General features: G+C 39.5%; 55 protein-coding genes and 1 riboswitch (2 of these 56 cut by a window edge). Of the genes, 3 read left to right on the forward strand and 52 right to left on the reverse strand.

Features of this window, described 5'->3' with window-relative positions:
• From groL to HMPREF2963_RS01935, 15 genes are all read right to left on the reverse strand, one after another.
• On the reverse strand, positions 1-237 hold the beginning of the coding sequence (gene groL / locus HMPREF2963_RS01865; RefSeq protein ID WP_070668309.1) for a chaperonin GroEL. It extends 1,386 nt beyond the left edge of the window; 237 of the gene's 1,623 nt are visible here — the first part of the coding sequence; its start codon is at positions 235-237; the stop codon falls past the left edge of the window.
• Positions 238-269: 32 nt separating this feature from the next.
• A complete protein-coding gene (groES, locus tag HMPREF2963_RS01870; RefSeq protein ID WP_003070727.1) occupies positions 270-551 on the reverse strand; it encodes a co-chaperone GroES in 282 nt (93 codons plus the stop codon).
• Positions 552-698: 147 nt separating this feature from the next.
• Positions 699-986 (reverse strand): hypothetical protein, encoded by a 288-nt coding sequence (locus HMPREF2963_RS01875; protein ID WP_003039055.1) that lies wholly within the window; start codon positions 984-986, stop codon positions 699-701.
• 13 nt (positions 987-999) lie between these two features.
• Complete coding sequence (locus HMPREF2963_RS01880) at positions 1,000-1,830, reverse strand: PTS system mannose/fructose/sorbose family transporter subunit IID (RefSeq protein WP_049481530.1); 831 nt, start codon at positions 1,828-1,830, stop codon at positions 1,000-1,002.
• Position 1,831: 1 nt separating this feature from the next.
• Positions 1,832-2,680: a PTS mannose/fructose/sorbose/N-acetylgalactosamine transporter subunit IIC gene (locus HMPREF2963_RS01885; RefSeq protein WP_003028530.1), complete on the reverse strand. Its 849-nt coding sequence runs from the start codon at positions 2,678-2,680 to the stop codon at positions 1,832-1,834.
• A 32-nt stretch (positions 2,681-2,712) separates the two neighbouring features.
• The gene (locus HMPREF2963_RS01890) at positions 2,713-3,207 is read right to left on the reverse strand and encodes a PTS sugar transporter subunit IIB (protein ID WP_003028529.1); all 495 of its coding nucleotides are present in this window, start codon (positions 3,205-3,207) and stop codon (positions 2,713-2,715) included.
• 23 nt (positions 3,208-3,230) lie between these two features.
• A complete protein-coding gene (locus tag HMPREF2963_RS01895) occupies positions 3,231-3,665 on the reverse strand; it encodes a PTS sugar transporter subunit IIA (protein WP_003070731.1) in 435 nt (144 codons plus the stop codon).
• 246 nt (positions 3,666-3,911) lie between these two features.
• Positions 3,912-5,198, reverse strand: a complete 1,287-nt coding sequence (locus HMPREF2963_RS01900; protein WP_070668312.1) for an ABC transporter substrate-binding protein — start codon at positions 5,196-5,198, stop codon at positions 3,912-3,914.
• Positions 5,195-5,878, reverse strand: coding sequence for a response regulator transcription factor (locus tag HMPREF2963_RS01905; protein ID WP_003070735.1), 684 nt, complete (start codon positions 5,876-5,878; stop codon positions 5,195-5,197). The genes HMPREF2963_RS01900 and HMPREF2963_RS01905 overlap by 4 nt, the downstream gene beginning before the upstream one ends.
• The gene (locus HMPREF2963_RS01910; protein ID WP_003070736.1) at positions 5,871-7,184 is read right to left on the reverse strand and encodes a sensor histidine kinase; all 1,314 of its coding nucleotides are present in this window, start codon (positions 7,182-7,184) and stop codon (positions 5,871-5,873) included. The genes HMPREF2963_RS01905 and HMPREF2963_RS01910 overlap by 8 nt, the downstream gene beginning before the upstream one ends.
• Complete coding sequence (locus HMPREF2963_RS01915; protein WP_003070738.1) at positions 7,184-8,170, reverse strand: sugar ABC transporter substrate-binding protein; 987 nt, start codon at positions 8,168-8,170, stop codon at positions 7,184-7,186. The genes HMPREF2963_RS01910 and HMPREF2963_RS01915 overlap by 1 nt, the downstream gene beginning before the upstream one ends.
• A gap of 300 nt (positions 8,171-8,470) precedes the next feature.
• The gene (locus HMPREF2963_RS01920; RefSeq protein WP_070668315.1) at positions 8,471-8,866 is read right to left on the reverse strand and encodes a single-stranded DNA-binding protein; all 396 of its coding nucleotides are present in this window, start codon (positions 8,864-8,866) and stop codon (positions 8,471-8,473) included.
• Between the two features lie 71 nt (positions 8,867-8,937).
• Complete coding sequence (gene ytpR / locus HMPREF2963_RS01925) at positions 8,938-9,564, reverse strand: YtpR family tRNA-binding protein (protein ID WP_070668318.1); 627 nt, start codon at positions 9,562-9,564, stop codon at positions 8,938-8,940.
• 21 nt (positions 9,565-9,585) lie between these two features.
• Positions 9,586-9,903: a thioredoxin family protein gene (locus HMPREF2963_RS01930; protein WP_003070744.1), complete on the reverse strand. Its 318-nt coding sequence runs from the start codon at positions 9,901-9,903 to the stop codon at positions 9,586-9,588.
• Complete coding sequence (locus tag HMPREF2963_RS01935; protein WP_037598135.1) at positions 9,900-10,187, reverse strand: DUF4651 domain-containing protein; 288 nt, start codon at positions 10,185-10,187, stop codon at positions 9,900-9,902. Before HMPREF2963_RS01935 ends, HMPREF2963_RS01930 begins: the two co-directional genes overlap by 4 nt.
• A gap of 119 nt (positions 10,188-10,306) precedes the next feature.
• Here HMPREF2963_RS01935 and pepA point away from each other — a divergent pair, with 119 nt between their 5' ends.
• Positions 10,307-11,371, forward strand: coding sequence for a glutamyl aminopeptidase (gene pepA / locus HMPREF2963_RS01940; RefSeq protein WP_037598138.1), 1,065 nt, complete (start codon positions 10,307-10,309; stop codon positions 11,369-11,371).
• 416 nt (positions 11,372-11,787) lie between these two features.
• Entirely contained in the window at positions 11,788-12,120 is a 333-nt protein-coding gene (locus HMPREF2963_RS01945) for an HIRAN domain-containing protein (RefSeq protein WP_070668321.1), read from the forward strand.
• 372 nt (positions 12,121-12,492) lie between these two features.
• On the opposite strand, the gene HMPREF2963_RS01950 is transcribed toward HMPREF2963_RS01945, so the two are convergent.
• From HMPREF2963_RS01950 to pbp1b, 37 genes are all read right to left on the reverse strand, one after another.
• A complete protein-coding gene (locus tag HMPREF2963_RS01950) occupies positions 12,493-13,053 on the reverse strand; it encodes a folate family ECF transporter S component (protein ID WP_006269984.1) in 561 nt (186 codons plus the stop codon).
• 35 nt (positions 13,054-13,088) lie between these two features.
• A riboswitch (THF riboswitch) is annotated at positions 13,089-13,178 on the reverse strand.
• 54 nt (positions 13,179-13,232) lie between these two features.
• Positions 13,233-14,543, reverse strand: coding sequence for a bifunctional folylpolyglutamate synthase/dihydrofolate synthase (locus HMPREF2963_RS01955; protein ID WP_080749313.1), 1,311 nt, complete (start codon positions 14,541-14,543; stop codon positions 13,233-13,235).
• Positions 14,544-14,605: 62 nt separating this feature from the next.
• Entirely contained in the window at positions 14,606-15,244 is a 639-nt protein-coding gene (locus HMPREF2963_RS01960) for a CPBP family intramembrane glutamic endopeptidase (protein WP_070668324.1), read from the reverse strand.
• Positions 15,245-15,526: 282 nt separating this feature from the next.
• Positions 15,527-17,386 carry a proline--tRNA ligase gene (locus tag HMPREF2963_RS01965; RefSeq protein WP_070668327.1) on the reverse strand — a complete coding sequence of 620 codons (1,860 nt, stop codon included), beginning with the start codon at positions 17,384-17,386 and terminating at the stop codon, positions 15,527-15,529.
• A gap of 37 nt (positions 17,387-17,423) precedes the next feature.
• The gene (locus HMPREF2963_RS01970; protein WP_070668330.1) at positions 17,424-18,695 is read right to left on the reverse strand and encodes a M50 family metallopeptidase; all 1,272 of its coding nucleotides are present in this window, start codon (positions 18,693-18,695) and stop codon (positions 17,424-17,426) included.
• A 152-nt stretch (positions 18,696-18,847) separates the two neighbouring features.
• Positions 18,848-19,651: a phosphatidate cytidylyltransferase gene (locus HMPREF2963_RS01975; protein ID WP_048800662.1), complete on the reverse strand. Its 804-nt coding sequence runs from the start codon at positions 19,649-19,651 to the stop codon at positions 18,848-18,850.
• Positions 19,652-19,659: 8 nt separating this feature from the next.
• Positions 19,660-20,409, reverse strand: coding sequence for an isoprenyl transferase (locus HMPREF2963_RS01980; RefSeq protein WP_070668333.1), 750 nt, complete (start codon positions 20,407-20,409; stop codon positions 19,660-19,662).
• 134 nt (positions 20,410-20,543) lie between these two features.
• Positions 20,544-20,879, reverse strand: a complete 336-nt coding sequence (gene yajC / locus HMPREF2963_RS01985) for a preprotein translocase subunit YajC (protein ID WP_003070761.1) — start codon at positions 20,877-20,879, stop codon at positions 20,544-20,546.
• A gap of 103 nt (positions 20,880-20,982) precedes the next feature.
• Positions 20,983-21,471, reverse strand: coding sequence for a prolyl-tRNA synthetase associated domain-containing protein (locus tag HMPREF2963_RS01990; RefSeq protein WP_070668336.1), 489 nt, complete (start codon positions 21,469-21,471; stop codon positions 20,983-20,985).
• 92 nt (positions 21,472-21,563) lie between these two features.
• Entirely contained in the window at positions 21,564-23,540 is a 1,977-nt protein-coding gene (tkt, locus tag HMPREF2963_RS01995; RefSeq protein WP_070668338.1) for a transketolase, read from the reverse strand.
• A 140-nt stretch (positions 23,541-23,680) separates the two neighbouring features.
• A complete protein-coding gene (gene ulaG / locus HMPREF2963_RS02000) occupies positions 23,681-24,772 on the reverse strand; it encodes an L-ascorbate 6-phosphate lactonase (protein WP_037598157.1) in 1,092 nt (363 codons plus the stop codon).
• Positions 24,773-24,933: 161 nt separating this feature from the next.
• Positions 24,934-26,604 carry a BglG family transcription antiterminator gene (locus tag HMPREF2963_RS02005; protein ID WP_070668341.1) on the reverse strand — a complete coding sequence of 557 codons (1,671 nt, stop codon included), beginning with the start codon at positions 26,602-26,604 and terminating at the stop codon, positions 24,934-24,936.
• A 203-nt stretch (positions 26,605-26,807) separates the two neighbouring features.
• Positions 26,808-27,509 carry an L-ribulose-5-phosphate 4-epimerase gene (locus HMPREF2963_RS02010; RefSeq protein WP_003070771.1) on the reverse strand — a complete coding sequence of 234 codons (702 nt, stop codon included), beginning with the start codon at positions 27,507-27,509 and terminating at the stop codon, positions 26,808-26,810.
• A gap of 2 nt (positions 27,510-27,511) precedes the next feature.
• Positions 27,512-28,372: an L-ribulose-5-phosphate 3-epimerase gene (locus tag HMPREF2963_RS02015; RefSeq protein WP_048800658.1), complete on the reverse strand. Its 861-nt coding sequence runs from the start codon at positions 28,370-28,372 to the stop codon at positions 27,512-27,514.
• Positions 28,373-28,375: 3 nt separating this feature from the next.
• A complete protein-coding gene (locus HMPREF2963_RS02020; RefSeq protein WP_003032302.1) occupies positions 28,376-29,041 on the reverse strand; it encodes a 3-keto-L-gulonate-6-phosphate decarboxylase UlaD in 666 nt (221 codons plus the stop codon).
• 47 nt (positions 29,042-29,088) lie between these two features.
• Positions 29,089-29,574, reverse strand: coding sequence for a PTS sugar transporter subunit IIA (locus HMPREF2963_RS02025; RefSeq protein ID WP_003032306.1), 486 nt, complete (start codon positions 29,572-29,574; stop codon positions 29,089-29,091).
• Between the two features lie 186 nt (positions 29,575-29,760).
• The gene (locus HMPREF2963_RS02030) at positions 29,761-30,042 is read right to left on the reverse strand and encodes a PTS sugar transporter subunit IIB (protein ID WP_003032305.1); all 282 of its coding nucleotides are present in this window, start codon (positions 30,040-30,042) and stop codon (positions 29,761-29,763) included.
• A 30-nt stretch (positions 30,043-30,072) separates the two neighbouring features.
• Positions 30,073-31,530 carry a PTS ascorbate transporter subunit IIC gene (locus HMPREF2963_RS02035; RefSeq protein WP_070668344.1) on the reverse strand — a complete coding sequence of 486 codons (1,458 nt, stop codon included), beginning with the start codon at positions 31,528-31,530 and terminating at the stop codon, positions 30,073-30,075.
• A gap of 167 nt (positions 31,531-31,697) precedes the next feature.
• On the reverse strand, positions 31,698-33,827 hold the full coding sequence (locus tag HMPREF2963_RS02040; protein WP_070668366.1) for an ATP-dependent Clp protease ATP-binding subunit: 2,130 nt from the start codon (positions 33,825-33,827) through the stop codon (positions 31,698-31,700).
• A 418-nt stretch (positions 33,828-34,245) separates the two neighbouring features.
• A complete protein-coding gene (gene glmS, locus HMPREF2963_RS02045; protein WP_070668347.1) occupies positions 34,246-36,060 on the reverse strand; it encodes a glutamine--fructose-6-phosphate transaminase (isomerizing) in 1,815 nt (604 codons plus the stop codon).
• Between the two features lie 388 nt (positions 36,061-36,448).
• On the reverse strand, positions 36,449-37,648 hold the full coding sequence (locus HMPREF2963_RS02050) for an acetate kinase (RefSeq protein WP_006269979.1): 1,200 nt from the start codon (positions 37,646-37,648) through the stop codon (positions 36,449-36,451).
• Between the two features lie 46 nt (positions 37,649-37,694).
• The gene (locus HMPREF2963_RS02055; protein WP_006269998.1) at positions 37,695-38,648 is read right to left on the reverse strand and encodes a class I SAM-dependent methyltransferase; all 954 of its coding nucleotides are present in this window, start codon (positions 38,646-38,648) and stop codon (positions 37,695-37,697) included.
• 84 nt (positions 38,649-38,732) lie between these two features.
• A complete protein-coding gene (comGG, locus tag HMPREF2963_RS02060; RefSeq protein WP_003070783.1) occupies positions 38,733-39,059 on the reverse strand; it encodes a competence type IV pilus minor pilin ComGG in 327 nt (108 codons plus the stop codon).
• A complete protein-coding gene (gene comGF, locus HMPREF2963_RS02065) occupies positions 39,040-39,477 on the reverse strand; it encodes a competence type IV pilus minor pilin ComGF (protein ID WP_006270001.1) in 438 nt (145 codons plus the stop codon). The genes comGG and comGF overlap by 20 nt, the downstream gene beginning before the upstream one ends.
• Positions 39,461-39,754 (reverse strand): competence type IV pilus minor pilin ComGE, encoded by a 294-nt coding sequence (gene comGE, locus HMPREF2963_RS02070; protein ID WP_006269989.1) that lies wholly within the window; start codon positions 39,752-39,754, stop codon positions 39,461-39,463. Before comGE ends, comGF begins: the two co-directional genes overlap by 17 nt.
• Positions 39,726-40,154 (reverse strand): competence type IV pilus minor pilin ComGD, encoded by a 429-nt coding sequence (comGD, locus tag HMPREF2963_RS02075; RefSeq protein WP_049481489.1) that lies wholly within the window; start codon positions 40,152-40,154, stop codon positions 39,726-39,728. Before comGD ends, comGE begins: the two co-directional genes overlap by 29 nt.
• Positions 40,114-40,431 carry a competence type IV pilus major pilin ComGC gene (gene comGC, locus HMPREF2963_RS02080; protein WP_003070787.1) on the reverse strand — a complete coding sequence of 106 codons (318 nt, stop codon included), beginning with the start codon at positions 40,429-40,431 and terminating at the stop codon, positions 40,114-40,116. The genes comGD and comGC overlap by 41 nt, the downstream gene beginning before the upstream one ends.
• Complete coding sequence (gene comGB, locus HMPREF2963_RS02085; RefSeq protein ID WP_039677611.1) at positions 40,428-41,450, reverse strand: competence type IV pilus assembly protein ComGB; 1,023 nt, start codon at positions 41,448-41,450, stop codon at positions 40,428-40,430. Before comGB ends, comGC begins: the two co-directional genes overlap by 4 nt.
• Complete coding sequence (comGA, locus tag HMPREF2963_RS02090) at positions 41,392-42,333, reverse strand: competence type IV pilus ATPase ComGA (protein WP_037598168.1); 942 nt, start codon at positions 42,331-42,333, stop codon at positions 41,392-41,394. The genes comGB and comGA overlap by 59 nt, the downstream gene beginning before the upstream one ends.
• Positions 42,334-42,402: 69 nt before the next feature.
• Complete coding sequence (locus HMPREF2963_RS02095) at positions 42,403-42,768, reverse strand: DUF1033 family protein (RefSeq protein ID WP_003070791.1); 366 nt, start codon at positions 42,766-42,768, stop codon at positions 42,403-42,405.
• Positions 42,769-42,955: 187 nt separating this feature from the next.
• Positions 42,956-44,302, reverse strand: coding sequence for a type I glutamate--ammonia ligase (gene glnA, locus HMPREF2963_RS02100; protein ID WP_070668350.1), 1,347 nt, complete (start codon positions 44,300-44,302; stop codon positions 42,956-42,958).
• Positions 44,303-44,340: 38 nt separating this feature from the next.
• Positions 44,341-44,700, reverse strand: a complete 360-nt coding sequence (locus HMPREF2963_RS02105) for a MerR family transcriptional regulator (protein WP_003070793.1) — start codon at positions 44,698-44,700, stop codon at positions 44,341-44,343.
• A 76-nt stretch (positions 44,701-44,776) separates the two neighbouring features.
• Entirely contained in the window at positions 44,777-45,307 is a 531-nt protein-coding gene (locus HMPREF2963_RS02110) for an FUSC family protein (protein WP_003027011.1), read from the reverse strand.
• 514 nt (positions 45,308-45,821) lie between these two features.
• On the reverse strand, positions 45,822-47,021 hold the full coding sequence (locus HMPREF2963_RS02115; RefSeq protein ID WP_003027013.1) for a phosphoglycerate kinase: 1,200 nt from the start codon (positions 47,019-47,021) through the stop codon (positions 45,822-45,824).
• Between the two features lie 131 nt (positions 47,022-47,152).
• On the reverse strand, positions 47,153-50,791 hold the full coding sequence (gene rpoC / locus HMPREF2963_RS02120) for a DNA-directed RNA polymerase subunit beta' (protein WP_070668353.1): 3,639 nt from the start codon (positions 50,789-50,791) through the stop codon (positions 47,153-47,155).
• A 38-nt stretch (positions 50,792-50,829) separates the two neighbouring features.
• Positions 50,830-54,396, reverse strand: coding sequence for a DNA-directed RNA polymerase subunit beta (gene rpoB / locus HMPREF2963_RS02125; protein ID WP_070668355.1), 3,567 nt, complete (start codon positions 54,394-54,396; stop codon positions 50,830-50,832).
• A 288-nt stretch (positions 54,397-54,684) separates the two neighbouring features.
• Positions 54,685-57,024 (reverse strand): penicillin-binding protein PBP1B, encoded by a 2,340-nt coding sequence (pbp1b, locus tag HMPREF2963_RS02130; protein ID WP_070668358.1) that lies wholly within the window; start codon positions 57,022-57,024, stop codon positions 54,685-54,687.
• A 181-nt stretch (positions 57,025-57,205) separates the two neighbouring features.
• Between pbp1b and tyrS the strand changes: the two genes are divergently transcribed.
• On the forward strand, positions 57,206-57,671 hold the 5' portion of the coding sequence (gene tyrS, locus HMPREF2963_RS02135) for a tyrosine--tRNA ligase (protein WP_020998075.1). The gene runs 791 nt beyond the window's last position; the window shows 466 of its 1,257 coding nt (coding positions 1-466); the start codon lies at positions 57,206-57,208; the stop codon falls past the right edge of the window.

The raw sequence follows: 57,671 nt of genomic DNA on the forward strand, positions 1-57,671 counted from the left end.
TTTTGAAGCAACTTCTGACACCAACTTAGCGCCCATATTTTCAAAATGATCTTCGAGTTCAATTTCTTTTGCAATAGTCACACCGTCATTTGTGATGAGTGGTGAGCCAAATGATTTTTCAAGAACAACATTGCGTCCTTTAGGTCCTAAGGTTACTTTAACGGTATCTGCCAAAATATCGACACCACGTACCATAGCACTTCTTGCATCTGCTGAAAATTTAATATCTTTTGCCATTTTTACAATTCCTCTTTCTATAAATGTTTAATTTATTCAACAATCGCTAGAATATTTGTCTCATTGACAACGAGATACTTTTCTTCGCCATCTTTGACTTCAATTCCTGCATGGCTTTCAACGAGAACAGTATCATCGGCCTTCACGCTTGGAGCAACGAGTTCACCGTTGAGCGTACGAATTCCTTCCCCGACAGCTATAACTTTTGCCGTCTTCGTTGCATCTTGTCCTGCTCCTGCAATGACAAAGCCACCAACTTTTTGTTCTCTTTCTTCTACTTTTAGGACCACACGGTCGCCTAATGGTTTAAGCATTTGTTTACCTCCAATATCTTGTTTTAGCACTCTATATACACGAGTGCTAATATTTACATTTTCTATTGTATCACTTGGTCAGAAATAGTCAAGAAAAAAACTCTGTCAAATGACAAAGTTTTTAAGGGGAAAGCAAATAAGTTTTTATTAGACCAATCTTAATTTTTCTTCAAAATCGTCAATAACTTTTTTAAGATTCAATCGTCCTTTATAAATACCATAACCAAAGACAAGCATTGCTAGAATTCCTAGTACCGCTAGGATCGTTCCAGCAATAAAGGCAATAAAATTGGTCTGACGGAAGAAATAAACCAGAACAAGACCGATACTAGCAATAGTAAAGAAGAGACTAAACCAACGCCCTAGATTTTCAATCATGTGTTTTTGGTATTGAATTTCCGTTTCATATCCTTGAATCAATTCTTGTTCTGTCATATTTTTCTCCTATTTAGTATTTCAATCCTGGGTTGAAGAAGCCAACCAATACACCAAGGAAAGCAATTACTACAAGAAGCAACATTACTTTGATAGGTGAGAGATTTTTCTTAGCCATTAACCACCAGCAAAAGACGATAAACAAAGCTGTCAATAAACCTGGATAAACACCGTCTAATTGGCTTTGTAAAACCAAGAAGGCTTTCCCTGAAGAATCTTTCAATTTGAAAGCTGTCTTAACAGGTACCCATGTCGCTGCAACCGCACCGATGACCATACCACCAATGATAGACACCGACTTACGGATAGCTTGTCCTTGAGGGCCTACAAGAAATTCAACTGCTTTATCTCCTAGTTCGTACCCTTTAAAGTAGGCGAATTTCATACCAAAGTAGGCGAGCAAGTTCCAAACCACGATATAGAAAATCGCACCAAGTGGTGAGCCACCATTTGACAAACCGAGAGCAATACCTAGTATAATCGGAATCAAGGTACCAACAATCAGTGAATCACCAATTCCTGCAACAGGTCCCATGAGACCAGCACGAAGACCGTTGATTGTTTCATCATCTACTCCATCAGCCCCATTCGCACGCGCTTCTTCTAAACCTGCTGTAATCCCTACAATCAATGCACCTAATTGCGGCTCCGTGTTAAAGAATGCGGTGTAGGTGTGCATTGCTTTTGCTTGATCTTCTTTTTTAGAATATAATTCTTCCACAATTGGCAACATTGAAGACAAATAACCAAATGTTTGCATGTGTTCTTGTGAGAAGCAAGTTAAGTTCCCATAATACCAATGATGAAAAGATTTTCCTAATGTTTTTTTCGTTAATTTAACCATTTTAAATATCCTCCTCATCGTCATCATCAAAACTTGCACTGGCAGCCGCTTGTGCTCTTACATTTTTCGCCATTTGAATTTCATAGAATAATACTGCAAAGATTAATGAAATGACTGCACAAGATACAAGGTTAAGTCCTAATGAAGCTGCTAAAGTAAAGCCAACAAAGAATGGAATGAAATCAACAGCTTTTTCAACGATTTGTTTCAAGAGGATGGCAATTCCGACACATGGAAGGAGAGAGCCGACCGTAAAGAGGGTTTTCATTGGAATACCATCCAATGGAAGAGCTGTTTTTAAAGCAGTAACAGCATCAGCACCTAATTTACACATAATAAGCGTTGGCAAGAATGAGAATACTAAATGGGAAATCCATGGGAAGCCCCAGTCTACCACATATAAGCGTTTAAATTCACCTTTTTCAACAGCTTTCCAGCCAATATGTTGCCAAAGTAGATTCATAGTAGCTGTACCATAGAAAAGAACTGTACCGACTGTACCAACGAGTGTTCCCATTGATTTAGCCAAGTTAGCAGCATCTGCAGAGTCAAGTGACAGTCCTTGTGATTGAATAGCAACCATTGCCAGAGGAATCCCAATATAAGAAACCGCACGAACGTCAGCTGAAACAGTACCGCCAGGTGTTACCAAAGCGATGTAAACAAGTTGCATCGCAACCCCACAGATGATACCTAATTTCACATCTCCTAGGATCAGTCCTGAAACGAGACCACCTACAAGTGGGCGTCCAAGAGTATAGTTACCAATGGATGTACCACCTAGGCCAGGCATGGATGATAGACAGGCAAATAACCCTAATAAAGCGGCTTGAAACCACGAAATTGTCATAATAAAGCCTCCTTAATGCTTATTATATTTTATTAAAAACCGAATTTAGACTTGAAATCGTCCCAATAGCCAATAGACACATCTGGTAAGAGTTGGAATTTTACTTTATAACCAGCTTTTTGAATTGCTTCAAGTGCTTCTGCTTCTTCCTGTGTAATGGATTGATTGTTTCCCAATTTAGTAGCGCCCGGACGATCATTAGCTGGACCAACGATGATTTCTTTGATATCACCAGGCACAAAACCTTGATCAACTAGTATTTCTTTCATATCAATTGGATTTTTAGTAATCAAGAAATAGCGACTATCGGAATCCAATACCTTTTGTGATTTTTCTTTCCATGCTTCTTTTGTCCAAACAAATGTTTTTTTATCAGAAGCTGCTTTATAGGCTTGCTTTAAAACTGCATTTCCTGCTGCAGCATTATTGACCGCAACTAAACCGTCACAAGGATATTCCTTTGCCCAGCGAGTTACTGTTTGACCATGAATCATACGGTCATCAATACGCACAAATGAAATTGTCATGATACATCTCCTTTTTACACTCTTTAAATATCGTCTTCATCCTCTTCGTCACTAGAAGTCACATCAAATTCTTGCAATGCTGCAGAGGCTTCTGAGAGAATGGCTTGTGTCAATTCTTTTCCTTCTAGCATATCTTTCATCACTAAACCTGTGAGTCCCATTGTTAAATTGAGACCACCAAGTACGACTGCAGTATTTAACTTGTCAAGTTCCGCTAAAACGTTGCAAGCTGTTGTCAAAGGGCTTCCTCCGACAATATCTGCTAATACCAAAACCGTATCTTCTACACTAAGACCGGATAATGCTTGCCGAAAGTCAAGAGCAAAATCATCAACAGACTTGCCTTCTTTTAATCCTACTGCAATGACTTGATCTGTCTTATCACCAGCAAACATCTTAAGCGAGCTTTGTACTCCTTCTGCTAGTCCACCATGACTGACTAGTACCAGATATTTCATGTTCTTTCCTCCTTCATTTCCTGTCTTTATTTTACTAAAGCTGGAACCGGTTTCATATTGTCAAATGTCACTTTGTAAAGATGACAATTGTTAATTAAAATGTGACATTTGTCATCTAGATTTTCAAAAATAAAAAATAGCCAACTTTGAGCTGAACTGCGCCCCAAAAGTTAGACTCAAAAATCTAACTTTTGGGGCACAGTTCAATACTCACTTAGCTATTTTCTTTTTAATACTGTTAAACTTCTATTTGCCTGTTTCTTCCATTTCTCTTTGAATACTTGGCAAGCGACTGTCGATTTCATTGTTCTTAAGAGCATTTTCAAGTAAGTGATCAATGCGTTCCAGAGAATGATAATCCACCTCTCGACTAATATCTAAGACAGAATGTTTCATCATATGATCCAATCTTTGAGAAGTCAATGAATTCAGACCAAAATCATCTGCTTGTAAAATCTTTTTCGTCTGACTGCTTTTAACAACTGATAGCAAGACAGATGTTCCTTGCGACTTTTCAAATAAATTCTGTTGAGTTTTTTGATTTTGACACAATAATTTCATAAATTCCCAAGCTAATTTATCTTGTTTTGTCTTTGAAGACATGGCAAAAAGGGATGTTTTCACTTGTGTTGCAGGAATGCCTGCTTTAGCAGCTGGCATGGGAATACAAGTCCAAGAAAATCTAGAATATTTTGCTACATGATAAGGATAAGGTTTATAAGTTCGATATTGCGCCAAACTCATAGGATAAAAAGCAACCTTGCCTTCATCAAAATCATTTGATGTTACCTTGTACCGTTGATTCAATGAAGTTAATTTGCTGATAAAGGACAACGCTTGATGCATTTCTGCGCTATCAACATTGACACCACTTTGATTTCTCAGATGACCATTATAAGCTACTAAGGCCTGCTTCCAGGTATAATCCGTAATACCATACTGGTCAATCAGACCGTCCCCGTTTGTGTCCTTTGTGACTTTTTGACAAATCGCATACAAGTCTTCTAAAGTCCAATTAGAATCGGGAATCGAAACTCCTTCCTTTTCCAGTAAATCCTTATTGACACACATCATGACAGGATTGCTTTCAATCGGCAAAGCATAGCTGTGCCCCTGATATTGTCCGGCTTGATAAGCAACTGGATAGTAAGCGGCAACTTCATCTTTGCTAAGTAAAGAGTCTAAGGATTTGAAAGCCCCGGAAGCCGCTAACATCGAAAAATCATTTTCAGGCACCATAAACACATCTGGCTGTTCCCCTTTTAAAATTTTTTCAGCTAGCCAGCCGTCGTAATCTTTCTTAGGAATACCACTCTCATAGACCACTCTAACTTGTGGATGTGACTTTTCAAATTGTCGAATAATATTGTCTAATATTCTATTTTCACGGCTATTTGGGACATCCCAGCTACTACCAGCATAAACTCCGATTCGCAAAATTTTCTTCTGAGTAGATGTCCATAAAACAAAGCCCAGAGCCACTAGAAGAAGGCTTGAGATTAAAATTACCATATATCGAAATTGCCACTTCATTTGTCATTGTCCTTATTAAAATCACGCTGGGTAACACCTGTCTGTACAGCCCATATAGCTAATTGCGTGCGGTCACGTAAGTTTAGCTTTGATAAGATGCCAGATAAATAATTCCGTATAGTCCCTTCAGACAAGAACAACTTCGCTGCAATTTCCTTGTTTGAAACTCCAAAACCAATTTGTTGGATAATCTTCCACTCAGTCTGACTCATATCTTCTACATTTTCTTCCGCAACAGAAATGGCAAAATTCGACTGCGCCATTTGTGAAAAGATTTTAAACACTTTGCTAGCAATGTTCGGATTAATCATAGCTCCGCCTTTGTAAACCGTTTGAATAGCTTGATACAATTCTTCAGTAGAGACTCCTTTTAAGATATAACCAGAAGCACCATATTTTAAAGCAGAAAAAATGAAATCATCGTCATCAAAAGTTGTTAGAATAATAATTTTGATATCTGGATAGTGTTCTTTAACTGCCTTTGTACAGAGAACACCGTCCATAACAGGCATTCGAATGTCCATTAAAATCACATCAGGGTGTACATGATGCAGTTTGTCAAGCACTTCTTTGCCATCTCCGACTATTCCCACTACTTCAATATCTGGATGTGCCGATAAAACAATCTGTAAAGACTCACGAATCAAGGCCTGATCATCTGCAATTAAAACTTTAATCATTCTTTCCTCCTATTTTCGGAATTTTAATATAGGTATAAAAGCCATTACGATTTTCAAAATGGACACTACCGCCAATAATCGCTAGGCGTTCCTGCATTTGCTTTAGACCATAACCATAGTGAAGCTCGTCAAAACCAACTCCATCATCTTGTATAGTCATGATATAATTCTCTTCTTCTAATAACTCAATCCAAACCGTTTTGGCATGCCCATGCCGTACCGAATTGGTAATGGACTCTTGAATCACCCGAAAGACAATATCTTCTTTTGCAATATCCAAATCAATTGTGGCCCATTCATAGCGAAAATGAATTTCCAAATTAGAAATGGCTTCATATTCTCGAATAATTTTGAACAACGCTTCCTTTAAGCTATTATTTTCTAAAGCACCAGGTCGCATTTTATTGAGTGAACCTCGCACATCACGGATACCATCCCGTACAACTACAGAAACATTTTCTAACTGTTCCTTAGCACGATTTTTGTCAATATCCACCAATACTTTAACTGCATCAATCCCCGCAGAAATCCCTGTCAAAGCATGCCCTAGCGTATCATGAATTTCTCTAGCGATTCGCTTTCTTTCACGGTCTTCTGCGATTTTTTCAGATAAGGCTAAATAACTATTCAACTCGCGATTGGCTTGTGCGGCCATGCGTAGCTCTTCTTCAATATGATGTTTTTCGGTCATCGCAGATAAAATATAGAATAGTAGAGAAATCATAAAGACAACTAGATTCAGTGAAAAGAGAAAATTCTTTCCAAAAAGGAGAGCCATGCGAATCGATTCTGGACAAAAGCGAATATAAGTATCTAACGAAGGCAATTTGACAAAAAGCGACATTAAATCATAGTTGGATAAGAGCAACATGGTAAAACTCAAAATGATAAAGGAAAACCAGTATTTCCGATCTTTTGAGGTGTTAAATTCTTTGGAACCATAAAAAATATCTGCAAAAACTAAGAGAATCAGACCATTATAAGAAGAATGCAAGACAGAAAAGATAACTAACATCAGCAAAATCTCAATAATAGTTACTTTATCATAAACGGATAGCTGATTTGGATGCTTCTCACGGTAATAAAAAACCAACAATAAGCAAGCATAAAAAGCAATAGACATCCAAAAGCTAAAACTCGGCGATCCTGGTATAGCATCTAAACGTCCTAACAGTGAATGAGCATATCCTTTTGCCACTACATAATTCGTTGCAAAAAGATAAATAGAGGCATTATAAACAATGGCAATAAAATTGATGACCATCAAAGCAATTTTGCTATAAAAGATACTTCTATTTTGTCTCATTATTGCCACCCTGTAATTGTATATTGAGCGATATTCTCTTTATTTACTAAATGAACAGGAATGAGATATTCCTCTTTGTAAGCTTGATGTTTCATCATGCGCTCAATCACTTCTGTCACCTTTCTGCCCATTTGAATCGGAGACTGAGCAACCGTCCCTTGAATATCATTGGTATTTGCCAAGAAATTTTTAATATCAGGTGAGCCATCTACGCCATAGATTGCAATCTTGTCTGTCACACCTTGATCTTTTATAGCCGCAAGAGCTCCGATAGCTGCACGATCATTTAAAGACATGACCACATTAAATTGCATCCCTTCATTCAGGGCTTTTTTTACTTGAGGCATACTTTCTTCTGTTTGCCCCAATGTCTCTCGCTCAGAGACCACCTGATAAGCAGGATGTCCTTTAATCGTGTCTAAAAATCCTTGAATTCGGTCCATCGCAGACACTGCATTACGATGTTCCAACAGTAAAATCTTCGCACTTGATAATCGTTTCATCATATCATTTGCGATTAACACGCCTGCTTGATAATTATCAGATACAATAGTTGTATCAACCTTGGCTTCCTTACTAATCGGTGCATCTACAACAATAATTTTAATACCTGCTTTTTTAGCTTTCCTCAAAGATGCAATAATTTTTGAACTATCGCATTTAACAGGGTTAATGACAATGACATTCACTTTTTCTTGAACAAAATAATCAATCTGCTGGCTTTGCTTGTCTTCGTCTAGTTCTGGGTCTCGCACATAAAGCCGATTGCCCTGTTGATTCGTTTTTTTCTCAATCTCCGCATTTAAAGTTTTATAAAAATCATTATTCATCGTCATATAGGTTGCTCCTATCTTGACCTGTTTACTATCTGATGAAATTCCCTTTACATAGAGAAAAACTAAGCCCGTCAAAACAAAAACTAATAGAGAAAATAATAGATATTTACGACAATTGCGATATTGCTTTTTTCCTTTACCTGCTCTCATTTTTTCTCCTTATCAACAGCAATCTTAAACAGAAAACTCTGTTTTAGCTAGGTTTATTATATTATATTTATACAAAAAAACAAAACTTCGACAAGAAAAAGAAGTGTGAAAAACTTGAAAAATCCCTCTCACTTTCTTGTTTTTAGACTCAAGTTGAAACTAAATGCAACATCTTTTCAGATTGTTGGTTTCTATATTGTGCATATTTTTCGTACGTTGTTGAAAGCACAAAATGTTAACAGTTTTTTCTCTAACTAGAAATAAGTAGACTGGATGTTGTCCAGCCTACCTTATTTTTATTTAAAACGGCAATTCCTCTTCTTCTAGAACCAAATCTGCCAAGTCTGCACCTGTATTATTCTCACGAAGAGCTCGTTGGGCACGACTTTCTAATAACTGGAAGCCGTTGCAAAGCACTTCTGTTACATAATGTGTCACACCGTCTTTCTCATAACGGCGAGTACGAAGTTCTCCATCAAGAGAAATTAAGCTTCCTTTTGTTGCATAACTTGCTAAGGTTTCGGCTAATTTGCCCCAAACAATGACGTTTACAAAATCCACTTCTCGCTCGCCATTTTGTCCTTTATATCGGCGATTAACAGCAAGCGTTGCACGCGCCACAGATTTATCATTAGCTGTTTTATTTAACTCTGGTGTATTAACCAAGCGACCAATTAAAATTACTTTATTATACATTTTCTTTTCCTCCTAACTATTTATTCGTAAGAAAAAAGAAAAAATCGTGAAAATCCACGATTAATTTGTACTTATTCTTGCCAATGTTTGATTGGATCAAAAGCTGTTCCTACTACTTCTGAGCTTGCTAATTCAATAATTCCGCGCTTTTGTGGGGCATTTGGCAGTTGCAACTCACGAGGACTGCACATCATACCAAAACTCGCTACTCCACGCAGTTCACCAGGAAAAATCAAGTTTCCTTTTGGCATCATAGCACCAGGTAATGCCACAATCGTCTTCAGACCCACTTTAGCATTAGGCGCTCCTGCTACGATTTGAATTACTTTTTTTGCTGCGACTCTTACTTGACAAATATTGAGATGGTCACTATCCGGATGTGCTTCCATTTCAACAATTTCACCCACTACAAATTTTGGAGTAAGGTCATTGACTAATTCTGGCTCAAAACCTGCTTGACTCAATTCTTGGTTAAGAATTGAAATTTCTTCATCGGTCAGGAAAACTTGTCCGCGATCAGTGATATTAAAAAGATTGGAAACCCCAAAAATATTCCAAGCAACCGTTTCTCCAGTATCTTGGCGATAGACACGCGCCACATCACCTTTGCGTTCAGCAGATAACTTAGCATCTTGACTGTCTGCAACAATCACCATCAACACATCACCAACATGCTCTTTATTATATGTAAAAATCATTGTTCCTCCACTATATACAATTCATACTAACTGTGCTAAAAATTCATTGATTTGCATCTTCGTTTTTCGCTCTCGATTAACAAAACGACCAATTTCTTGCCCATTTTCTAAGACTACCAGGCTAGGAATGCCATAGATATTCCATTTTTTGGCAACTTCCATATAGTCATCACGATTAACCTCAACAAAGGTAAAATCGGGATTTTCTGCTTCGATTTCAGGCAGCAATGGTTTTAGAAAACGACAATCTCCGCACCAGTCAGCTGTGAAAAGGAAAACAGTTTTTCCTTCACGATTTACTAATGTTGCTAATTCTTCGATAGTTGCTGGAATCATCATTGCTCTTCCTCATAGCTCAATTCGCCATTTTCATACACAAATGTAAAGTGCCGATCATCTTCGTACACCACACCACCAACCAATTGGTGTTCATCTGACTTATATAATTGCACATACAGTGTAGCAATTGGACCTAATTCAGATAACCTTTTCCGAATGTCAGCAACTAATTGCTCACGCTGCTCAGCTTCTTTTCGTTCATCCAACGTTTTTTTAGTAGCATAAGCTGCAATCCCTACTCCCGCAAGTGCAGCCGTTGTTAATAGAATCTTTTTAGCTTTCATGACAATATTTTAACACAAAAGATAAATTGGGACAAATCGAAACACTATTGTTTTTTATCTTTGAACGCTACCCAACTATGATAGAAAATGATAAAATAAGAGCAGAAAGAAGGTTAATGATGTCAGAATTATTTTCAAAAATTAAAGAAGTGACAGAAATCTCTGCTATTTCAGGGCACGAAGCGCCTGTTCGTGATTATTTGCGTGAAAAAATCACCCCTCATGTGGACGAAGTCGTAACAGACGGCCTAGGAGGCATTTTCGGAGTGAAACATTCAGAAGCTATTGATGCGCCACGTATACTCGTTGCTGCACACATGGACGAAGTTGGCTTCATGGTGAGTGAAATCAGAGCAGACGGAACTTTCCGAGTCGTTCAAATCGGAGGTTGGAATCCACTGGTTGTCAGCAGCCAACGCTTTAAATTATTTACTCATACAGGAGACGAAATTCCTGTTATTTCAGGCTCCATTCCACCGCATTTGACACGTGGAACAGGTGGACCAAGTCTACCAAGGATTGAAGACATCGTTTTTGACGGTGGGTTTGCTGACAAAGCGGAAGCTGAAAGCTACGGGATTCGTCCCGGTGACACGATTGTGCCAGACAGTTCCGCTATCCTCACAGTCAACGGCAAAAATATCATTTCTAAAGCTTGGGATAATCGTTACGGTGTTCTCATGGTGAGTGAACTAGTTCAAGCTCTGGCTGGAGAAAAACTTGACAACGAACTTTATGTTGGGGCAAACGTCCAAGAAGAAGTTGGCTTACGTGGTGCTCATGTTTCAACGACTAAATTTGACCCAGAAGTTTTCCTTGCGGTGGACTGTTCTCCGGCTGGTGACATTTATGGCGATCAAGGTGCCATCGGAGAAGGAACCTTAATTCGTTTCTTCGATCCAGGACATCTCATGCTACCAAATATGAAAGACTTCCTTTTGACAACCGCAGAAGAGGCAGGTATCAAATATCAATACTACTGTGGCAAAGGCGGTACTGATGCAGGTGCAGCACATCTGAAAAATGGCGGCGTACCTTCAACTACTATCGGTGTCTGTGCACGCTATATTCATTCTCATCAAACGCTCTATGCAATGGACGACTTTCTCCAAGCTCAAGCTTTCTTACAAGCTCTGGTTAAGAAGTTGGATCGCTCAACTGTTGATTTGATCCAAGGTTATTAATACTTTGTGAAAACCGCTTCACACTTTATTTGCTTTTATTAGCGATAAGCTAGATAAAGTTGCAGACAGGCTAGATGAGATTATAAAATTTCTTGAAAAATAAAAGGAAAAGGATATTGTGAAAAAAGGTTTTAGAACACCTAATCTAAGTAAACGTGTAAGCAGTCGCACAACAGGAAAACTCACACGTTCTACGAGAAGTCTCACCAATCCGTTATATGGAAAAAAAGCACAGGATTCGCAAACGACCCAGAGCGAGCATTGTACAATAAAATCTATAATAAAACTACTTTCGGGACAGACGAAGATGGTTGTGTGTTTGGTTGTGGGTGTTTAGCAGTTGTTTTTACAATATTTATATTGTGGATTCTGGTGAATTCGTTTTTTTCAGTAAAATAAAAATACGGGGAGAGAGTATGAAAGAAATTTATAGAACATTTACAGCTGTAGCTGGTACGGAATATAGAAAAGAAGATGCTAGAAAAGCCTATAACTTCATTTGTGACTCTAAAAATGAAAAGACAAATGAAGTCCGTTTTGAACCAGAACCAACTAATCCTTACGACCATTATGCTATTAAAATTTATATTTTTGATATTTTCATTGGATATGTACCAAGAAAACAATTAAGAAAATTAAGAAAAATGCTCCACGAACCTGATAAATACAAATGCATAGCAACTGCTGAGCCCAATTGGTGGGACGAAAAAGATTATAACTTTATAATCTTTTATAAGTTTTACGAGTAAAAAATCCCCACGCTCAACTTTGGCCGCTGCGAGCGTAGAGCGTACCTATGGAAGTCCTTGACCAATCTTTAGGGCACACAAAGATATATATAACATAAGCATTCAAATTCATAACGATCTTTCCCCCCAGTTTCGGACGCTTTTATTGCGCATATAGCCCCGAATTTCCCTCTACCAAACTTCATATTCTGTAATTGTTTGCCGATTTTAAGATATAAAAAAGAATGCCTCTAAACCTAATATATTTAGATTTCTAACAATACAATCATATCATATTATATTTTATTGAATATAAAATAAGCTAGGTTATAAATTTACATTTGAAAAGGCTGCGGACAGTGATGTCCCAGCCTTTTTCTGCTTTCATCATTTTTACTTATTGTTTAAGCCCATCAACTTACGAAACTCAGGAATCCGTTGCAGCTGCGGAACAATGAGCATCGTCACAAATACTCGTAAAGGAATTTCAAAAACTGACCAAGCCCGAGCTGCATATAGAGCAAAAAATGGTACCTTATATTGCAAATGTAGAACTAGTGGTATCAATGTAAATGTTCCCACTCCCATAATAGCTAATGTGGCTAATGTAACCCACAACCAGTCTTTCTTGCGCTCTACTTTCAATTCTTTTCCATAAAAGAAATAACCATAGAGCATACCTTGCAGCGCTTCAATCAATGTAAACCAGATAATAAATGGATGTCCTTGATTTACAAAAAAGAAAGAGGCTACATCGTAAATAGCAGAAACCAGACCAGACAATAATGGACCAGCAATCGTTCCCATAAGGGTATAGCTAATAAAGGCAGGGCTTAGCTTCCATAAATTAGGAATAACAAAGACTGAGAACTTCTCCAACACAAAGCAGAGAGCCACAATCATAGCAAGGGCAACCAAAAGTTGCACCGACAACTTAGGCGAATTCTTTTTCATAGTTCGCTCCTTTTCTATTCGGGAGCCGTCTGATCGACAGCGGATGCAATGGCCTACCGCACAAAAGTTTCGTTGTATGGCAACATCCCATCCATACACACTTAACGCAGACCACTTACTCTGTGCAAATGAATTGCTCTTTTATTCTATCATATTTTAATTAGTTAGAAAATTATTTTTTATCTATCATTCAGTAGATATTTTCTGACTTCTGCAAGGAAGTAAAGAGAGCCTGTGATAAGCAACAGCTCTTTCTCTTCGTGTTCATCTCTTTGATACTGTGTTAAATAATGCTCCCAATTAACAAAGGCAAGCTTTTCATTCTTTGCCAAACCTTGCATCTCTTCTTTTGAAAAACTTCGTGCATCAGCAAATGAAGTTAGTAATAATTGTACTTGTGGAACCTCTTTTAACAAAGCAATCATTTCTTGTACATCTTTTGTCTGAATACAAGAAAATAAAACCTTTTTTTGATAATCTGGAAAATGGCTTTCTATAGAAGCAATCAGTGCTTTCATTGCATGAGGATTGTGTGCACCATCTAGAAAAATCAAAGGTGCAGTTGAAATTTTTTCCAAACGAGCAGGCCAATACGTTTGTTTCAATGCCCGTCTTATCTCATCTTGCCTTAACAACGGCAAACCTTTCAAGTAGCAATAGTGATCGCACAATTCAAGTGCCAATCCCGCATTCTCAACTTGATGAACACCAAAAAGAGCACTTTGATAGCCTTCTTTCAGCCTACATGCGTTTGAAAACAAGAATTCTTCTACCTCTGCCGAACTTTGCACAAGCTCCACCTGATAGTCTTGCCCATAACAAACATGAGGAGACTGAAGTTGTTGAGCCTTATTGTGAATAACTGCTAGTGGTTCGGAAGCAATCTTTCCTGTCACCAACGGCACACCCTCTTTGATAATACCGGCTTTCTGCTCTGCAATGTCTGCTAAGCTTGTTCCTAAAATTGCCGTGTGATCAAGTCCAATTGTCGTAATAGCTGTTAAATCCGGTTGACATACATTGGTGCTGTCCAATAAACCACCTAGCCCTACTTCCATGATAACCACATCTACCTGTTGCTGAAGGAAATACTCATAAGCCAAAACTGTGATAATTTCAAACTCTGTTATTTCCTGTAAAATCGTATCATCTGCCTGTTTTTTTAATAAGCCCTGATAGGTTTGCAATAAAGAATGAAAATCTTGGTCAGAAATAGACACTCCATTGATGGCAATTTGTTCATTATAAGACATCAGATAAGGTGATGTAAACGTTCCAACACGTAGCTTCTTTGCTTGCAAAAGCTGACGTAAATGCGCAATTGTTGATCCTTTTCCATTGGTACCGGCAACATGAATGACCGATACTTGCAAATGCGGATTCCCCCGCAATGCTAAAAGCCGCCTCACTCTTTCTAAGCCCAAATGTGGTTCTGTTGTTTGATGCTGCTGCAACCATTCTAAGTGTTGTTCTTCTTTTTCTTTCATCATCTTTCTTATCCAATCTATAATGCTCTCATTTTATCATAGAAGTGAGATTTCTACAAAAAGATTTACCAAAAAATCAGCAAGAAAATAAGAGAAACACTATTACGCACTAAATGACTAAAAACAGAGAATTCTAAACGAAGACTTGACTTTGGAATAACAAAAGAAAGCAATAACCCCAAACCTGTATAAATGATAAAGCATACCAAATCAGCTGGATTTCGTAAAACGATAAATATCAGACTTCCTATAATAAAACTCGCTCGTGCTTGACCTTTTAAAAATAGAAAGCGAACAACATAGGATCGCACTTCAGGAACAAGCGCAACTACATCAACACCTAGTAAAAAAAGAGAGGAGTGAATGAAAAGACTCATAAACAATTTCTGACTTTCTGAGACTTCTGCCAAACCTTCTACAATCATCAGATAAGCTCCTATCGCATTGATAAATACCATCATAAGATAGGAAAAATGTAGTAAGGGCCAGTAACGAGCAACCAATATCTCTGATTTAAAATCGGTTAATTCTCTGGAAAAATAACGAAAATAAAGTAGTCCACAAAAAAACAAAATGAACAAAAATACAAAACTGGACTGCTGAAAGGTTAACGATTTGGATAAAGGTGTCGTCAACAATACCAAGGTAATCTGTGTTAGAACGATCAGCAAGCTCATTTGAAGAATATTTTTTATGTTTTTCATTTTAACTCCTTTTTCTACCTTTTTAGTATAAAAAATTTCAACGATTTTACCAGGAAATACCCTAAAAGGTTATCTTTTATACCTAAAATAGGAGAAAATGAAATAAAGTAAAATAAGAATTTTCTTAACAGTCCATCTTTATCCCACAACAGTTTTTTTAATAAATTGAAACAAAGTGTTCATTTAAAAAATAAAAATAGAAACAATCTCTTTAGGACTATAAGTCAAATTAAGATTGTGCCTATTTTTTGAATTATAATTTAGTTCTTGTTTCGGACCTATTTAATCATTTTTCTTCACTAAAATTTCAAGAGTTTCAAGAAGATTTTCTCCATTGACTTCAATCGTATCACCAGTTGCTTTGATTTTAACTTCAACGATTCCATCTGCAGCTTTTTTCCCGATAGTCACACGGATTGGTAGCCCAATCAAGTCACTATCGCTGAATTTCACACCAGCACGCTCATTGCGGTCATCTGTTAAGACTTCATAACCAGCCTTGACTAGTTCTGCCTCTAGTTGTTCTGTCAAAGCAAGAGCTTCTTCATCTTTGACATTTACAGGGATTAGATGCACATCAAACGGTGCTAATTCTTTCGGGAAATTGATTCCCCAAGCATAGCGATAGTCTCCTTTTGGTGTTTTATTGACGAAGAGACGTGCGTGTTGCTCCATAACAGCTGATAAGAGACGGCTGACACCAATACCATAGCAGCCCATTACAACAGGAACTGCACGACCATTTTCATCTAAAACAGCCGCATTCATACTTTCTGAATAACGAGTTCCTAATTTAAAAATATGTCCAATTTCAATGCCACGTGCAAATTTCAAGATACCCTGTCCATCTGGTGAAATTTCTCCTTCACGCACCTCGCGAATATCCACATATTCTGCTGTGAAATCGCGGTCCGGATTAACACCGGTCAAATGATAACCGTCTTCATTGGCACCAACCACCGCATTTCGAACGTCCTCTACTTTGCGATCAGCGATAATTTGAACATCTTCTGGAAGATGAACAGGTCCAAGAGAACCAAAGTTGGCTCCAAATAATTCACGAACTTCTTCTTCACTTGCTGGTTCAAAAAAATCAGCACCTAGATAATTTTTCAGCTTGACTTCATTCAGTTGATCATTCCCAACAAGAAGCGCTACAATCGGTTTCTCATCAGCAATATAAACCAACGTTTTAATTGTTTGGCTTTCATCAACATGAAGAAAAGCAGCGACTTCATCAATTGACTTGCAATCCGGGGTCTCTATACGAGTCAATTCCTCTTCTGCCACGACACGATTGCTTGGTTTGTATTCATTTGTTGCCATTTCCAAATTTGCAGCATAGCTTGACTCGCTTGAATACACAACAGTATCTTCACCAGACACCAACCAACTTGTCAATTCAGCTTTAATGGCTTCTTGCACATCAGCTGGAATTTCATCAAAGCTAGCGACTGACTTGTCCAAGACAACCCAACGGCTGAGGTCTGTCCGTTCAGGTGTAATGGCCATAAATTCTTGACTATCCTTTCCACCCATGGCACCACCGTCACCGATAATACCTTTAAATTCAATCTCACTACGAGTAAAAATATTTTCATAAGCCGTCTTGTATTCATCATAAGTCACGTCTAGGCTATCGTAATTGGCATGGAAGCTATAACCATCTTTCATGATAAATTCACGTGTCCGCAAAAGACCATTCCTAGGACGTTTTTCATCACGATATTTGGCTTGGATTTGATATAGATTGAGCGGGAGCTGTTTATAAGACTTGACAGAATCCCGTACAATTGCGGTGAATGTTTCTTCGTGAGTTGGCCCCAAGATAAAATCTGAACCTTCACGATTTTTTAATTTATAGAGATCTTCACCGTAAGTTTCATAACGACCAGATTCACGCCAAAGATCGGCACTAAGAAGTGCTGGAGCCAGCATTTCGACTGCACCAATTTTCTCAAATTCTTCCCGCATGATTTTTTTTGCTTTTTCAATCACACGATTTGCTAAGGGCAAATAAGAATAAACACCTGCTGATACTTGACGGACATAACCAGCCCGCAACATCAAGGCATGACTAATGACTTGCGCATCACTAGGCATTTCCCGCAGTGTTGGGATTAACATTTTACTTTGTTTCATAAATTCTTCCTTTTATTTATTATTTAGAATTCACCTTTTAAAAGAAGGTTCTCATAATATCATTCCAGGTCACCGCAATCATTAAGAGTACCATAACAGCGACACCTGCCAACGTGACATAGGTTTCTGTTTCCTGCTTTAATGGTTTACGACGAATGGCTTCAAGCAGATTGAGCACAATTTTTCCACCGTCAAGCGCCGGGATAGGAATGAGATTAAAAATGCCGATATTCAGAGAGAGCATAGCTAATAAAGCGATAACACTTTCAATTCCACCTTTAGCTGCTTCACTGCTGGCTTTGTAAATCGCCACAGGACCGCCCAGTTTATTGATGTCTGGATGGAAAATTAAATTTTTTAAAGCATCAAAGATGCGGAAGCTAGCGTTCCAAGCCATGCTAAATCCGCCCGCAATCATAGACGGAAAATCCGATTTCAAGCCCGGCATCACCCCTAATAAATATCTACCTTGCTCTTTTTTAGGCTTAACTGTCAGCTCTTGAACTTTATTTCCGCTTTTAACAGTCACATTTAGTTCTGACTGCCCTTTACTGTTTTTCGTCTCAGACTGAACAGCTTGGGTCAAATCCGACCAATTCTTGATTTCTGCTTGACCAACTTTTAAAATTTGGTCATTGTTTTTTACACCAGCCTGAGCTAAGGCGCCCCCCTGTAAGACACGAACATGATTTGTATGCTGGTCTGCAACGCCCCCCTGCATAAAAATCAACAGCAAAAATGCTACAATCCCCAAAATGAAATTGTTCATCGGTCCTGCAAAGTTGGTAATGAGGCGCCCGCCTAAACTAGCATTTTGATACTGCACATCAAGCGGAGCAATCCGAACCTCTGTGCCGTCTTCTTCTACGATTGTTGCGTCATGGTCAACCGCATAGGTCTTTTGTTCATCTAGTACCAAACCAGTGATTTCCAGCTTGTCTTCCAAATCAAAGCCCGTCACATTCATCGGCAAAGCGGTTTGATCAATTTTCTTGCCCGAAAGGTTGATTCGGACGACCTTACCTGCTTCATTTAAAGTCAAACTAGCAGGTGTTCCCGTCTTAATCTCTGTTGCGTCATCACCCCAGCCTGCCATACGAACATAGCCACCTAGCGGTAACATCCGAATAGTATATGCTGTTCCATCTTTGCCAATATGAGCAAAAATTTTTGGACCCATTCCAATGGAAAACTCGCGTACCAAAATGCCTGATTTTTTCGCAAAATAGAAATGTCCAAATTCATGAACGACAACAATAATTCCAAAAATAATGATAAAGGTGATAATTCCTATAATACCTGACTGCATTACACCAACCTTTCTACGTTCTCATAGTAATGATTTTCCTTCATTTTATTTTATAGCAAAACAAGGATACTCCATTTTGCTTAAGTTTTGCTTACATTATACATCTCGCAAAAGAAAATTTCCATTTCTGGAAATTCTTTTCGGCTTTCTCATTAGAATAATCCAAAGAAATGCATCAAGGGAAAGACGAACAACATACTGTCAAAACGATCCAAAACACCACCATGACCTGGGATAAATTTACCTGAATCTTTGACTCCAAAATGACGTTTAATCGCACTTTCTACCAAATCTCCAAATTGACCAGCAATACTAAAGAATACAGCAAAAAGAAGCATGATGGGGAGGTGATGAGGTGCAGCAACATTTTTATCAAACAACATAAAAATGAATGTCACTAGGACTGCTGAAACAATCCCTCCCAGACTACCTTCTACGGTTTTATTTGGAGAAACATGAGGAGCTAAACGATGCACACCATATCTTCGCCCGACCAAATAAGCTCCGCTATCAGTTGCCCAGACAATAAACAGAGCCAGTAGTACTTTATCAAAACCAGCTATACGCGCATCTAGCAAGGCATTGAAACCAATCCCTACATAAAAACTAGCAGCAATCGGATAAGCGGCATCTTCAAAACTGTAATGTTTCCCTAAAACAGTTGAGCCCAACAATATAAAAACAACTAAACTATAAGCCACCACGTTTCCATCTACCGGCAAAAATTTCAAATAATTTTCGAGTGGAATAGTCAGCACAAAAGCAGCCAACATGGCTAAAATACCCTCTAAAGTGGTTGTCCTAAGTCCTTTCATTTGTAGCAATTCATGAACACCTAGCATAGCTAAAAGTCCCATACCAATTTGCAGAAGAGGCCCTCCCATCATCAAAATCGGAATGAAGATAGCAAGTGCTATGCCTCCAAAAATCACACGTCTTTGTAAATCTTTATCCATAAATTCTCCTACACACCGCCAAATCGACGATTTCGTTTACTATATTCCTCAATAGCTGCTTTCAATGCTTTTTCATTAAAATCTGGCCATAAAATATCTGTAAAATACAGCTCGCTATATGCACTTTGCCAAGGCAAAAAATTACTTAAACGCACTTCACCACTTGTCCGAATAATCAAATCCGGATCACGCAACAAGCGAGGTAGATTGCTGGTTTGTAAGTAGTTAGCAATCATTTCTTCATTAATCTCGCCCGGACTGAATTTAGCATCTAACACATCTTGAGCAATCATTTTAACAGCCTGAACAATTTCAGCCCGACCGCCATAATTCAGGGCAAAATTGAGGATTAAGCCTGTATTGAGCCGCGTCAATTCTTCCGCCTTACAAAGCGCCTCATAAGTTGCCTTAGGCAAACGTTCTGTATCTCCAATCATTTGAATTTTGACATTATTTCGATGCAACTCAGGCACATAACGACCATAAAATTCAACAGGCAAATTCATGATAAAACTGACTTCTTTTTGAGGACGAGACCAATTTTCTGTAGAAAACGCATAAACTGTTAACACCTGAACACCCAATTCTTTGGCTGCAATCGTAACATTTTGCAATGTTTCCATACCGGACTTATGTCCAAAAACACGCGGCTGCATGCGCTTTTTAGCCCAACGACCATTCCCGTCCATAATGATACCGATATGTTTTGGTATCTGTAATGGAACTTCAATTTTTTCTTTTTTCTTAAAACTAAACATCTGCTTGTTTTCCTAATAAAGTTTTACATTTCATTATATCATAAATCCTATGGATATGCGCAATTGACCCCTATTTTTGTCCCTAAACGAACAAAACAGCCGAAAGGCTGTTCTGCATTATTGTAATTGCTATTTTATTCTTCAATAGCTGAATCTTCTGACATTTCAACGCTTCCATCAGCTCCTGCAACTGCTGTGATTCCCTCTGTCAGCGGCAATACAGTTTTGATAGCAGTTAATTCAAACGTCAAGTAAACACCATCTACATCAAGGACAACTGTTTTCTTTTCAGTATCGACTTCATCAACCGTACCATACAAACCACCAATTGTAATGACTTCATATCCTTTTTGTAATTTATTCAAGCTTTCCATTCGTTTATCTGCTTGTTTCTTTTGAGAACGTTGCATGAAGAACATCAAGCCCATCATCACAACCAACATAATTAAAATTGAAAAACCGTTACCCATTTTAGTCTCCTTTAGATTTCATATATTATCTACTATAGCAGATTTTAAAGAGATTTACAAGACAGTTCCATTGATTGTACAAAACTCTATCTCAAGGCTGAGATTAGCAATTCACTCTCTTTACTTCATGACCTGTTTTTTCCAACAAACGAAGAAAATCGCTATAAGCAATGTTGAGCGTGGTACTATTTACAAATGGATGAAAACCAACGGTTAAACTAGGATCGACTTCCTCGTCCACAATAAGCTGAACTTTCTTTTCCTTATCAAAAAGCAGCCCAAAAGGTGTGACTGCACCTGGCTCTACCTGCAAAATCTCCTCTAGTTCCTTGTCATTAGCAAAAGATAACCGTTTTTCATCTAAGACTTCTGCCAAATGTTTAATGTTTGCTCTTTTCTCGTCGCGCAAAATGACTAAATAAAATTGTCGTCCTTTTTTACTTTTCAACACGAGATTTTTCACCTGCTGTCCTGGCAAAACAATTCCTTTTTCAGCCGCTTCAATCACTGAAGAAATTGGTTCATGATCTAGACGCTCATAAGCAATATGCAAATCATCCAATACTTGATAAATCTTTTCTTCATTTGTCATTTATTCGCTCCTTATGTAAGAGGTTTCCTGCTTTTATTATACCACTTTCACAAACAAAAAATCGAGGCAATCTCACCTCGATTTTCGAGATTTTATTTCAAGTTTTTCACAACCTCAACGATATGTTCAACTGTGAAACCATACTCTTTCATTACTTTAGCTGCTGGAGCAGAAGCACCGAATTTATCAATACCGATAACAGAACCGTCAAGTCCAACATATTTGTACCAAGATTGGGTTGCAGCCATTTCAATGGCAACACGGCGGCGGACTGCATTTGGTAGAATTTCTTCTTTGTAAGCAACGTCTTGTGCATCAAAGATGTCTGTTGATGGTACACTGACAACGCGAACTTTTTCCCCTTGTGCTTCCAACTCTTTTGCAGCTGCAACAGCTAAGTTGACTTCAGAACCAGATGCAAGAAGAATTGTATCAAAACCACCTACTGTTTCATACACCACATAAGCGCCTTTTGCTACCTTGTTAAAGTCAGTTCCAGCTTCAACAGTCAAGTTTTGACGAGTAAGAACCAACGCCGTTGGAGTTGTTTTACTTTTCAGTGCCAAGTACCAAGCCGCCTGTGTTTCACGCGCATCCGCTGGACGGAAAACAGTGAGATTCGGAATAGCACGAAGTCCAGCTAAATGCTCAATTGGTTCATGAGTAGGTCCATCTTCACCGACTGCAATCGAATCATGGGTAAAGACATAGGTCACTGGTAAACCTTGAAGAGCTGACAAACGAACTGCTGCTTTAACATAATCTGAGAAAACAAAGAATGTACCACCATAAACACGAAGTCCCCCGTGAAGTGCCATACCATTCAGAATCGTTCCCATAGCAAATTCACGCACACCGAATTGAATGTTGCGGTTAAGGCGGTGGGCATCATCTTGCAAGCCATCTTCTTTGATATAAGTCATATTAGAATGAGCTAGGTCAGCAGATCCGCCAAGGAAAGTTGGAAGAACTTTAGCTGCTGCATTCAAAGCATCTTGACTAGAATTACGAGTAGCTTGCGAGAAACCTGTTTCTACTACTGGGAAATCTTCTGGCTTGATCTCAACTGGATCTTGTCCCGCAATAACAGCAGCTACTTCATCAGCTAAGTCAGGATAGGCTTGTTTGTATGCTTCAACAAGTTTTACCCAAGCATCATAAGCAGCTTTCCCGCGCTCTGCTACATTGACCCGATAATCTTCGTAGACTTCTTCAGGAATTTCAAACGGTTCGTAATCCCATGTAAGAGCTGTACGAGTAGCGGCTACTTCTTCTGCACCAAGAGGAGCTCCATGAACGGCATTAGTCCCTTGTTTGTTTGGTGAACCATAACCAATCACTGTTTTCACTTCAATTAAGGAAGGTTTGCCAGAAACTTTTGCAGCTTCAATCGCTGCATTGATTGCTTCTAAGTCTGTCCCATCTTTAACCAAAGCAGTATGCCAACCATAAGCATCATAACGTGCCCGAACGCTTTCTGTAAAGGAATCCTTGGTTTCTCCATCCAGATTAATATCGTTGGAGTCATAGAGAACGATGAGTTTATCTAATTTTTGCAGACCAGCGTAAGAAGCCGCTTCGCTAGATACACCTTCCATCAAATCCCCATCACCACAGATAACATACGTATAGTGGTCAAAGATATTATAGCCTTCACGATTGTATTTTGCTGCTAAAAAACGTTCTGCTTGTGCAAAACCAGTTGCCATAGAAATTCCTTGACCAAGTGGACCAGTTGTCGCATCTACACCAGCAGTATGTCCAAATTCGGGATGCCCAGGCGTTTTAGAACCCCATTGACGGAAGTTCTTGATTTCTTCCATTGTGACATCTTTAAAACCTGATAAATGAAGCAAAGCATAGAGCAACATAGACCCATGCCCTGCTGACAAAACAAAACGATCGCGATTAATCCAATTTGGCACTTCTGGATTGATGCGCATTTGCTTGGTAAACAAGTCATAAGCCATCGGAGCTGCGCCCATGACAACACCTGGGTGACCAGATTTTGATTTTTCAATGGCATCAATTCCTAAAAAACGAATGGCATTGACAGATAAATTTGACATTGAACTCTCCTTTTTATATAAGCACTTATCTTTAACAAAGATACGCTATTAATCATTTGGAAAACGATAACATTCCATCCTCTATTATATGAAAATTATCCGCATATCGCAATGTATACGGATAATTCCCACTTAATTTTTTATAGTAAAGCTTTAAATTGAATGTTTGAATCATGCTCAAAGCAATCATCAAAGCCACGTGGGTGATGATATTCAATCCTGTCTTTGTCTTGCGGATAGGTATATTTACCACCGACTTCCCAGATGAATGGATGGAATTGATATTGGAGGCGCTCTTTACGCATCTTCCACAAGGCTAAAATCTCGTCCGTTGAAGCCATGAAGTTAGACCAAATATCATAATGAACTGGAATAATAACTTTGGCACGAAGGTTTTCAGCCATACGAAGCAAATCAATCGAAGTCATCTTATCTTGAATACCGATTGGGTTATCACCATAGTTATTAATAGCCACATCAATCTTGAAATCTTTTCCGTGTTTGGCAAAATAATTTGAGAAGTGCGAATCTGCACCATGATAAATTGTACCACCTGGCGTTTCAAAAATATAATTGACTGCTTTACGCGCCATTTCTTCATCTGTTACAGGCAGACCTTTCAGTTCACCATCTTGGGCATCAGCACCATCAACTGGAAGTGTTACCAAGCAAGTTCGGTCGAAAGATTCCACAGCTGATACTTTAATATCTTTAAACTCAAAACTTTCGCCGGGTTTAATCACGATGATACGTTCTTCTGGGACACCCCATTTTTTCCAGATTTCGCCACATTCATAAGGTCCGACAAATTTAACATGATTCAATTTCGGATTGTTGACAATCGCTGCTGCAGTATTGATATCAATATGGTCACTGTGAAAATGCGATACCAGATAATAGTCCAACTCATTAATCATAAATGGATCAATCACCATTGGCTGCACGCGCAAGTTTGGCTGCAATTTACGTACGCCTGCCATATTTGCCATCTGGTGACCACGCACCATGTCTTTGACCTTTTTAGTTGATTTTCCGCGGTTAGACCAAAGATCCATGACCACATTAGCTCCACCTGGTGTCTTAATCCAAACACCACAATTCCCTAACCACCACATAGCAAAGTTACCTTCAGGCACTACTTCTGCTTCAATTTCTTCGTTAAGCCAAGTGCCCCATTCTGGGAAAGTACTTAAAATCCAAGATTCCCGAGTAATTTCGTTTACGTTTGGCATGATCATTCCTCCTCAAGATAATATTATATTTCTATCTTTAGTATAAGCTGCTCTAAGAGAGAAAAAAAGACCAAATAAAACACAAGGCTGTGTTCAAGATTGGACTATTTTTAGTACCTAAAAAAGCCGGGAATTCTATCCCTAGCTAGTCATCCATTCTTTCATTCTTCCGTTGAAGTTGATAATAATTCTTCGTTTACAAGTTTTTGAATTTTATTTTTCAGCTCTTGTGTCCGAGCTGAATCTTTGATGTAAGACGCTAAAAGGTGCTCTAACTCTTGACTAAATCGTACTCCTTTAGTCGAAAGAGCTTGATCTTTGACAAAAGAAGTAATATTTAATACATCTTCATAATCCAAAATAGGCTGAACTTGTATCGTTGGCAGAGTGGTTTCCAAGCCGTCATTTGTCGTAATTAATAAATCCACATCTAAAATGTCTTCGACGCTTTTGAATTGTTCTGTCGTAAAAACAGCACTTAAATTTTCATTTGGTAAATGATACAAGCACTGTTTGAGTAGCAATTTCTGCACAGCTACTCCTTCATCACAGACTAAATAAATCCGTTTGGCATCTTGTTTTTCAGCACGATTATGTTTTAAGAATCCACCCATGTGCAAGGCAAGGTAAGCAACTTCATCATCGGTTAATGAAATAAGCCAAGCTTCCTCTAAAATCACAGAACAAGATTTAGTGACTGCAAACAAATCTGCATATTTTTCCTTGATCTGTCGTGTCAATGGATTTTTAGACAGAATGCCGTAGGTTTTACGAAATAGTAGAGCTTTGCAATGCGTCAATAAATTTCGCAACAAATCTTCTTTATTTTCAATTTCAAAGTGCGAACTAACTTCAAAACGCCATATAAACTCATCAATCGCTTCTTTTAATTGGACAAAATCTTGACTGGTTGCATGAATATCCCGATCTTTCCGGTAAGAAAGCAAAAGAACAGTTAAGAGTGAAATCTCAATATCATTTAATTTCAAGCCAAATGTCGCCCCTAAATTGTTGTTCAAATGTTTAGCTGCTTGATATTCAATCCGCTTGCGAATCAAGGTAAACTCACGCTTCAAATCTTCCTGTTCTTCCTCACTTAAAGCCATATTTCGACAGCTTAACAGAAGATATGGTAAGACTTGCAACATAAATTTGATTTCATGGCGATTGATTTTCTTACCTAAGTCTTGCTCTACATCTTGTACCCTTTGGTTAAGAAAGTCTTGTAAATCATCCGACAGAAGAATCTCATCACCAACAAAATTCCTTATCTTCTTTGTTAAAATCGTAACAAAACTATGATTTCCCTCTGCAAAAATGTGATACAAGAGAGAATGTACATATTGGATTTTATTGAGTGGATGACATTTCAAAAGATATCCTTGCGCTTTTGTGGATGTAAGGTTGACTTGATACTGCTCTGAAGCTAACTGATTGCGGATTTCGTTCAAATCATTAAGAACGGTATTTCGAGACACCTCGGTCAATTCCATCAGTTTTTCAATGGTGACACGCTTGTTTGCAACACAAATATACAGAACAGTCAACTGCATGCGCTCGGTCATGCTCATGACATAACTATAAGAATCGACTCCTTCCAGCAAGGATTGGCATAATTCTTTTTGCTGTGCAGTTAAGACAATCCCTACCCTCGGACGACTGCTAATCATTTCACCAACCTCTGCCAAAGCGTCATTGATTTTTTCCAAATGATAATAAATCTTCCTCCGCGATTGATTGGTTGCCCGTGAAATCGTCATAATCGTTTCTGGCTCTTTCAACCGAATGAGGTATCTTAGTAAGTCACAGCTTGTCTGGTCCAATAGTATCATCATTTACTCCTTGAAAGGGACTGTAAATTATTATAACATCTTTTCACACATCTTCCTACGCAATTGAAACACCTCGTTATTATTTGGCTATCTTGAGTTTTTACGGAGACAAAATGAGAAAAGGAAGGCGTGGAACTGACCAGCATGACACTTTGCAATCATGGTGATCGTTCCACTCCTTAAGATATTTCTTATCATTGTTCTTACTTTTTCTGTCCGTAGTAAGCATTCTTGCCATGTTTCCGCAGGTAATGTTTATCTTTGAGCTCTTGCGGTACTTCTGCAACAGTTGGATTGATAGCTTCCGTATAGCGTGCCATGCGAGCAGCTTCTTCAAGTACAACTGCATTATAAACAGCAGACTTTTCATCCTTCCCCCAAGCAAATGGTCCGTGATTGCGGACGGTTACACCTGCTACTGCGAGTGGATCTAAGCCACGCTTGGCAAATTCTTCAACAATGACTTTACCAGTTTCTTTTTCATACTCGCCATTGATTTCTTCAGTTGTCAAAGCACGAGCGCAAGGAATAGCACCGTAGAAAGTGTCAGCATGCGTCGTGCCATAACAAGGAATATCACGTCCTGCTTGAGCCCAAGCCACACCTTCTGTCGAGTGCGTATGGACAATACCGCCAACCTCTAGGAATGCTTTATACAACTCAACATGCGTCGGCAAATCTGATGACGGATTGAGATCACCTTCGACAATATTGCCATCCAAATCTGTCACAACCATATTTTCTGGAGATAGATTTTCATACGCCACACCAGAAGGTTTGATGGCAATCAAACCTTTCTCGCGGTCAATCGCCGAAACATTTCCCCAAGTAAACTTCACTAATCCGTGCTCTGGAAGCTCCATATTGGCTTTATAGACACGTTCTCGTAATTCTGGTACTAACATTCTCATAACCCTGCTTTCTCAATGAGTGGATAAAGGAAATCCTGCGCTTCTTTGATAGCTGCTTTGGTTTCTTCCACCGTTTCACAATTTTCAGACCACATTTCAATCAAAAACGGTCCTTGGTAGTTGGTTTTTTTCAAAACGGCAAACATTTCTTCCCAGTTGACACAACCTTTGCCAAAAGGTACATCTCGAAATTGCCCTTTAGAATGCTCCGTCACGGCATAGGTATCTTTTAAGTGCAGCGCAGCAATTGCCTGATGACCAAGGTAAAATTCACTCCAGAGGTCATTATGCCAAGCAGAAACATTACCTGTATCTGGATAGACAAAGAGATAAGGCGAATTGATTTCTTTCGCCACAGCCAGATATTTTTCAATGCTGTTGATAAATGGGTCATCCATAATTTCAATCGCCAGCATGACCTGCGCCTGCTCAGCCCAATCACATGCTCGTCGCAGATTTTTTAAGAAACGAACGCGTGTTTCAGGTGATTTTTCTTCATAATAAACATCATAGCCGGCTAATTGAATGACCCGCACGCCTAAATCCTGTGCTAATTCGATACATTGTTTCATCGTTTCAAGCGATTTGGCTTCTAGTTCAGGATTGTTTGAGCCTAATGGATAACGCCGATGACCGCTAAAGCATATGCTGGGAATCCGCACACCGGTATCATAGATGGCTTTGACAAGCTCTAGACGTTCTTTTTTGGACCAAGTGAGACGTGCCAGCCGAGCATCTGACTCATCAACCGACATTTCCACAAAATCAAAGCCCATTTCTTTGGCAAATTCTAACCGTTCTTGCCAAGAAAAATGCTTAGGTGTCGCCTTTTCATAAATTCCAATCGGACGTGCCATAGCTTACCCCCAGATTCGCTTGATTTCGTCTTTGAAAGCACGCGCTGCTGCTGCTGGGTTTTCAGCTTCTGTTATTCCGCGTCCAGCAATAAAGGTAAAGACATCCACTCCTTCAAAGAGTTTGAGTGTATCCACATTCAAACCACCTGTCACAGACACACGGAAACCCATTTCAATCAATTTCTTAACTTTATTGAGATCTTTTTCACCCCAAGTTTCGCCTGCAAGAAGGGCATCGCGTGATTGGTGATAAATGGCTTGCGAGATACCAGCATCCAACCAAGTCTGAGCTTGCTCATAAGTCCAATCACCGTAGAGCTCAATCTGAATTTCACCGCGTTCACCGCGTTCTTCTTGTATAGCTTTCAGGGCTGCTTTCATGGTTGGAATCGTCGCACAACAAATGCAAGTCATCCAATCCGCACCGCGTACGGCATTATTTTTAGCAACTGTCCCACCAGCGTCAGCACATTTAGTGTCAGCTACGATGATTTTATCAGGAAATAAACTACGCAGCACTTCTACCAACTCACTGCCGACTTGCAAGAGGCAAACTGTTCCTGCTTCAATAACATCTACTTCATGACCTACCGAGACAGCTGCTTTAATAGCTCCTTGCAAATCGGAATGATCCAGTGCAACTTGTAAATTTGGAATATGTTTTGACATCATTTTCTCACTTTCTATTTTCTAATATATTGAAACACAACCATTTACTAACTATCTAAATCCAATCCTTCTAAATAAGGACTATTTTTTGACTCATCAATCAAAGCTAGAACTTCTGCTTCTGTTTGACAAGCTAACAAACGATCAATAGAATTTTCCAATTCAAAAAGAGCAATGATTTGTGGAATTGCAACACTCGTATGAATTTTTGAACTCGTTGCTGCAAGAGCTAACAAAACACTCACGCCTTTTCCGTCCGAGAAAGTTACAGGCTCCTTCAACGTCACCAAAGAGAAAGCATCTCTTTGAACACCAGCTTCTGGTCGTGCATGCGGCATAGCCATACCGGGCATCAAAATATAGTAAGGACCATATCCTTCTGTGGATTCGATGATAGCATCATAATATTCAGGCTTAACAGCTCCACTTTCAATCAAAGGGTCAACAGCAAGTTTGACCGCTTCTTGCCAAGTTGAAGCAGAAAGACCTAAACGAATGGAGTTGTTTTCAATCAATGCTTGCTTTAGGTTCATCATGTTTCCTTTCATCAGTTATAAGAATAAGAAAAAGTCCTTTTCTAAAGAAACTACCGCTTCCTATCCGTTCTAACATTTTCGTCCAAGTTCTATTCTTGTTAAGTGAATGAGGCTAGAGCGTTTGCTCTAAGCCCCTCATCCTTTCCTATTGTATCAATCTTATGACAAGGTCAGTCGTCCTCATCACTCTAGTACCTGAGACAATTTTTCAGTAATTTCTTTGTCATCCATCAGATTATCCAGACCAATCAATTTACCATTTGTCCGTCCATCCAATTCATGAATCAAATGAAGAGAAGCAATGACAATATCATAACCAGAAGCAAGGCTTTTTGCTTCTCCAACACTGCAAGAATTGACGGTAAAATCTGTTTGTCCTAATTTTCGCAGAGCATTTTCTACTTTCATCTTAATCACCATAGATGAGCCCATGCCATTTCCGCACGCTGTTAATACCTTAACCATATTATTTTCCTCCAATATTTAAATCTATTTTTATTCTTCTGTTTGAACATCACCACGATAGTAGGCTTCCTTGTCTTTTGCTTTGGCAAATTGTAGTTGTGGAATAATCAGCAAGAATACACAAACAAGAATGTAACCTACAATGCCAAGATATTTGAAAAGATAGCCAAATCCAAGCCATGGGAATTCAAAGTCAATATTTCCATGGTAACCGCCGTAAGAAGCAAGACCGAGAAGCGCTACACAGAGAGCACCGAGTGCCACTTGCAGCACACCTGAGATAAAGGACAGGATAACCGCTGCTTTCCAGCCACCACGTTTATCCGCATAAACTGCAATCGCTGCATTGTCAAAGAATACTGGAACGAAACCGGTGATAATGAGAATTGGATTCTTAAAGACAATCAAGAGCATAATGGTAATCAATTGTCCAATCAAACCGAAAGCAAATCCTGAAAGCACCGCATTTGGTGAACCAAAACCGTAAGAAGCTGCAACGTCCACAGCTGGGAATGAACCAGGAAGCAATTTGTTAGAGATACCTTGGAAGGCATTGGTCAATTCTGCTACGAACATCCGTACACCTTGCATCAAGACAAAGAGATAAACGGAGAAAGTGAAGGCTGTTTGAATGATATACATGTAAAAGTCTTGCTTAGCAGAATTGTAAACTGTACCTGATGTGATAACTTTTGCATTTGACATGATATCTGGACCCAAGATTAAGAGAATGGCTCCAAAGAAAACCAACATCAATGTCGCCGAAGCAACCACTGTATCATGGAAAATAGACAAGAATTTTGGCAACTTCAAATTGTCAAGATTTTCTTCTTTCTTGCCAAATTTGCTTGCAACTTTATCCACAAACCAAATCGCAAACTGTTGTTGGTGACCAATCGCAAAACCACCGCCACCAGTTAAACGTTGTGTTGCTTCTACTGTCATATTAGAGCTGACTGCCCAGTAAAGTCCACAGATGACACCGATTGCCAGCACGCCCCAGCTATTACGCAATTGAGGAACAAGGAGAAGAACCATCAATGAAACGGTCGCTGCTTGTTGAACCATGATATGACCTGTAATGAACAGCGTCCGTACTTTCGTAATTTTCCGAAGAGCAACGAGCAGGATGTTGACACCAAAACCAATCAAGAGTGCTGTTGTTGCTGCTCCGACAAAGTTTGGAAATTCTTCTGCAATCTTTGTATTTGCCGCTGTCAATCCAAAGTAAGGGTCAATTACCGCTGCACCAATCTTAAACTTAAAGTTCAGAGCCGCTAAAATCGGACGGAAAGTTGTTACCAAACCTCCAGCCCCAACGTTCAACAGCATATAACCAACTGTCGCTTTGATGAAACCAGCATAGACATCATGCGCTGGTTTTTTCAATAACGCATAGCCAATGAGAACCAAAAGACCTACAAAGAAGGCTGGATTCTGCAAAATATTTTGCGAGAACCAGTTCAGAATGTTTAAAATGATGTTCATTTTAACTCTCCTTTTTTCTATTTTATTTGTTCTTTCTAAGTCTATTATAAAAGATGTAAGCGGTAACAAAAAGACCAAGAATTACACAAGCAACTGTTCACTCTTGGACCTGAAAATTAAGCACACTTAAAAAACGCCGGAAATCCGCTCCGGCGTTACTCTTCTGTTTATTTTTTAGTTTGATGCTCTTTCGCTTCTTCGATAACTAATTCATCATCTTTCAAATCTGCAAGAAGATGTTTCGCATCTAAATGATCCAAATGGAAGTCGGTTACTTTATCACGAATTTGTTGCTCAATCACACGACGAAGCGGACGAACACCCATGACTTCATCATACCCCTCTTCTGCTAGATAATGTTTGGCTGCATCTGTTACTGTTAACGTGATGTCTTTCTTAGCAAGCGTTTGGTTGACTTCAGCCAGCATCAATTCAACAATTTCAGCTAAATCTTCTTTACCAAGATGAGAGAATTCAATGACTGCATTGAAACGGTTCAAGAATTCTGGACGGAAGTATGGTTTCAACCGATCCATAATTTTCATATCCTTTTCTTCATCGCCCGTAAAGCTTTCATAGCCAAATCCTGCGTTAGAAGTAGCGATAATAACTGTATTCTTAAAGTTGACAGTGTTTCCTTGACCGTCTGTCAAACGTCCATCGTCCAAGACTTGCAATAACAGCGTGATGACTTGCGGATCAGCTTTTTCGATTTCGTCCAGCAAAATGATCGAGTATGGATTGCGACGAACACGTTCTGTCAACGTATTGCTATTGTCATCATATCCCACATAACCAGCTGTTGTACCAATCAGCTTCGACACGGCTGTACGGTCAGAGTATTCAGACATATCCAAACGAATAATCGCATCTTTTGTACCAAACATATCAAGCGCTAATTGCTTAGCCAGCTCTGTTTTTCCGACCCCAGTTGGTCCGACAAAAAGGAAGCTACCAATTGGACGGTTTCCTTCATCAAAGCCTGCACGATTCCGACGAATAGCACGCGCCACCGCTTCAACTGCTTCATTTTGTCCAATGACTTTTGTTTTCAAGCGCGCATTCATCTCTTTCAAGCGCTCAATATCGCTGCTGCCCATTTGAGAAACAGGAATACCCGTCATGCGTTCTACAGACTCTGCCACATCATTGACAGTCGCTGTCACTTTCATATCTTCCGTATGATTTTCAATTTTCTTTTCCAGCTCTTCAATGCGCATCTTGGCATTCAAAGCCGTTTCAAAATCTTCTTTTTCAACAGCAGCTTCTTGTTTGGCCTTTTGCTCTGCGATTTCACGTTCTACTGCATGCACATCTGTAACGGGGTGTTGAGCTGCTAAGTGAGCCGCTGTCACATCCACTAGGTCAATTGCTTTATCTGGCAAACTGCGTTGCGGAATATATTGAATCGAATAATCCACAGCCGCTTTTAACACTTCATCTGGCAAGATAACATTGTGGTGTTTTTCGTACAAATCACGAATTCCTTGCAAAATCTTATAAGTATCCTCTGCAGACGGAGCATTTACTTTTACTTCATTGAAACGGCGAGCCAAAGCCGCATTTTTCAAAATGGTATTGCGGTATTCATCTTGCGTCGTCGCACCAATCACAGTTAAATCCCCACGAGAAAGAGCTGGTTTCAAAATGTCTGCCAAACCTTTAGAGCCGCTGTCTCCACCTGTGCTTCCAGCACCAAGGATTTGATGAATTTCATCAAAGAAGAGAATGACATTGCCGGCTTCTTTCACTTCAGACACCAAATTTTGAATATTTTCTTCAAAGCTACCGCGATATTGCGTACCTGCTTCTAATCCAGAAATATCTACAGAAATAATTTCCTTATTTTTAATAGCAGCAGGGACATCGCCGTTGACAATCGCTTGTGCCAAACCTTCGACAACTGCGGTCTTACCAACCCCAGCATCTCCGACTAGCACTGGATTATTCTTCGTCCGACGAGACAGAATTTCAGCTGTTTCTTGAATTTCCTTATTGCGCCCAATAACGGGATCTAACATATCTTGCCGCGCTTCTTCTGTCAAATTGCGACCCAATTTTGCTAAAATGCCATCTTGTTTTGGAGTGCCTGTTTGCGTTTGCATTTGCGGATTTTGACCTTCTACTGCTTGTTTCGGCAGTTTTCCCGTTGCACGATATTGTGCAAATTCTTCTGGTGTTACTTCACGTCCATTGATGAGATAACGTCGATTTTCACTATTAAAACCGCCCATTCTTCCCATCAATTGGTTGAAAAGATCATCCATGTTATCAAAGTTGTTGTAGTTGTTATTCATATCTGCACCTCGCTTATGTTTTACATAATTTTTGAAACTGCTTAAAATATAAGACAAAGTGAGCAACTCTATCTTTTGGATTTATATTTATCAAAGGCAGTTTAATAGTTTACATAATTTTTATTGTCTCCCAAAATAGAGATGAAATTCTTTTAGCAAAATACCTCTAGAAATTCATCTTGTTTTGGCGAGTGTAACGGATTTTGTCTCTTTCCGTTTACAATTGTAATTATACAGTGTTCCAAACAAAAAGTCAATAGATTTTTGTAAAAAATTACATAATTTTTGATATTTTGAACTATAATCTTAACAATAGTTTTTCTAATTTCATTTTCCTCAATTTCACCAAAATTAACTTTTTCACTTTATGTCAATGCTACAAAAAATCACCAAGTACTTTACTCGATGATTCTTCTTTTTATTCTACTGTAACAGATTTAGCAAGGTTTCGTGGTTTATCTACATCTAAACCGCGATGCAAAGTTGCAAAATAAGCAATCAACTGTGTCGGCACGACCATAGAAATTGGTGACAGATATGGATGAACAGACATTAAAACAATATCGTCCCCTTCTTTTGCTACATTTTCTTCTACAACGGTCAAAACATTTGCACCACGCGCCACAACTTCTGATACATTGCCGCGAGTATGACTGGCCAATTGCTCATCGGAAGAAATCAAGGTTATTACTGGCGTACCGTCTTCAATCAAAGAAATCGTTCCATGTTTTAACTCTCCAGCAGCAAATCCTTCACACTGGATATAGGAAATTTCTTTTAATTTTAGGCTGGCTTCCATAGCAACATAATAGTCTTGTCCTCGACCGATATAGAAAGCATTGCGTGTTGTTGCGAGTAACTCATGTACTTTTTCGTCAATACTGTCTTTTTCAGATAGCGTAGCCTCAATGGCTTGCGCCACAATGGATAATTCATGCACTAAATCAAACTGTTTTGCTTTTTCATTGGCATTGGCATCTCCAACTGCTTTTGCTAGAAAAGCCAAAGTCGCAATCTGTGCTGTATAAGCCTTGGTAGAAGCTACGGCAATCTCTGGTCCTGCATGAAGTAACATCGTGTGAGTCGCTTCACGAGACAAAGTGGAACCTGGAACATTGGTTACAGTCAAGCTCGGAATCCCCATTGCATTGGCTTTAACCAAAACCTGACGGCTATCGGCCGTCTCACCAGATTGGCTAATCAGGATAAACATTGGTTTCTTGCTCAGTAATGGCCATCTGTAGCCCCATTCTGAAGAAATCCCTAATTCCACAGGTGTATCTGTCAATTCTTCCAGCATCCGCTTGGTTGCAAATCCAGCATGATAAGAAGTTCCAGCCGCTAAAATATACAACCGATCAGCCTCTTGAACAGCGTTTATAATAGCTGGATCGACAACTACTTGATCATTATCATCTGTATATGCCTGAATCAGCTTACGCATCACGGTCGGTTGCTCATCAATTTCTTTGAGCATATAGTAAGGATAAGTGCCTTTGCCAATATCTGATAAATCAAGTTCCGCAGTATAACTATCGCGCTCAATTGGATTCCCGTCATAGTTCTGCACTTCTACGCTGTCAGCGGTCACAATTACCAGTTCTTTATCATGAATTTCCATGTATTCGCTGGTTTCACGAATCATCGCCATAGCATCCGAACAGACCATATTGTAGCCTTCTCCCAGGCCAATTAAGAGCGGTGATTTATTTTTCGCCACATAGATCACGTCTGCATCCTCTGCATCCATTAAAGCAAAAGCATAGGAACCTTCAATGATGTGGAGCGCTTTTTTAAAAGCATCTAGTACTGAGAGTCCGTCCTCTTCAACAAATTTTCCAATCAAGTGAACCGCAATTTCTGTATCTGTCTGACCCTTCAAATCATGTTCAGCAAGATATGTATTCTTAATATCTAGGTAATTTTCGATAACACCATTATGCACTAAAACAAAGCGTCCAGTTTGAGACGTATGCGGATGCGCATTGCTTTCACTTGGTTTTCCGTGTGTTGCCCAACGTGTATGCCCAATACCAGCCGTTCCAGCTACATCAATCCCGATTTTTGAACGAAGGTCGGCAATACGACCAACCGATTTGACTAAGCTAGATGTTTTCCCATTTGTCACAAAAATTCCCGCTGAATCATATCCCCGGTATTCTAATTTTTCTAGACCCTGCATTAAAATATCTGTTGCATTCCGATTTCCAACAACTCCGACAATTCCACACATACTATTCTTTCTAGCAAACGACTTTCAGAAGTCTGCCATCTCCTTCTTTGATTTTTTAAATTGGTATAGTCTAATAATAGCTATACAAAACAAGCTAAGTCAGTATATAATTTTATTGTGAATTTGTCAACAATAAAATTGGTATAGTTCAAAAAAGAAAGGCGGTGCAACCAAGAGACTTCAAGCAAATTTAGTTGTCTTCTATAAACAAAAAAGTAATCTGCTCTAAACGTTTTCTTTACAACATCAAAGTATACTTTGGGCATAGTCTATTGAACATTCAATCTATGATCTAAATAATCCGCTACTTCATAACTAGAAACAAAAAGACTGGATAAAACCAGCCTTTTCTTCCATATGATTGCTCTAGGTTCAATCTTTTAACATTTCATTTTTGATTTTTAAATCGTTCAACATCACGAGCAATAACCAATTCTTCATCCGTTGGAATAACCAGCACTCGAACCTTGGAATCTGGCATTGAAATATCTCCATAATTACCAAAAACATTCTTTTCTGGGTCAAGTTCACAACCAAACCAAGAAATTCCCTCAATAACTAATCGACGAATCGTCACAGAATTCTCACCAATTCCAGCGGTAAAGATAATGGCGTCTGCTCCGTTTAAAACAGCCAGATACTGACCAATATATTTTTGAATACGATCAACAAAGATGTCATTCGCCAACTGTGCTTTGGCATCACCAGCGCGCATAGCGGCATGAATATCACGCATGTCGCTGGATTTCTCAGATACCCCTAAGAGACCTGACTCACGATTTAAAATACGATTAATATCTTCCGGCGTATTCAAATCTTCTGTATGCTCCATCAGATAAGGAATAATCGCTGGATCAATATCCCCTGTGCGAGTTCCCATCATCACGCCACCTAGCGGAGTAAAGCCCATTGAAGTGTCAACAGATTGACCACCTTTGACTGCTGTAATAGAAGCACCATTCCCAATATGGCAAGTAATTAGTTTCAGATCTTCAAGCGGTTTGCCAAGCACTTTAGCGGCTTCCTTGGCAACATACTGATGACTTGTTCCATGCGCACCATATTTACGCACTTTGTTTTCAGTATAATATTTAGTTGGCAATGGATAACGGTAAGCTTTTTCAGGCATTGTTGTATGAAATGACGTATCAAACACAACGACACTTGTAATGTCTGGCAACAATTCTTTAAATGCACGAATTCCTGCTGCATTTGCTTTGTTATGAAGTGGTGCAAGAAGCGCTAATTCTTCTACTTTTTGAATCACTTCTTCGCTATCCACAAGTGCAGATTCTTTAAAATATTCACCACCTGCAACGACACGATGACCGACACCTGTGATTTCATCATAGGCTTTAATAATACCAAAGCGCATTAGATCATCTAACAAAATTTTAACAGCTTGTGTGTGGTCATCAATATCTAAAATTTGTTTCTCCGCACGACCATCAAATTTGACCGTTGAAATGGAATCTTTGAGACCAATTCGCTCAATTAACCCCTTAGCGATGACCTTTTCAGCTGGCATTTCGTATAATTGCCATTTTAGACTAGAACTTCCGGCATTGATTGAAATTGTTTTTGACATAAATTACCTCTTTTAAGCGTTTTCATTTATTATATCAAAAACTTGTTTAAATTTCACTTTCTTGGCTCCAATTTTGAAACTTTTCGCTAAATGTCAATAAATCCGCTTGATTCTGCAAATCAGATAAAGCATAAACAAATGGTTGGACAGCTTGTTCATCTTGCTTTTTCAGTACAAAAATTGTTTTAGCGTATGCTGCATTTCCAAAAAGAGACTCTGGTAACGCAATCATTGCAACTATTTGTGCATGCTTCTGCAACCAATTTTTTAATAAATCACTTTGTGTGCTAGTCAGTAAATCATTTGGTGCAAGGAAAATAGCATAACCATCCGATTTGAGATACTTGAGCGATTGTTCCATTAACAAATGATGAGCATAAGTATGCTCCTGTCTACTAGCCACTTCATAGCGCGTCGCAATGTTATCATCAGGATAAAAGCCAACTGGTAAATCACTGATAATCACATCGCTTTCTTTCAATACTTGCGGGCGCACCGCATCACCTTGCACAAAACTAACTTTTGCATCCATCACATCTGCGATACTGGCTGATATATCAATTAGCAGATCGTCCAATTCCAGTCCTAGATAATCCACGTTTTTATTTGTATTATTAAGAATGGTTTCTGCCAAATTTCCCATTCCACTACCAATTTCCAACACATCAATATGTTCTTTATTACTCAATTGGTCAATGAGAAATGTTAGGATAAACCCGATAAAATCTGGAGTAAATTGGTGATTAGCTTGCAAAGGCTCTGTTTGAGCCGCTTTCATCAGCAAAAATTGGTATGCTCGTCGCCATTCTTCTTTATCTAATTTCAAAGATTTAAGTGTTTCATTATTTTTTTTGACAATAGCTAGCTCTGTATTTCCATCCAGATAAACCCCATTTTGCTCGACCAAAGCATCATAAAAATTCGTCAAAAGAGTATTTTGGAGCTCCTGGACATTCTCTAACAAAAGCGAATAAGCCTGTTCTATTTTTTCAAAATTCATAGTATCCTCCGCTCCCTATCATACCAAAATTTATCTCTTTTTGCGAGCGAGTCCTCAGTTGCTCACATCTAGTTCTATTCTCACTTATTCGTCTAAATTGTCATTGGTTTGATTGGAATGCATAAGTGGGAAGCGAAATTGATAACGGCGACCAGTGTTCATTGTTACTGTCAGGATGAACTCTTTCTCATCTTTCTGATCTTGCACATACCCCTGTTCAAAATTCCTTTGTTTAGGATTTTCATTTGCTACAGCTGCCATTGCATAAGCCTGTATTCGCTCTCGGTTTAGGGTGAAATTCCTGTGATTTGCAGTTTGCCGATGAAGGTAAAATTGCAAAAGTAAGCTAAAGACAGCTGTTATAAAAAGGGCATAGAGCATAATACCTGCTTTAACTCTTTGTTTCCACACGATAGACGAACTCCCTTTCCAATCCTCGCTTAAATGTCATTCTGATATGAATCAGCTCATTTTTCTGTGAGATTTCTGCTTTTTTCATATTATAAATCATAGGCTGATAGCCTTTCCCATTTGCATTGGTTTTTCTGAAATCTTGTCCACTTGACTTTCCAAATGCAATCGTCTTACCGTCCTGCTTCATGTATAAACGATTATTCTCCACTTTTTCAAATGAAGAACGAATCAATTCCGCTTCTAATTGATGGGCAAACAAAAGCCATTCTCGTTGTTCACTGTGTTGTCGAGCTCGGACCTCCGAAGCCAGAAGACGCGTCATCGATTGAAATAATAGCACACTCCCGCTGATTACAAAGAGGGCAACCAGAGCCTCTAAAAGTGTAAAAGCTTTCACTTTATTTGCCTTGAACACCGACAATCAGCTCCTTCCCATGATAAATCTGGATGCCTTGTTGACTTTTTTCAACACGAACTTCAATACCGTTTATTGTTAAATGGCTTTGCTTTGTTTGTAATGCCATATTAGCCACTCTTAGAACTTCTTCTTTTTTTAGTAAATCATTTTCTGTCTGTCGAGACTGATGGATCTGCCCCAATAACAAGGTCACAATAAACGCAAAAACAGCCAATGCCAATAAAGCTTCTAATAAAATCGTTCCTCTAACGCATTGTTTTCTTAAATTTTCCATTTCCTAGATATAATTGATACGTAATTGTTTGCTTATTTGTCTGAAAGACAACCTTTCCGAGCGATGAATTGCCGCCTGCCCTGTCAAAATGAAGTGTCAGGCCTTCCGGAGCCTGAATCGAGCGAGGAACTGCCAAATGGCTGTAACCATTGGAAATCCTCTCGCGAGAAAAATTCATGTCCAACTGACTTTGAGCTGCACTACTCAACTTCTGACTTTCCCGATAAAAATGCTCAAACTCTAGAAAGAAAATTTGCTGTTCTACTTGCTCAAACGATGAACGTACTGAACCTGATACAGCAAGCAATAAGAGACTCGTCATAAATAAGGTCAGCAAACTTTCCAAAAGCGTAAAACCTTTAATCTGCAACTGTACGAGCTTCTTTTGTATGTTTTGCATAATAAGCCTTGTATGATGCTGCTTGCTTGTCTGTAATAGTTCCTTCACTGACTAATTTTGAAAGCGTCGCTTTTTCATTAGTATGATTCACTTCAAAAAGCTCTGCCTGACTTTCGATAACCTTCACAACAGCTGCATTTCCTTTTTCCGTTACAGCTTCTTTTTGTTTGGTCAAATTCGGAACAAACAAAAGCATCAAAACACTGATGATTAGAAGCACCACTAACATTTCCACCAAAGTGAAAGCTTTTACCTTTATATTTTTAATTTTTTTCATAATTGAACCTCCATATTTTGATAAATTGGCAGCAACATGGCTGCATACAATAAAACAATAACCAGTGCCACAAAAACAAAGACAAGCGGCTGCACTAAGTTCATAGCTTGATTGATCCGACTAAAAAACTTCTCCCACGTTTTTTGAGCATAAACTTCTAATTCACACCCTAATTTGGATTTCACTTCACCGTATTCAATTATCAAACCCAATTCCTTTTTAAAAAACGGGTAGTGTTTAACCACTTGGGAAAATTCCTGACCATTTTGCAGCGCAACTTCTAAGTCTTTTCCAATTTCTTGAAACATAGCAGAGCGTTGCCCTTGCATCATCTGAAAAATCTGACTGAGTTCTAAACCTTGACCAATCATATTTCCCCATTCGCGCGCATAATAAGCTGTCAAATACGCTTGAATAAAAGTTCCACAAAAAGGAAGTCGAGCCAAGAAGCTAAACACTACTATTTTTGAGCTTTTTCTAAACCAATAAAAACCTATCGCTAACAAAACAAGGACTACTCCTAATGAACCCAGAAAAATTTGCGGCAACTGACTAATCAGCTGCGTTGCACTATTTTGGCGTTCTAACTGCGGAAGTAAATAATTTCGCAGCCCTAACATAATGAATACTAAAAAAATAAGTAAAATGAATGGATAAGTAGCTACTTCAATTAACTTTTTCTTGACTTTTGAGACATTTTCCAAGTATTCCTCAATCTTATTCAGGCTGAGTGAGAGATTCCCATGTAGCTCTGCCAGTGAAAGCTGGGTGACAACATTATCTGAAAATCCTAAACTAGCCATAATTTCTGAAAAAGGTTTTCCTGTTGCTAAACCCTCTTTCATCTTTTCCACATAGGTTTTTTCTAGCAGGGCACTCCGCTTCAAAAAATCAATCATTTCTGCTAAATGAAAGCCGCTAGAAAAAAGATTATTCAGCAACTCTACGACTTTTTTCTGCCTACCTATGGATAATTTTTTCCGTTTCTGCCTGCTCAAAAGTGATATGTCCTGCTGCATAAAGCTGATCAATCTGCTTATTCCAGTCACTTGGCTCATGCTCTTGATACCTTTCACTGACAAAATCCACTATTCCTCCTTTCGCAATTAACCGTTGGTAGCAAATTCCTTGCAAAACAATTTTCAGCTCTGCTTCTGTCACTCCCAACTCCAGCAACCGTTCATAGACACCTCGTACGCTTTTAGCATGAATAGTTGAAAAAACAGTCACTCCCGTTAAGCTAGCTCGAACAACTGCCCGTGCTGTCTCCGCATCACGAATCTCTCCGATAATCAATAAATCCGGTCGATGCCGAAGAGAAAGTTTAATCAAACTTTCATAAGTTAAACCAATCGCTTCGTTCAGCTGCAGCTGTAACATCCCTGCTTGTTTGATTTCAACCGGATCTTCAATTGACATGATTTGCTGATCGGCAAAACGCTCTTGAGCCAACTGGTGCATGAGAGTAGTTTTACCACTTCCTACCGGTCCTGAAAAAAGGTAAAGCCCTCGCTGTTTGAAACGTTCTTTCAACTCCGGAATTTGAGCAAACCAAAACTTCAGCTCTGCTTCTTCATCATGCAATAGACGAATCACCAGGCTTTCATATCCACGGTAATCCCCCACTGTTGATAACCGTAGCGACGTTTTCTTGTCACTATATTGATAATCGCAAGAGCCCAGCTGACTGCGACGTTTTTCTCCCACATTCATCCCAGCAGTAAACTTGAAATGACTGATTACAGCAGCTAGCTCTTCAAATTCATAATTGCGTATAAAACGGCGTTCATCTCCAATTCGCATATACAACTCGTAAACATTTTCCTTCGGAACAAAATAAATGTCCTGTGCTCGTTCTTCCTTAGCCTGACAAATAATAGCCTGTGCAATGTTTTGAACCATATCTCCTCCTCACTTTATATTATTCGCAGAAGAAAATAAAAAAATGATGAAAAATCACCATTTTGTAAATTATTTAAACGTTAGAGAGCAAGCACGATGTTCCTCTTCACTATTTTGTTTATTATAGCCCGGTCTCCATTTCTCTTTAGGAATGACACCATCATTTTCCAATAAAGCGAGAGAATGGTATTGCTGGACAGAATCACTACATTCTTCACACCAGCGCAAATCTTCTGCATCCCAAAAAATGGACATTAAATCACTTCGACTTTTATAGAAAGGAAAAGCAGCTACCAACTTCAGCCATTGGCGCTTATAATACTTTAAAGCAGTATAATAGTTATCAAAATGCTGTACTGATACGATATTAGCTTCCCAGTCATCAAAAAACCACCAAGGCTCATCTTTGCCATACATTTCAATCACACAATACACCTGCTTCACCTCCCTTTGTTCTGTTTATTATATCGGAAATGCTAAATTTTTTAAACAGATATGCTCCATTATACAAGTTTTTCGCCATTTGCTCAAAAATGTAGAAAAAGTGGCATTATTTTGATTAGTACTTTTTCATTCATCAAATAAGAAAACGAGACTCTTCTTAAGCCTCATTTCCAATTTATTAATACAAATCAAGGTAGTTATCTACTTCCCATTGGGAAACGAAAGTGGCATAGCTTGCCCATTCGATGCGTTTTGCTTCCACAAAACTTGTATAGATATGACTACCCAAGGCAGCTTTTACAACTTCATCTTCTGTTAGTGCTTTCACCGCATTGTGGAGAGTAGATGGAAGATCCGTAATCCCTGCTTCTTTACGCTCTTCTGCTGTCATAACATAGATATTTTCTTCAATTGGAGCAGGTGCTTCAATTTTATTTTCAATCCCATGAAGTCCAACTTCAAGAAGAACCGCCATAGCGATATAAGGGTTAGCCATTGGGTCAACCGAACGCAATTCCAAACGTGTTCCCATACCGCGTGAAGCTGGCACACGAACAAGCGGAGAACGGTTCCGTCCTGCCCAAGCAATATACACAGGAGCTTCATAGCCAGGAACTAAGCGTTTGTAAGAATTTACAGTCGGGTTCATGATAGCTGTATAATTGTAAGCATGCTTAATTAGGCCACCAAGAAAATAGTAAGCTGTTTCTGATAATTGCATACCATTTGGATCTTCTGGATCAAAAAATGCATTTTGACCATCCTGATTAAAGAGCGACATGTTACAGTGCATACCTGAACCGGCAATACCAAATTTTGGTTTTGCCATGAACGTTGCATACAGACCATGCTTACGAGCAATTGTTTTAACAACCAGTTTAAACAACTGAATCTTATCACAGGCACGAAGTACTTCATCATATTTGAAGTCAATTTCATGCTGACCGATCGCTACTTCATGGTGACTGGCTTCTACTTCAAATCCCATCGTTGTGAGGACATTGACGATTTCACGACGAGTATTGTCAGCCAGATCAGTTGGCGCCAAATCAAAATAACCACCCTTATCATTTACCTCAAGAGTTGGATCGCCATTTTCATCCAATTTGAAAAGGAAAAATTCTGGCTCAGGACCAAGATTGAAAGATTTGAAACCAAGCTCTTCCATATGTCTCAAAGCACGCTTCAAATTTCCACGCGGATCCCCTTTAAAGGGAGTTCCTTCTGTTGTATAAACATCGCAAATTAGTCCTGCGACACTGCCATTTTCATCTCCCCAAGGGAAAACAGTCCATGTACCCAAGTCAGGATAAAGGTACATATCTGATTCATTGATACGCACAAAACCCTCGATAGAAGAACCATCGAACATCACTTTGTTGGACAAAACTTTATTCAGCTGTTCATCTGTCGCCGGAATTTCGACATTTTTCATCGTTCCCAAAACATCCGAAAACATCAAACGGATAAAGGTAACATTTTTTTCTTTCACTTCGCGACGAATGTCAGCTACTGTAATTGGCATGAGTATCTCCTTATGAAATTTTTAAAAATTGATGTTGGTCAATGCATACGACCAAATGGTGGAAGGGAAGAAGCAAAACGACCTTGTTGCAAAATATCGTTATGAAGGGCTCGACGAACGTCTTTCTCGCTCACTGGCTTTTTATATCTCGCTTCGCGCTCAGCATATTTCCGTTTAATAGCAGCAATATTGTAACCTTCTGAAATGTAATCTTTAATCTCCAACAAGCGATCCATATCATTTAATGAATACATGCGGCGATTTCCTTCATTTCGATCAGGCTTAATCAATTCTTGATCTTCATAATAACGAATCTGACGTGCTGTCAAATCCGTCAATTTCATAACGCTACCAATGGGAAAAACAGCCATATTGCGACGAAATTCTTTTTCCTTCATTGCAAATTCCTTTCTTATGCTCTATTATAATCTGAAAAAATTTCTATGTCAAGAACTCATGTTATATTTTCTAACATTATTCTTCGTTTTTTAATTTCAATACCTTCCGCAAGCGATCCACATCAGAATTGACCAGCATGGCAACGAAAACCCCCATGAAAGTCTCAAAGACACGTGCAAATACATACAAAACTGTCTCTCCTGTTGGAATAGATAAAGTAATAATCAGCATGGCAGAAACACCACCAATCACTCCCGCTTTGTTGTTCATAGCAACATTTGTCATAATCGTTAACATCGTACAAATAGGAACGACCAGTAAGGTCACCCAAAACTGCTCATGAAACAGGTTATTGATGAGAAAGAAGAGCAAGGCATACAAACCACCAATGCTATTCCCTAAAATACGAGAGGTTCCAAAATGGACGCTTTTATCAAAATCTTCGCGCAAACTGAAAACAGCTGTCAGAGCACCAATCTGCAATCCTTTCCAACCAAAAAGCCCAAAGACAAGAAGAACAAGAAAAACCGCGACCCCCGTTTTAAAGGTTCGCATTCCTAATTTAAATTTCGACTTATCAAACTTATACTTCTTAAAATAACCCATTCATGCATTTCCTTTTACCTTTATTCTAACATATTTTAGAGAAAAGATAATAATGATTACAAGAAATGAAAACAATTTCTTTTCATTCTAAAAGGTTGAAGCTTGTGCCACAAATCCTAACTGCAACCTTCAAGTACTGCTGTGAGCAATCAGCTACTGCAGTCATCATTTATGATTACATAAATTTGAGACTGGAAATTTTTTGTTCCAGTCTCCTTTAGAATTATTGTTCCGTAAGTGCTGCAAGAGCTGGCAGTACTTTATCTTTACCTCCACTGATTTTCTTAGCTCACTTCGTTTCGCAGAAAATCTAGCGTGTGCACTAGAAAAGAGCTGACATCCAGCTCTTTTCATCTACTTATAGCGCAATAGCTGAATGGCAGTTCACTTCGCTAAGCTCGTGACCAACCTATTCAGCCTTGCAGGGTTCAACTCTTCCAGTGGATGAGTTGAAGTTGTCCCCTAAAAATCAGAAATGAGACTCAACGAAATCATAGATCTCTGACTGACCGCCTTATTTTTCTGTAAGAGCAGCCAATCCTGGCAATACTTTACCTTCAAGAAGCTCCATGCTTGCGCCTCCGCCTGTAGAAATCCATGAGAATTTGTCTGCACGACCAAGGTTGATAGCTGCCGCTGCTGAGTCACCACCACCGATAATAGATTTCACGCCTGGTTGTTTCACGATAGCATCCATGACACCGATTGTACCAGCTTGGAAGTCAGGATTTTCAAAGACACCCATTGGACCATTCCAAACAACTGTTTTCGCACCAGTTAATTCTTGGTCAAATTTAGCGATTGATTTAGGACCGATATCAAGTCCAAGGAAGCCAGAATCTACTGCTTCACCGTCAGTATCTTTCACTTCAGTGTAGTCCGCAAAAGCATTTGCTTCTTTAGAGTCAACTGGCAAAATGAGTTTACCGTTTGCTTTTTCAAGCAGAGCTTTTGCAACCTCCAACTTATCTTCTTCTACAAGTGAGTTACCGATTTCGATACCTTGTGCTTTGTAGAAAGTATACGTCATACCACCACCGATAAGCACTTTATCAGCTTTTTCAAGAAGATTTTCGATAACACCAATCTTGTCTGATACTTTAGAACCACCAAGGATTGCTACGAATGGACGAACTGGATTTTCAACAGCTTCTTTGATATAAGCAATTTCGTTTTCAAGAAGGAAACCTGCAACTGCTTTCTCAACGTTTGCTGAGATACCTACGTTAGATGCGTGAGCACGGTGAGCTGTACCAAATGCATCATTTACAAAGATACCGTCTCCAAGGCTTGCCCAATATTTACCAAGTTCTGGATCGTTTTTAGATTCTTTCTTGCCGTCAACATCTTCAAAACGAGTGTTTTCAACCAAAAGAACTTCACCGTCTTTAAGGGCATTGATAGCTGCTTCAAGCTCTGCTCCACGAGTTACTCCTGGAAGAAAAGCAACATCTTGGCCTAATTTTTTAGCTAAATCAGCCGCAACTGGTGCAAGAGATTTTCCTTCTTTATCAGCTTCTTCTTTCACACGTCCAAGGTGAGAGAAAAGAATAGCACGTCCGCCATGTTCAAGGATATACTTGATTGTTGGAAGAGCAGCTGAGATACGGTTGTCATTTGTGATAACTCCGTCTTTAAGCGGCACATTGAAATCAACGCGAACAAGGACTTTTTTGCCTTTCAATTCAACGTCTTTAACAGTAAGTTTTGCCATGTTACAAAAACTCCTTTTTCTATTTTATACGAAACTATTATATCATATTTTCTAAAAGTTTTCTTGATATAAAGAAAGTTTTCACAAAATAATTTTGAATATGAAAAGAGCCGAGAAAACTCGACTCTTTATTATTCTACTGGAGTGGTTTCTTCCACAGGTTCTGTTACAGTTGTATCTTCGATAATTTCGACTTCATTGACAGCTTGCGGTTCAAGGTTACGGTAACGAGCCATACCTGTACCAGCTGGGATAATTTTACCAATAATAACATTTTCCTTGAGACCAAGCAAGTGGTCTTTCTTACCACGGATAGCCGCGTCTGTAAGGACACGAGTGGTTTCTTGGAAGGAAGCAGCCGACAAGAAACTGTTTGTTTCAAGAGATGCTTTAGTAATTCCCATGAGGACTGGGCGAGCAGTCGCAGGAACTCCTCCAGAGATAACCACATCACGGTTAGCATCGGTAAAGTCTGTGATATCCATGAGTGTACCCATGAGAAGATCTGTATCTCCTGGATCCATGACACGCACTTTGCGAATCATCTGGCGAACCATTACCTCAATGTGTTTGTCACCGATTTCTACCCCTTGGCTACGGTAAACTTTTTGTACTTCAGCAAGCAAGTAAGTTTCAACAGACAAGACATCACGAACAGCCAGCAAGTGCTTAGGCTGGATAGATCCTTCTGTCAGAGCAGCGCCACGAGAGATTTTATCCCCTACTGCTACTTTCATACGAGCTGTAAATGGTACTACATATTCCCCTTCACCAGTTGCACCTTTAACAAAGACTTTCTTAGTCCGAGTAGAAGCGTCTTCTTCAATTGCAGTTACTTCGCCTTTAACTTCAGTAATAACTGCTTCCCCTTTTGGATTGCGGGCTTCAAAGATTTCTTGGACACGAGGAAGACCTTGTGTGATATCGGTATTAGACGCAACACCACCCGTGTGGAAAGTACGCATTGTAAGCTGTGTACCAGGTTCACCGATAGATTGGGCAGCAATCGTTCCGACTGCCTCACCGACTTCAACCGCATCACCCGTTGCCAGGTTGATACCGTAACAACGACGGCAAACTCCATGACGTGTATTACATGTAAAGACAGAGCGAATAGTGACTTCTTCGACACCAGCGCTAACAATCTCATGCGCCATATCTTCTGTAATTAATACATCTGGACCAACGATGATTTCGCCTGTTTCAGGATGTTTAACAGATTTCTTCGTATAACGACCAATCAAGCGTTCTTCTAGTGGCTCTATCATTTCCTTACCATCAGTAATAGAGCGAATCACAAGACCGCGATCTGTACCACAGTCATCCTCACGAATGATAACGTCTTGGGCAACGTCAACTAGACGACGAGTCAAGTAACCTGAGTCAGCTGTTTTAAGGGCTGTATCAGTCATCCCTTTACGAGCACCGTGAGTAGAGAAGAACATTTCCAAAACAGACAAACCTTCACGGAAGTTAGATAGAATAGGTAATTCCATGATACGGCCATTAGGAGCAGCCATCAAACCACGCATACCAGCAAGTTGTGAGAAGTTAGAAATGTTACCACGGGCTCCAGAATCCATCATCATAACGATTGGATTCTTAGGATCTTGGTTGGCAACCAAACGTTTTTCCAATTTTTCACGAGCAGCACGCCATTCTGCAGTAACCGCGTTATAGCGCTCATCGTCTGTAATCATCCCACGACGGAATTGTTTCGTGATTTGTTCAACACGTTTATGTGACTCTTCGATAATTTCTGCCTTATCTTCAACGACTGGAATATCGGCAATCCCTACTGTCAAACCAGCAAGCGTTGAATGATGATAGCCGAGATCTTTCAGACGGTCTAGAAAAGCAGACGTTTCAGTTGTACGGAAACGTTTGAAGATCTCAGCAATGATATTCCCGAGATTTTTCTTCTTAAATGGTACGTTTAATTCAAGTTTACTGATGGCTTCTTTGACATCTTGACCAGGTTCTAAGAAGTATTTAGCTGGCACACCTTCTGCTATGTTTGAGGCAACTGGTTCTTGCAAATACGGCAATTCATCTGGCATGATGTCATTGAAAAGAATCTTACCAACTGTTGTTAAAAGAATCTTGTGTTTTTGATCTTCCGTCCATGGTTTGTTCAAACTATCAGTCGCAATCCCAACACGTGTATGTAAATGCACATAACCATTCCGAAGAGCCATTACAGCTTCGTCACGGTCTTTAAAGACCATACCTTCACCTTCACGACCAGCTTCTTCCATTGTTAGGTAATAATTCCCCAAGACCATATCTTGTGACGGTGTTACGACTGGCTTACCGTCTTTTGGATTGAGGATGTGCTCAGCAGCTAGCATAAGAATCCGTGCTTCTGCCTGAGCTTCTTCCGACAATGGTACGTGAATAGCCATTTGGTCTCCGTCAAAGTCGGCATTGTAGGCCTCACACACAAGCGGGTGCAAACGAAGAGCTTTCCCGTCAATTAAGACTGGCTCAAATGCTTGAATTCCTAATCTGTGAAGTGTCGGTGCGCGGTTAAGGAGTACCGGGTGTTCTTTAATGACGTCCTCTAAGATATCCCAAATACGTTCATCACTGCGTTCCACCAAGCGTTTAGCAGCTTTCACGTTTTGCACAATATCACGCGCTACAATTTCACGCATAACAAATGGTTTGAAAAGCTCAATTGCCATTTCGCGCGGCACACCACATTGGTACATCTTGAGGGTTGGACCTACCGCAATAACCGAACGTCCTGAGAAGTCAACCCGTTTTCCGAGCAAGTTTTGACGGAAACGACCTTGTTTTCCTTTAAGCATGTGGCTCAATGATTTGAGCGGGCGGCTACCTGGTCCAGTAATTGGACGACCACGACGACCGTTGTCAATCAACGCATCAACCGCTTCTTGCAACATCCGCTTTTCATTTTGCACGATGATTCCAGGAGCATTCAGCTCCAAAAGACGTGCCAAACGATTGTTCCGATTGATAACACGACGGTAAAGATCGTTCAAGTCAGAAGAAGCAAAGCGTCCACCGTCCAGCTGAAGCATTGGACGTAAGTCTGGCGGAATAACTGGCAAAATATTTAAGACCATCCATTCTGGTTTGTTACCAGATTTTTGGAAAGCATCTAAAACATCTAAGCGGCGTATCGCTTTGACGCGCTTTTGCCCAGTTGCAGTTTTTAATTCTTCTTTGAGGGCTGCAATTTCTTTTTCCAAATCTACTTGTTTCAAGAGATCTTGGATAGCTTCAGCACCCATTTTTGCAACAAATGATCCTGAACCGTATTCCCGCAAACGTTCACGATATTCCCGCTCCGTCATAATAGATTTGTGCTCAAGTGGCGTATCTTTTGGATCAATTACCACATAAGCTGCAAAATAAATGACTTCTTCAAGAGCACGAGGACTCATATCCAATGTCAAGCCCATGCGACTCGGAATCCCTTTAAAATACCAAATATGAGAAACAGGAGCCTTTAACTCAATATGTCCCATACGCTCACGACGCACTTTTGTACGAGTGACTTCAACACCACAACGGTCACAAATGATTCCTTTATAACGAATCCGTTTATACTTTCCACACGCACATTCCCAATCTTTCGTAGGACCAAAGATGACTTCATCAAAAAGTCCTTCACGTTCTGGCTTTAGTGTACGGTAGTTAATTGTTTCAGGTTTCTTCACTTCCCCATAAGACCAAGAGCGGACTTTACTAGGTGAAGCTAGGGTGATTTGCATACTTTGAAAACGATTTACATCAACCACTATTTCTTACCTTTCTTTATTATCTATTGAATCAGTTCTTATTCTTTTCCTTCAGCTTCAAAAGCTGCTCTCGCTTCTTGAGCTGCCTTTTCACGCGCTTTTTCAAGGTCATCTACGTGAATCACATCGTCATCCATGCCTTCATCCAAGTCACGAAGTTCTACTTCATTGTCATCTTCATCTAGGACGCGCATGTCAAGACCAAGTGACTGCAATTCTTTCACAAGAACACGGAAAGATTCTGGCACACCTGGTTTTGGAATTGGTTTGCCTTTAGTAATAGCTTCATAAGCTCTCAAACGACCATTGATATCATCTGACTTGTAGGTCAAGATTTCTTGAAGGACGTTAGAAGCACCGTAAGCTTCCAAAGCCCAAACTTCCATTTCTCCAAAACGTTGTCCACCGAATTGAGCTTTACCACCAAGTGGTTGTTGTGTAACGGTTGAATAAGGACCAACTGAACGGGCATGAAGCTTATCATCGACCATGTGGTGCAATTTAATCATATACATGACACCGACAGATACACGGTTGTCAAACGGCTCACCCGTACGACCATCATAAAGAATCGTCTTGGCATCGCTATCCATGCCTGCTTCACGAACAGTATCCCAAAGGTCATCTGAGCTTGCTCCGTCAAATACTGGCGTTGCTATGTGGATACCAAGGTTGCGAGCAGCCATACCAAGGTGAAGCTCCATAACCTGTCCGATATTCATACGTGATGGCACCCCAAGTGGGTTCAACATGATGTCTACTGGTGTTCCGTCTGGAAGATAAGGCATATCCTCAACTGGAACAATGCGGGAAACAACCCCTTTATTTCCGTGGCGTCCGGCCATCTTATCCCCAACGCGGATCTTTCGTTTTTGAGCAATGTAAACACGCACCAACATGTTGACACCAGATTGCAATTCATCACCGTTCGCACGAGTAAAGATTTTCACATCACGGACAACCCCAGCACCACCATGTGGTACACGAAGAGATGTGTCACGTACTTCACGAGATTTATCACCGAAAATTGCATGAAGCAGGCGTTCTTCAGCGGATAAGTCTTTTTCACCTTTCGGCGTTACTTTACCGACAAGAATGTCGCCCTCTTTCACCTCAGCACCAATGCGGATAATTCCCATTTCGTCAAGGTCTCTTAGCGCATCTTCCCCAACGTTTGGAATTTCGCGCGTAATTTCTTCAGGACCAAGCTTTGTATCACGTGTTTCTGATTCAAATTCTTCCAAGTGAACAGAGGTATAAACGTCATCTTTTACTAGACGTTCACTCATGATAACGGCATCTTCAAAATTGTAACCTTCCCATGTCATATAAGCAACGATTGGATTTTGTCCAAGCGCCATTTCACCTTTTTCCATAGAAGGTCCGTCTGCAATAAAGTCGCCTTTTTCAACCGTATCGCCAACTTTCACCAGCGTACGTTGGTTGTAAGAAGTACCAGAGTTTGAACGGCGGAATTTCGTAATATGATAGACATCAAGCGAACCGTCTTCACGACGAACTTCAACTTTGGCAGCATCAGAATATACAACTTTACCATCGTGTTGTGCAATAATCGCCGCACCAGAATCGTGAGCTGCTTGGTATTCCATTCCAGTTCCAACGTATGGTGCATGCGGATCAATCAACGGTACTGCTTGACGTTGCATGTTAGCACCCATGAGAGCACGGTTTGAGTCGTCATTTTCAAGGAACGGGATACATGCTGTCGCAACGGCAACTACCTGTTTAGGCGACACATCCATGAAATCCACCTGATCTGAAGGAAATTCTTGGTTATTCCCTTGGTGACGTCCCATAACAATCGCTTCTGCAAAACGCCCTTCTTCTGTTAACTTAGAATTTGCTTGAGCAACGATGTATTCATCTTCTTCATCCGCTGTTAACCAGACGATTTCATTGGTGACCAGACCTGTTTCACGATCCACTTTACGGTAAGGCGTTTGGATAAAGCCATATTTATTCAAATGTCCATAAGAAGACAAGTTATTGATCAAACCAATATTTGGTCCTTCAGGTGTTTCAATCGGACACATACGACCATAGTGGGTATAGTGCACGTCACGCACTTCGTATCCTGCACGGTCACGTGTTAAACCACCAGGTCCTAAGGCAGACAAACGACGTTTGTGAGACAACTCAGACAGTGGATTGTGTTGATCCATAAATTGAGACAATTGAGAGGAACCAAAGAATTCCTTGATAGCTGCTGTAACTGGGCGTATGTTAATGATTTGTTGCGGAGTCAGTACTTCGTTATCTTGCACGCTCATGCGTTCACGCACATTGCGCTCCATGCGAGAAAGTCCAAGACGCACTTGGTTAGCAAGCAATTCACCTACCGCACGAATCCGACGATTTCCCAAGTGGTCAATATCATCCACACGGCCGATGCCTTCTGCTAAGTTGAGGAAGTAGCTCATCTCAGCCAAGATATCCGCTGGTGTAATCGTATGAACCCGATCACCTGGATTAGCATTCCCAATAATAGTTACCACGCGATCTGGATCAGTTGGTGCCACGACTTTGAATTTTTGAAGAACGACTGGATCTGTCAATACAGCTGCATCATTTGGAATATAAGTGATTTTATTCAAATCTCCATCCAAATAGTCTGCAATACTATCAATGACACTACGCGTCATAACTGTTCCGGCTTCTACTAAGATTTCTCCTGTTTCTGGGTCAACCAAAGGTTCTGCAATCGTTTGATTTAACAAACGTGTTTTGATATTTAATTTTTTATTAATCTTGTAACGACCAACTGCCGCCAAGTCATAACGATGTGGATCAAAGAAACGAGCAACCAACAGACTACGTGAGCTATCCGCTGTCTTAGGCTCACCTGGACGAAGGCGTTCATAGATTTCTTTCAGCGCTTCATCTGTACGTGAATCCATCGGATTTTTGTGAATATCTTTTTCAATCGTGTTGCGAACGAGATCGCTATCACCGAAAATATCAAAGATTTCATCATCACCAGAGAAACCAAGTGCACGAACAAGCGTTGTAAATGGAATTTTACGAGTGCGGTCAATCCGAGTGTAGGCAATATCTTTTGAGTCCGTTTCCAACTCTAACCAAGCTCCACGGTTTGGAATGACGGTTGAACCATACCCAACCTTCCCATTTTTGTCTACTTTATCATTGAAGTAAACACCTGGAGAACGAACGAGCTGTGATACGATAATCCGCTCACCACCGTTGATGATAAACGTTCCCATTTCTGTCATGATTGGAAAATCGCCAAAGAAGACTTCTTGCGTCTTGATTTCGCCGGTTTCTTTATTGATTAAACGGAACGTCACAAAAATAGGTGCAGAATAGCTAGCATCGTGAATCCGTGCTTCTTCTAAAGTGTATTTGGATTCTTTGATTTCATAACCAACAAACTCCAGATCCATAGTGTCTGTAAAGTTTGAAATAGGAAGTACATCTTCAAATACTTCTTTCAAACCATGGTCAAGAAAATCTTTGAACGAATCCGTCTGGATTTCAATCAAATTTGGTAAATCAAGAACTTCCTTGATTCTTGAAAAACTACGACGAGTACGGTGTTTCCCGTATTGAACTTCATGTCCTGCCAAGTTTTTTACTCCTTCTTCTTTCTACATTCTCTATTACATGATAGAGTAGCAATTTCATTTGTCCTTTCTGATAAATTTTCAGAATCTTTAAGTTTTGATAACAAACGATGAAAATCCCAAAAATAGGCACAAAAAGAGCAGCTAAATCTGACTCTAAAAGTATGATTTAACTGCTGTGAGCTTTATATGGACAATATTTCAAATAAAGCAGACGACAAATTATTAATAATATTATACCCTATTTTACTCTGCTTTTCAAGTTTCTTTACTTATGAAAGTGTTTTTATTTTAACGTCCACCTAAAAGTGCTGCCCAAGCTTTTTGATAATCACTATCTGTCCCACCGATTCCAAATTTATAGGTGGTCATCGGAGCGCCATTTTTCGCCCAGTAACTAGTAACCGTCTGACCAGTCAGGCTCATGCTACGACCGTTGACTGTGACTGTTCCAGCTCGTTCACCTGTTGCTTTGAGAACATTGGACTTAATCACGCTTGAATCCAAATTGAACTTATCACCAACTCCCCAAATATTTGGATCAGCTTGATGAATTGCATTCACCAAGTGAGCCATATACTGAGCATTGTTATTGTAACCCGTCAAAGGTGCCATTGAAGCATTATTGTCATGACCGATCCAACCACCCAACGTTAATTTTGGAGTGGATACCATAAGCCACATATCTCCATTGCTGTTGGTTGTCCCCGTTTTTCCTATCCAATCAGCATTAGCCAAGCTACTATTAATCTGTGCTAAACGAGATTTGAAAGTCGTCGTAGCACCTGAACTCAACACTCCACGCATAAGGCTTTGCATAATCGTTGCTGCGGCCTTGGAATAAACTTGAACAGGTTTAGCTTTATGTTCATATACAACTTTCCCATTCTTTGCCGTAATCTTTTCAATCATATAGCGCTCTTGATAAGCCCCATTATTGGCTAAAGTTTGAAAACCATTGGTATGCTGAGCAACAGATACTTCAACCCCACCGCCCATTGGCAAACTTTCAATATCGTAATTTTCAATTTGATAGCCCATTTTTTCCATATAACCTCGAACATTGACCCCTTTGTCACGAAGCAATTTATAGGTCCAATAAGCTGGAATGTTCCAAGAAGTATTTAAAGCCTCCTGCAAATCCATCATAGCCGTACCACGGCTATCTACGTGCATAATGGGCTCGCCGCTAGAGAAATTCGCCGGATAATTAGACAGCATACTGGCACTGCCCATCAGGCCTTGGTCAATGGCTATGCCATAAGCTAAAATCGGTTTAATGGTTGAGCCTGGTGAGCGCTCCGTATCAAAAGCGTGGTTGTTTTGGTTGGAAGCATAATCACGTCCTCCTATAAAGCCCAAAACAGCACCCGTCCGATTGTCCATGAGAACATTTCCCGCTTCAACTGCACCTGTTCCATCATCTAACACACCACCAAAATTAGCAATCGCATTTTGCATAGCGTTGTGGATATTTTTGTTAATCGTTGTGGTAACAGTATAGCCACCCTCACTCAACTCTTTTGCAGCTAATTCTTTATAGGCTTTCACAGTTGCATCATTTTTTAATTCCTGTTGTGAAACATTGTCTCGCCTAATCAAGTATTCATACATTGCTTTTTGAGCTTCTTTCATCGCAACGTAATATAAATAATCATGCGAATTTTTTGAAGAGCGATCGGCAGGCAGAAAATCCCGTTTCAAATCATAATCTTTATACAATTGGTACTCATCTTTATTAATCGCACCTGTTCGATACATATTGTAAATGACTTTTTTAGCACGGTTGAGTCCCAATGTCATGTCTTTAGCACTTTTCAGACTACCATCAGTTGCATAAGGAGAATAAACAATCGGGCTTTGTGGCAACCCCGCAATAAAAGCTGCTTGAGGTACTGTCAACTTGCTAGCAGGTACTCCAAAAATTCCTTGGGCCGCTTCTTCTACACCGGCAATATTTTGCCCTTTATTATTTCTTCCAAACGGGGCCACATTCAAATAAGTCGTTAAAATATCATCTTTGTTCATACAGCGTTCTAAAGCCAGTGCATCAATGATTTCTGTCGCTTTACGCTTGAAAGTTGGTGCATCACCAACAACTTGTTGTTTGATTAACTGCTGCGTTAAGGTGGAACCACCACTTGAGGAGCCAATCCCTGCAACAGATCCTAGTGTTGCCCGCAAAACAGCTTTCGTAACAACCCCATGATGCTTGTGGAAATTTTCGTCTTCCGTAGCAATGACTGCTTTTTTTACATTAGCAGAAATAGATTTGCTAGCTACTGATATTCTTAGTAAATCACTATCAATTGCTGAAATTGAACTACCATCAGCATATTTTAATTCAGAAATAGCCGAGATGTCTTGGATTTTTTTGATGAGCTCTTCTTTTTTAGGAGTTTCAACCTTATCGAAGATTCTTGCACCATAACCCAATGCAATACCTCCACCAAACAAGCACCCTAAAAAAACAAGCACAAAAAAGACATTTGATAATAATTTCAGAGTACGAAGGATAGTTCCACCAATACTCAAAATTGTCCAGTTTTCCTTTTTATTTTTGCTAGGACGATCTGTTTGAAAAAGTTTCTCAAACAATTGTTGTATTTTTTCTAAAACTTGTTTAAACATTCTTTCTCCTTGGGCTTTCTGTGCCTATTATAGCAAATTTATGAAACTTCTGACAACAAGAAAGGCAAGCCTTGGCTGAAATCATTGTTTTTTTCATTATTTTTGCGATTTTACTATATTCTAGTGCTTGTTTGTGATACAATGTTACAATAACTAGAAATTTTATAAAGGAGAGACAGATATGCACATTTTTGATGAGCTAAAAGAACGTGGTTTGGTTTTTCAAACAACTGACGAAGAAGCATTGCGCAAAGCCCTAGCAGAAGGAAATGTCAGCTTTTATTCTGGTTATGACCCAACTGCTGATAGCTTACATCTTGGTCACCTTGTACCAATCCTTGTCATGAAACATTTACAGTTGGCTGGTCACAAACCCTATGCTCTCGTTGGCGGTGCAACTGGCTTAATTGGCGATCCATCATTTAAAGATACAGAACGGAGCTTACAAACAAAAGACACAGTTGAAGGCTGGGTACAGAGCATTCAAGCGCAAGTATCGCGTTTTCTTGACTTTGAAAATGGCGACAACAAGGCTGAAATGGTCAACAACTATGACTGGTTCTCCGACATTAGCTTTATTGACTTTCTACGTGATGTTGGAAAATATTTCACTGTCAACTACATGATGAGTAAAGAATCCGTAAAAA

Source organism: Streptococcus sp. HMSC067A03 (genome assembly GCF_001814295.1).
Classification (GTDB): Bacteria; Bacillota; Bacilli; order Lactobacillales; family Streptococcaceae; genus Streptococcus; species Streptococcus constellatus.

Bases quoted from the DNA above. Each gene is read 5' to 3' on its own strand.
- ulaG (WP_037598157.1), bottom strand. From the start codon at position 24,772: ATGCCAAACGTAAACGAAATTACTCGGGAATCTTGGATTTTAAGTACT.
- HMPREF2963_RS01895 (WP_003070731.1), bottom strand. From the start codon at position 3,665: ATGAAATATCTGGTACTAGTCAGTCATGGTGGACTAGCAGAAGGAGTA.
- HMPREF2963_RS02025 (WP_003032306.1), bottom strand. From the start codon at position 29,574: ATGAACCTAAAGCAAGCATTGATTGAAAACAACTCCATTCGTTTAGGT.
- HMPREF2963_RS01915 (WP_003070738.1), bottom strand. From the start codon at position 8,170: ATGAGAGCAGGTAAAGGAAAAAAGCAATATCGCAATTGTCGTAAATAT.
- HMPREF2963_RS01890 (WP_003028529.1), bottom strand. From the start codon at position 3,207: ATGACAATTTCATTTGTGCGTATTGATGACCGTATGATTCATGGTCAA.
- HMPREF2963_RS01905 (WP_003070735.1), bottom strand. From the start codon at position 5,878: ATGATTAAAGTTTTAATTGCAGATGATCAGGCCTTGATTCGTGAGTCT.
- HMPREF2963_RS01945 (WP_070668321.1), top strand. From the start codon at position 11,788: ATGAAAGAAATTTATAGAACATTTACAGCTGTAGCTGGTACGGAATAT.
- pepA (WP_037598138.1), top strand. From the start codon at position 10,307: ATGTCAGAATTATTTTCAAAAATTAAAGAAGTGACAGAAATCTCTGCT.
- groES (WP_003070727.1), bottom strand. From the start codon at position 551: ATGCTTAAACCATTAGGCGACCGTGTGGTCCTAAAAGTAGAAGAAAGA.
- HMPREF2963_RS01935 (WP_037598135.1), bottom strand. From the start codon at position 10,187: ATGAAAGCTAAAAAGATTCTATTAACAACGGCTGCACTTGCGGGAGTA.
- glmS (WP_070668347.1), bottom strand. From the start codon at position 36,060: ATGTGTGGAATTGTCGGAGTTGTTGGAAATCGGAATGCAACAGATATT.
- glnA (WP_070668350.1), bottom strand. From the start codon at position 44,302: ATGCCAATTACAGTAGCTGACATTCGTCGCGAAGTGAAAGAAAAAAAT.
- tkt (WP_070668338.1), bottom strand. From the start codon at position 23,540: ATGTCAAATTTATCTGTCAATGCCATTCGTTTTTTAGGAATTGATGCC.
- comGB (WP_039677611.1), bottom strand. From the start codon at position 41,450: ATGCAGCAGGACATATCACTTTTGAGCAGGCAGAAACGGAAAAAATTA.
- HMPREF2963_RS01920 (WP_070668315.1), bottom strand. From the start codon at position 8,866: ATGTATAATAAAGTAATTTTAATTGGTCGCTTGGTTAATACACCAGAG.
- HMPREF2963_RS02005 (WP_070668341.1), bottom strand. From the start codon at position 26,604: ATGATACTATTGGACCAGACAAGCTGTGACTTACTAAGATACCTCATT.
- HMPREF2963_RS01880 (WP_049481530.1), bottom strand. From the start codon at position 1,830: ATGGTTAAATTAACGAAAAAAACATTAGGAAAATCTTTTCATCATTGG.
- HMPREF2963_RS01875 (WP_003039055.1), bottom strand. From the start codon at position 986: ATGACAGAACAAGAATTGATTCAAGGATATGAAACGGAAATTCAATAC.
- HMPREF2963_RS02110 (WP_003027011.1), bottom strand. From the start codon at position 45,307: ATGGGTTATTTTAAGAAGTATAAGTTTGATAAGTCGAAATTTAAATTA.
- yajC (WP_003070761.1), bottom strand. From the start codon at position 20,879: ATGGGTAACGGTTTTTCAATTTTAATTATGTTGGTTGTGATGATGGGC.
- HMPREF2963_RS01970 (WP_070668330.1), bottom strand. From the start codon at position 18,695: ATGCAGTCAGGTATTATAGGAATTATCACCTTTATCATTATTTTTGGA.
- HMPREF2963_RS01910 (WP_003070736.1), bottom strand. From the start codon at position 7,184: ATGAGACAAAATAGAAGTATCTTTTATAGCAAAATTGCTTTGATGGTC.
- HMPREF2963_RS01955 (WP_080749313.1), bottom strand. From the start codon at position 14,543: ATGATGAAAGAAAAAGAAGAACAACACTTAGAATGGTTGCAGCAGCAT.
- HMPREF2963_RS01950 (WP_006269984.1), bottom strand. From the start codon at position 13,053: ATGAAAAAGAATTCGCCTAAGTTGTCGGTGCAACTTTTGGTTGCCCTT.
- HMPREF2963_RS01960 (WP_070668324.1), bottom strand. From the start codon at position 15,244: ATGAAAAACATAAAAAATATTCTTCAAATGAGCTTGCTGATCGTTCTA.
- HMPREF2963_RS02035 (WP_070668344.1), bottom strand. From the start codon at position 31,530: ATGAACATCATTTTAAACATTCTGAACTGGTTCTCGCAAAATATTTTG.
- pbp1b (WP_070668358.1), bottom strand. From the start codon at position 57,024: ATGTTTAAACAAGTTTTAGAAAAAATACAACAATTGTTTGAGAAACTT.
- comGC (WP_003070787.1), bottom strand. From the start codon at position 40,431: ATGAAAAAAATTAAAAATATAAAGGTAAAAGCTTTCACTTTGGTGGAA.
- HMPREF2963_RS01975 (WP_048800662.1), bottom strand. From the start codon at position 19,651: ATGGATAAAGATTTACAAAGACGTGTGATTTTTGGAGGCATAGCACTT.
- HMPREF2963_RS02015 (WP_048800658.1), bottom strand. From the start codon at position 28,372: ATGGCACGTCCGATTGGAATTTATGAAAAGGCGACACCTAAGCATTTT.
- HMPREF2963_RS02050 (WP_006269979.1), bottom strand. From the start codon at position 37,648: ATGTCAAAAACAATTTCAATCAATGCCGGAAGTTCTAGTCTAAAATGG.
- HMPREF2963_RS02030 (WP_003032305.1), bottom strand. From the start codon at position 30,042: ATGGTTAAGGTATTAACAGCGTGCGGAAATGGCATGGGCTCATCTATG.
- HMPREF2963_RS02105 (WP_003070793.1), bottom strand. From the start codon at position 44,700: ATGAAGGAAAAAGAATTTCGTCGCAATATGGCTGTTTTTCCCATTGGT.
- HMPREF2963_RS02040 (WP_070668366.1), bottom strand. From the start codon at position 33,827: ATGAATAACAACTACAACAACTTTGATAACATGGATGATCTTTTCAAC.
- ytpR (WP_070668318.1), bottom strand. From the start codon at position 9,564: ATGATTTTTACATATAATAAAGAGCATGTTGGTGATGTGTTGATGGTG.
- HMPREF2963_RS01990 (WP_070668336.1), bottom strand. From the start codon at position 21,471: ATGACAAATGAAGAAAAGATTTATCAAGTATTGGATGATTTGCATATT.
- HMPREF2963_RS02020 (WP_003032302.1), bottom strand. From the start codon at position 29,041: ATGTCAAAACATATTCCAAATTTACAAGTTGCACTGGATCATTCCGAT.
- HMPREF2963_RS01900 (WP_070668312.1), bottom strand. From the start codon at position 5,198: ATGAAGTGGCAATTTCGATATATGGTAATTTTAATCTCAAGCCTTCTT.
- HMPREF2963_RS01930 (WP_003070744.1), bottom strand. From the start codon at position 9,903: ATGATGATTCCAGCAACTATCGAAGAATTAGCAACATTAGTAAATCGT.
- HMPREF2963_RS02010 (WP_003070771.1), bottom strand. From the start codon at position 27,509: ATGTTAGTACCAGAATTACGAGAACGTGTCTATAAAGCCAATATGGAG.
- comGD (WP_049481489.1), bottom strand. From the start codon at position 40,154: ATGCAAAACATACAAAAGAAGCTCGTACAGTTGCAGATTAAAGGTTTT.
- HMPREF2963_RS02055 (WP_006269998.1), bottom strand. From the start codon at position 38,648: ATGAATTTTGAAAAAATAGAACAGGCTTATTCGCTTTTGTTAGAGAAT.
- HMPREF2963_RS01965 (WP_070668327.1), bottom strand. From the start codon at position 17,386: ATGAAACAAAGTAAAATGTTAATCCCAACACTGCGGGAAATGCCTAGT.
- comGA (WP_037598168.1), bottom strand. From the start codon at position 42,333: ATGGTTCAAAACATTGCACAGGCTATTATTTGTCAGGCTAAGGAAGAA.
- comGE (WP_006269989.1), bottom strand. From the start codon at position 39,754: ATGGAAAATTTAAGAAAACAATGCGTTAGAGGAACGATTTTATTAGAA.
- HMPREF2963_RS01980 (WP_070668333.1), bottom strand. From the start codon at position 20,409: ATGTTTAGTTTTAAGAAAAAAGAAAAAATTGAAGTTCCATTACAGATA.
- HMPREF2963_RS02115 (WP_003027013.1), bottom strand. From the start codon at position 47,021: ATGGCAAAACTTACTGTTAAAGACGTTGAATTGAAAGGCAAAAAAGTC.
- HMPREF2963_RS01885 (WP_003028530.1), bottom strand. From the start codon at position 2,680: ATGACAATTTCGTGGTTTCAAGCCGCTTTATTAGGGTTATTTGCCTGT.